Raw genomic sequence first — 57,671 nt, 5'->3', positions numbered from 1 at the left:
ATTACGCCTTTTTCAAGACCTTTTGGCCCAACAACAACTTGCCACGGAACACCAATTAAGTCCATATCCGCAAATTTGGCACCTGCGCCCGCATCACGGTCATCATATAAAACTTCAATCCCTGCGGCTTCTAGCTTGTTATAAAGTGCATCACATGCGGCCGTACAATTTTCATCTTTAAAACGCAGATTAATAAGCCCGACTTTATATGGGGCCACCGCTTCCGGCCAAATGATACCGTTATCATCATGGTTGGCTTCGATCAGTGCACCAACAAGGCGGGAAACACCAATACCGTATGAACCCATTTCAACGTTTACTTCTTTCCCGTCAGGGCCAGCAACAGTCGCGCCCATGCTTTCGGAATATTTTGTGCCGAAATAGAAAATGTGACCAACTTCGATCCCTTTTGCGGTTTTTAGATCACTATCGGCAACCGGGCAGTTATCCGCGTCATGCTTTTCTTCTTCCATCGCGTAATAGCTTTGCAGTTTTGCAACTGTTTCATCATCGATATCACCCGTCAGACTTGATAGATCAAAGTCTTCAATGGCCTTATCATAATGGAGTGTACTTTCACCGGTTTCCGCCAGAATTTGGAATTCATGGCTCATGTCACCGCCGATGGCACCGCTATCGGCCTTAACCGGAATAGCAACAAGTCCAAGGCGCGCGAAAGTACGCAAATAAGCCACATACATTTTGTTGTATGATTCTTTTGCACCTTCAAAATCAAGATCGAATGAATAATTATCTTTCATTAGAAATTCACGGCCACGCATAATGCCAAAACGCGGGCGGACTTCATCGCGGAACTTCCATTGAATATGATACATATTTAACGGAAGGTCTTTATATGATTTCACATTATTTTTAAAAAGATCAGTGATCATTTCTTCGTTGGTTGGACCAAAAAGCATATCACGCTCATGACGGTCTGTGATACGCAGCATTTCTTTACCATATGCATCATAACGGCCGCTTTCCTGCCAAAGTTCAGCAGGTTGAATTGTCGGCATTAATAATTCAATCGCGCCAGCGCGGTTCTGTTCTTCGCGCACGATGTTGGCAATTTTATTAAGAACGCGCAATCCTGTTGGCAACCAGATATAAATACCTGCGCTTGATTGACGGATCATACCGGAACGTAGCATCAGACGATGCGATACGATTTCTGCTTCTTTTGGGTTTTCCTTAACCGTAGGAATAAAATGTTTGGAAAGACGCATTTTTTACCTTGAAAATAAATAAAATTAAAATTGATATAATTGCTTTATATCACCCGTGTGATTTACTGCAATTACCTTTTGATAATTGGGCGCTTTTTTGTGCGTCTTTCTTCGTCGCAGAGCATATATATACGGTTTCGGTCAGCTTCGCGCAATGATGCACCATTCCAAAGAACATCGCCATCCTTAACCGTAACCTGTCCAAGGATAATTTTTCCTTCTTGTGATCCAGTTAAACCATATTTTTCATTTAAGTTCGCGTCCCTTAATGCATCATGGGTTAAATAAAACGAATACCCATTTTGACCAATCCCAAGACTGTCCCCACCACCATTAAGATCGGCTGGCACCACATCACGCCCTCTTACATCCTTACCCGGGTTATATTCCACATCAGCATCCGGAATATGCGGGGTTAACAAATTGCAATGCGCTGGTGTAACCAGAATAATTCGCTCTATTTGTTCCTGCGCCATTCCTTGTGGTGGTAATACATCAGGATCTGGCACAACTGATTCTTGCAGGGTTAATGCACTTATTATGGTTAAAAATGTACTGAAACTGGTCATTGGCATCTGCTTTCTCCTGCCTCTATCATAGGATAGAGCTGCTCAAAAGATCAATATGTTGCAAAAATAACACATATAGCAAAAATATTACAGTTATCTTCATTTTTGGGGTGACAGTCGCATAAGTCTCCACTAAGGTTCTTATCACAAGTGAGACCCAAGTTTGGGAGCGAGGAAACTCTTAAGTAAAAATAAAAAAGAATTTGGTAACAAACTCACTACACCAAAGAAGAGCAAGGTTTTACCCTTGCTTTTTTTATGCCTGAATTAAATTATGGTTTCAGCGATACCAAATCAAAATAATCAACAAGTCCTACAACAATCATAAAACAAACTGTAATGATTGTATTTAGAACCATTTTCTTTTTAATATTTGCATGAACAGGTGACCCCACCTCAACACCGTCTGTGATTTCTTCATCAGATTCGTGATGCGTTTTGACGCCAAGAGGCAGAACCATAAATAAGATAATCCACCAAGAAACAAAAAATGTGATGCTATAACCAATTAAGTCCATTTTGACCTCTATACCTCTTCTAATTCAATAAGCGTGCCGAGAAAATCCTTTGGATGAAGAAATAATACAGGCTTTCCATGTGCACCTGTTTTTGGCTCTCCGTCCCCAAGAATTCGCATACCTTTTTCGATTAAATGATCCCTTGCTTTCAGAATATCACCCACTTCGTAGCACACATGGTGAATACCCCCTGCACCATTTTTTTGCAAGTAAGATGTAATCGGCGATTTATCCCCTAGCGGATGCAATAATTCGATTTTTGTATTTTCAAGATTCACAAACGCGACTGTCACACCGTGATCCGGCAAATCAATCGTTTCTGAAACATCGGCACCAAGCGCATCACGGTACATGTTAATGGCAGCGTCCATATCCGGCACGGCAATGGCAATATGATTTAATCGTTCAATCATTTCTTGATCCTTGTTATTTTTACCGTTGTGATCGGGCCTGTTCCTTTTCCGGTGAACCTTCTGGATGCTCTTCGGCCAACGGACCTTACAAGTTCATTTAATACATCATCATCTTTTAAATGTTTTTGCGTGGCCATGCCAAGCGCTTCATGTAACTTATCATCAACGAATTTATCGTGTTCTTCGTTTTCCCCTTTTGGCACCCCTTGCGCCGTTATATCAATTGGGGCCAATAAATACCCATCCGTATCAACAACCAAATGAATGATCATTACGCCATTGTGCATAATGCGGCGGCGTTCAACGATGGCCATATCATCATCTTCGATCAAATGAATGCCATCTAAAGCTAGTCTTCCCACCGGCACTTCATTGATTACTTCGGGACCATTTGGGGCTAACTTGATCGCCAGTCCGTTTTTAGGGACGGCCGTCTTCTTAAAGCCGACTGATTTGGCAAATTCGGCCTGTTTATTTAAATGTACATTTTCACCGTGGGTTGGAACGACAATTTCCGGTCTGATCCAATCATACATTTGTTTTAATTCTTCCTGACCCGGATGACCGGACACATGAACCATTGCATCTTTTTCGCTGATGATGTCAGCCCCTTTTTCAGCGATCAGATTATAAACACGGTATATGGTTCTTTCATTGCCGGGGATAACCTTTGATGAAAAGATCACCGTATCCCCCTTGGTAATATGAATAAGTTTATGATTATCCTGCACAATACGCATAAGTGCAGCGCGGGCATCCCCCTGACAACCAGTCATGATGAATAATATTTTATTACGCGGGATATGTGATGCGTCATCCTCATCCAGGATTGGCGGCAAATCTTGCAAATAGCCACATTCCTTGGCAGCAGCCACATTTCGTTTCATCGAACGACCGATGAGGCATAAATGACGTCCCGTTATTTTTGCCACTTCACCCAATGTGGCAAGACGGGCGATATTTGATGAAAATGTGGTGCAGAAAATCGCGCCTTGAGTTTTTTGCTTAACGATATCGATTAATGTTTCACGAACTTCTAATTCTGAACCGGACGGTTTCTTATTAAACACGTTTGTGCTGTCGCAAACAATCGCCAGCACCCCTTCATCACCAATCTCTTTTAACCTTTTATGATCAAGGTTATCACCAACCAATGGATCAGGATCAATTTTCCAATCTCCCGTATGGAATATGGTTCCAAGTGGTGTTTTAATATTCAGCGCATTGGGTTCTGGAATTGAATGAGTAAGCGTTACATATTCCATATCAAAGTCACCAACACTGAACTGACCACCCAATGGAATTTCATTAATTTCAACAGTATCCAATAATCCTGCTTCAGAAAATTTTGATCTTAAAAGGCTTGCTGTAAATGGTGTTGCGTATATCGGACAACCAAACCTTGGCCAAAGATGCGCAACAGCACCGATGTGATCTTCATGGGCATGGGTTAAGACGAGCGCCTTTAAATCATCCTTTATACCATCAACGAAATCCACATTAGGCATAATCAGGTCAATGCCCGGCAAATAATCATCAGCAAATGAAATACCACAATCAACCATGATCCATTGATTATCATAGGAATATAAATTTAGGTTCATTCCAATTTCGCCAGAACCACCAAGCGGTAAATATAAAAGCTGTTTAAAATCGTTACTCATTATTTCTGATTGGCCCAATATATTTCAAACAGACCATATGTGGTAAGTTCCTGGTCAACCAATTCAATTACATCTGATGCCTCATTGAAAAGTGTCGCAAGTCCACCAGTCGCCAGAACTTTCATAGGACCATTAAATTCTGCACGAATACGTTCCACCATTCCTTCGATCATTGAAAGATAACCATAAAAAATTCCTGATTGAATGGCTGAAATTGTACTATCACCAATTACTTTAGCCGGTTTTTCAACGGCAACACGCGGCAATTTCGCCGCCGCCATGCTTAAGGCCTCAACAGAAAGATTTACACCCGGCGCAATCACACCGCCGTAATAATCACCATCTTCGTCAATAACGTCAAAGGTGGTCGCCGTTCCAAAATCAATTATGACCATCGCCCCGCCATATCGTTTATGAGCCGCGACTGCATTCACGAGCCTGTCTGCGCCGACCTCAGCCGGGTTTGGAAGTTTCACATTAACATTTAAATTAACATCATCTTCCCCAACCACAAGCGCGGTGCAGTTAAAATATCTGCGGCATAAAAGCTGTAACGGGAATAAAGTTTGCGGTACCACCGTCGCAATAATTGCCCCGGTAATATCGGATGCATCAAGATTTTCAAAATTCAAAAGCTGCGACAACCAAACCATATATTCATCGGCAGTACGGCTGTCCGCACTTGAAATACGCCATTTGTGAATAATCTTATCTTCATCATGAAGGGCGAAAACTATGTTTGTGTTACCTGCATCGATGGCTAATAGCATTTTATTTTCTCTTATGTATCATTCGGGAAAAACACATCACCCGAATGGATTAACTTTATTTCATTACCCATGTCCAACTTTAACGCGCCCTGACTGTCCAGGTCAACAAATCGTCCATTTAATTCCTGATCAGGCAGACGAACTTTTATCATTTCGCCCTGGCCTTTTGCATGTTTTAACCATTCATCACGAATGACAGGAAAACCATGTTCCTGCCAGATATGAAGCCATTCTGCCATTTTTCCAGCAAGAATATGAAATACTTCAAAATGTCCAAATGGCTTATCCGTTTTATCATTGATGTGGGTTGTGGGATAAAGCGTATTATCCGGATGGTGGGCAACATTGATACCGATGCCGATAATCATTAAATTTGGACCACCATGCTTGCTATAGGTTTCAAGCAAGATGCCTGAAATTTTGGCACCATCCACAAGTACATCATTGGGCCATTTGCATTTAACGTCACCTGAATTCACAAATGCCGCAACCGTATCTCGCACAGCAAGTGATGTTACAAATGATAACTGCGCCGAATGGCATAGGCTTTTATTCGTATCATAAATAAGCGTACTGTATAAATTGCCCGCTTTTGAAACCCATTCTCGGCCACCACGGCCACGGCCACCAACCTGTTCATCGGATGTAATCCAATGACCACTACCCACGCCCTTATCAATTTGTCGGATGGCTTCTTTATTGGTGCTGTCTATAGACAAAAATGCCTGATGATCGAAACCATCAGGCATTTCTAAATTTGAATAGTCGCTCATAGAATTTTTATTGCGATAAATTTTCTGCTGCCATAGCCGCGCTATCAAGAATAGGACTTGAAATTTGCGGAATGATAAAGGCAATCACAAGAAGTGCCGCAACAGTTGCAATAATCTTCATTGGGTATGATTTCTGTTCCACGAAACCTTCTACAGGATCATCAAAATACATAACCTTAACAATGCGAATGTAATAATAAGCACCAACCACGCTTGCTAGAACCGCGATGGTTGCAAGAGTAAAGTACCCTGCATTCACAACAGGAATAACCACATACCATTTCGCAAAGAAACCAGCGAGCGGCGGAATACCAGCAAGCGAGAACATAAAGATACTAATCGCAAGAGCAAGCGCAGGATGGTTACGGCCAAGACCGGAAAGATCACTGATCTCTTCAACCATGCCGTCTTCTTTTCGGCGCATTGACATGATGCAAACAAATGTACCCACATTCATCACAAGGTAAATTGCCATGTAAATCATCACACCACGAAGGCCTTCTGAATTACCCGCCACAAGACCAAGAAGCGCAAAACCAATATGACCGATGGAACTATAAGCCATCAGACGTTTGATGTTTGTTTGCATGATCGCTGCGAATGAACCAAGGATCATCGACGCAACTGACATAAAGATTATAACCTGCTGCCATGAACCGCTCATATCACCGAATGGCACATAAAGTGTGCGGGCAAGAAGCGCAAGCGCCGCCACCTTTGGTGCCACAGCGAAAAATGCTGTAACAGGTGTTTGTGAACCTTCGTATACGTCCGGTGTCCACATATGGAACGGTACCGCCGATACTTTAAACGCAAGACCCGCAAGAACGAATACAAGACCAACAATCGCACCAATCGGCGCATGATCAAGGTTTGAAATCGCCGCTGCAATTGATGTGAAGTTCGTGCTGCCGATAAAGCCGTAAACAAGTGAACAACCATAAAGCAGAATACCAGATGACAATGCACCAAGTACGAAATACTTAAGACCCGCTTCCGTTGAACGTTCACTGTCACGTTTAAACGCCGCAAGAACATATAAAGCCAAACTTTGAAGTTCAATACCCATGTAAAGTGTCATCAGGTCATTGGCACTAACCATCACCATCATACCGACAGCAGACAATGTTACCAGTACCGGAAATTCAAAGCGGTCATCACCTTCTAATTTAAAGAACTCACGTGACATGATCACCGCAAGTGCGGATGCCACAAGTACAAGTATTTTCATAAATGTCGTGAAGCCATCAGCTACAAACATATTATTGAATGTGAAGCTTTGCGTGCCACTGGACTGTACAGTCAGGAACAATGTCACGACCATCATAATAACAGCAAGCCAACTAACAGCATTCACACTGTCTTTCTTAAACACACCAACCATCAGTAGCGCCATCGCCCCTACTGCTAGGAAGATTTCACCGTATGCAATTGCAAGATTAGGAAATAGTTCAGTCATTGTTTTTCTCCTAATGTCCAGATGTCGCTGCTTGGGCGACTTCTTTTACGGTTTCAACTGTTGAGTGATAAGCAGCCATTGATGCTTCATGTTGTGAAACAAGATTATCAACAGACACATGAATGAAATCCATGAATGTGCTTGGGTAAATACCCATCCAAAGCGTTAAGATCACCAGCGGTGCAAACACAAGGATTTCACGTTTATCCATATCCAGAAGATCTTTTAGATCATCTTTGGTCAGAGGACCAAATACCACACGGCGGTATAAGTAAAGCATATATGCCGCACCAAGGATCACACCGGTAAGTGCCCAGAATGTTGTCCAAGTACTAACCTTAAAGATACCAACAAGTACAAGTACCTCACCCACGAAGTTCGCTGTTCCCGGAAGGCCAACTGATGCCATCGTGAAGAACATAAACACAAGTGCGTAACGTGGCATAATGTTCACAAGACCACCGTAACGATCAATGTCACGTGTATGAAGACGGTCATAAACCACACCCACACAAAGGAATAATGCAGAAGCCACGAAACCGTGAGCAAGCATAACAATGATCGAACCTTCGATCCCTTGTACATTGAATGCGAAAATACCAACGGTCACAAAACCCATATGCGCAACCGATGAATAAGCAATCAACTTTTTCATATCTGTTTGGCGCAGGGCCACAAGTGATGTGTACACAATCGCAATACAGCTAAGCAGGTAAATCAACCATGCTAGTTCCTCGGATGCAACCGGGAACATTGGAAGTGAGAAACGAAGGAAACCGTAACCGCCCATTTTAAGCAAAATACCCGCCAGAATAACGGAACCAGCCGTTGGCGCCTGCACGTGAGCATCCGGAAGCCAGGTATGTACCGGCCACATCGGCATTTTCACCGCAAAAGATGCGAAGAATGCAAGGAACAACCATATCTGCGCACTTGGGTTAAATCCATGCTGCATCAATGTTGGGATGTCTGTTGTACCTGCCTGACCATACATATAAATCATGGCTACAAGCATAAGTACTGAACCAAGTAATGTATAAAGGAACAGTTTATAAGCCGCATAAACACGGTTATTACCGCCCCATACACCAATGATTAAGAACATTGGGATAAGACCAGCTTCAAAGAATACATAGAACATCACAAGATCAAGTGAACAGAATACACCGATCATAAATGTTTCAAGTAGCAAGAATGAAATCATATATTCTTTAACGCGATGCTTGATAGAATCCCATCCACAAAGAATACAAATCGGCATAATGAATGTCGTTAGTAGAACGAACAGTACGGAAATACCGTCGATACCCATTTTATACTGAATACCACCACCAAGCCAGTGTGCCTCTTCAACAAACTGGAAATCAGCCGTTGTTTTATCGAAACTAAACCACAGAACCATTGAGAACAGGAATGTAGCCACTGTTGTCAGTAATGCTGCATTTCTTGCGTTACGCGCTACAACTTCCTCATCACCCTTGATGCTTAAAATAATAAGAACACCAAGAAGCGGCAGGAATGTGATGGCAGAAAGAATTGGGAAATGTTCCATTTTACTGTCCTCCCAACACGAACCATGTCACGAAGGCCGAAAGACCAATCAACATGGCAAACGCATAATGATATAAATAACCGGTTTGAAGATTTTTGAAACGTTCCGCAAGGCGCACAACCGCACCTGAAACCCCATCCGGGCCATAACGGTCGATGATGTTTTCATCACCGCGTTTCCAGAAAATCATACCAAGCTTCATCGCAGGCTTCACAAAGATAATGTCGTATAGTTCATCGAAATACCATTTGTTAAAGCTAATCGCATGGGCAAAGCGCCATGTTTTTACAAGCTTACCTGGCATGCTTGGCTCTTTAATATAGAAATACCAAGCGCTGACAAAACCAATAACCATGGCGATAAACGGTGATGCAATCACCCAGCCCGGCACATGGTGTGCTGCTTCCATGATGTTGTCACCGATAATGAACAATGAACCAGCCCAGAACTCTTCGTAGTTATGACCAACAAAGTATTCTTTAAACACGAAACCAGAGGCCACAGCACCAACCGCAAGAATATAAAGCGGAATAAGCATAACCTGTGGGCTTTCGTGAACATGGTCCTGAACTTCTTGACTTGCACGGCTTTCACCGAAGAATGTCATGAACACCAGACGCCATGAATAGAAGCTTGTCATCAGCGCCGCTGTTACACCAAGACCGAAGGCAAATGTACCAACTGTTGAATGTGCCGCAAATGCGCTTTCAATGATCATATCTTTTGAATAGTAACCCGCAAGGAATGGGAAACCAGTAAGCGCAAGCGTACCGATTGTCATCATCCAGAAGGTAACCGGAATTTGTTTTCTTAAACCACCCATATTGCGCATATCTTGTTCGTCGCTGCTTGCGTGGATCACAGAACCGGAACCAAGGAACAGTAACGCTTTAAAGAATGCGTGAGTGAATAGATGGAAAATCGCTGCGCCATATGCACTAACACCAAGGGCGAAGAACATATAACCAAGCTGTGAACATGTTGAATAAGCAATCACACGTTTAATATCAAACTGTGACATACCAACTGTCGCTGCGAAAAACGCTGTTGAAGCACCAATAACCGCAACAACCGCAAGTGCATCCGGTGCATATTCAAATAGCGGTGAACAACGTGCCACCATGAATACGCCCGCTGTCACCATTGTCGCCGCATGGATAAGTGCGGATACCGGTGTCGGACCTTCCATCGCGTCAGGAAGCCATGTATGTAAACCAAGCTGAGCTGATTTACCCATCGCACCAACGAACAGAAGCAAACAGATTGTTGTCAGAAGATCAAATTCCATACCAAGGAAATTGATTGTGCTTTCTGTATATGAACCAACATCAGCGAATACAACTGAGAAATCAGCGCTGCCGAATGTCATGAAGATCGCGAAAATACCAAGAGCAAAACCAAAGTCACCAACACGGTTCACAACGAACGCTTTAATCGCCGCTGCACATGCAGATGGTTTCTTATACCAAAAACCAATCAGTAGGTATGACGCTAGGCCCACCCCTTCCCAGCCGAAGAACATTTGAACAAAGTTGTCAGATGTTACAAGCATAAGCATCGCAAATGTGAAGAGCGATAGATAAGACATAAAGCGTGGAATGTGTGGATCATGGCTCATGTAGCCAACACTGTAAATGTGCACAAGACAAGAAACAGATGTCACCACAACCAACATCACTGATGTTAGTGTGTCGATCTGGAACGCCCAGTTCACATTGAAATCACCGGAAACAATCCAGCTTAATACTTGAACGTGTACGGCATGATCACCCGCGGCCATCGCCACATTGAAAAATCCGATCCATGACAGGATGGCAGAAATAATAAGTCCGCCACACGTAATGATCTGTGCACCACGGTTACCAATCTGATTGCCGAATAATCCGGCAATGATAGAGGTGAGCAGTGGTAAGAAGACAAGTGTCTGATACATTTTTTACTTATCCCTTCATCAGATGAATGTCTTCAACCGCAATCGTGCCGCGGTTACGGAAGTAAACCACGAGGATCGCAAGACCGATAGAGGCCTCTGCGGCTGCAACAGTTAAAATTAACATGGTAAAGACCTGCCCGACCAAATCGCCCATATAGGCAGAAAAGGCAACAAGGTTGATGTTTACCGCAAGAAGGATAAGTTCCACCGAAAGAAGGATAATAATCACATTCTTACGGTTAAGGAAAATACCAAATACACCCAGCGTAAAGAGCATAGCTGCAACGGTAAGATAATGTTCAATTCCAATTTCCATTATGTCTTCCCCTTATATCCCTTGACCTGGTTTTACATTAACGGCTTCGGTCGCATCATCACGACGACGACGAACCTGATCACCGATATTTTGTTTCTTAACACCAGTACGTTGACGGTGCGTTAAAACAATTGCGCCAATCATCGCCACAAGCAGGATAAGACCCGCTAGCTGGAATAAGAAAATGTTATCTGTATATAGAATACGGCCAATCGCTTCAGTGTTATGAACTTCGCTCACTGGTGGTGTTGCTGCGGTAATTGTCGTCGCAATTCCGTCAGTCATGTGCCACCCACCGGCAATAGCCGCCATTTCAACAAGTAAAACAAGACCGATTAAAAGGCCAATCGGTAGATATTCCTGAACTCCTTTACGAAGTTCGGTGAAATTGATGTCCAGCATCATCACCACAAACAGGAACATAACCGCGACCGCCCCCACGTAGACGATCACCAAAATCATTGCAACGAATTCAGCGCCAAGCAAGACAAATAAGCCCGCTGCGTTGAAGAACGCCAGGATCAGGAAAAGCACAGAGTGAACAGGGTTTCTTGCGAAAACCACCATCACAGCCGAGCCAATCAGCACACTGGCGAAAACGTAAAACATTATTGCTGCTACCATTTTATTTTCCTCTACCTGTAAGGTGCGTCTAGCTCGATATTAAGAGCAAGCTGACGTTCCCAACGGTCCCCGTTATCAAGAAGCTTTTCTTTATCATAAAGAAGTTCTTCTCTTGTTTCGGTTGAATATTCAAAATTTGGTCCCTCAACAATCGCTTCTACCGGACAGGCTTCCTGACAGAAACCACAGTAGATACATTTTGTCATGTCAATGTCGTATCTGGTTGTACGACGGGTTCCATCCTCACGAATGTCTGCCTCAATTGTGATGGCTTGCGCCGGGCAAATCGCTTCACATAATTTACAGGCAATACAGCGCTCTTCACCGTTTTCATAACGGCGCAGTGCGTGTTCACCACGGAAACGCGGGCTAAGTGGCCCTTTTTCATGAGGGTAATTAAGCGTTACTTTCTTCTTGAAGAAATATTTCAGGGTCATTGCCATGCCCTTCATAATTTCCGTAAGGAAGATTGTACGAGCTGCGTGATCTAAAAATGCCATTTAATAATCTCCTAACCCGCCAATTTACCAAAGAAAACAAGATAACCGGATGTCAGCACTACCCATACAAGTGAAACAGGTAGGAACACTTTCCATCCAAGACGCATTAACTGGTCATAACGGTAACGCGGCACTGTCATCTTCACCCATGCGAAACAGAAGAAGAAGAACAACATCTTACCGAATAGCCATAGAATGCCTGGTACTGCGTATAATGGTGCCCAATCAACAGGTGGCAACCAACCACCAAAGAATAGGATACTCATCATGCCACACATCAGAATGATGGTCGCATATTCACCAAGATAGAATAGAGCCATTGACATGGATGAATATTCAATCTGGAAACCGGCAACCAATTCTTCTTCCGCTTCCGGAAGGTCAAATGGTGTTCTGTTTGTTTCCGCAAGCGCAGATACAAAGAAAATCACAAACATTGGAAGCAAACCAGTAAAGACGTAGCCATTAAAGATACCAAAACCAACGCCCTGCTGCGCAAGAACGATGTCAGTCAGATTAAGCGAACCAACACACATCAACACGCAAACAAGAACGAAACCAATGGATACTTCGTATGAAACCATTTGCGCCGCACTACGCATCGCCCCAAGGAAAGCATAACGTGAGTTTGACGCCCAACCGGCGATGATAATGCCGTATACTTCAAGTGATGAAATCGCAAAAAGATAAAGAATTCCGACATTAAGGTCAGAAATAACCATTCCTTCACCAAACGGAATAACCGCCCAGCCAACAAGACCGAAAATAAGGCTTAACGCTGGTGCAAGAAGGAATAGAAACTTGTTTGATCCAGCCGGAATAATCGTTTCTTTAAGGAATACTTTAAGACCATCGGCAAATGATTGAAGAAGGCCAAACGGGCCAACAATATTTGGACCTTTACGAAGATGAATAGCCGCCCAAACTTTACGGTCAACCCAGACGATCATTGCAACGGCGATTAGTACCGGCAATGTTACCGCAAGGACAGCGGCAAGGGTTGAGATAAAGCGAACTGTGCTACTATCAAAATATTCTAAAAGGCCAAGGTATTCTGCAAAAAAGTAATACATTATGTTCCCGTAGCTCCCTCAACATATTCGCCACCACTTAACGCAGAACGACATTCCGCCATGGTTTCTGATGATCTTGCGATCGGATTTGTTCCATAAAAATCTGTAATCGGTAATGTAAAGCCATAAGCCGATAGGTCACCTTTAACACCAATATCCGCCCATTGCGCTGTTGGTTTTTGATCAACCGCTGCAAACGCAGGGTAATCAGCAACCATTGCTTTACGAAGCTGAATGATATTGTCGTAAGGTAATGTTTTACCAAGGGCTTCTGATAATGCACGGAAGATTGTCCAATCTTCGCGGGCTTCACCCGGACCAAAGATCGCACGCTGTGCAACCTGCACACGACCTTCCGTATTTAGGTAAGTACCTGGTTTTTCAGTGTAAGCAACACCCGGAAGAATTACATCCGCGTTTTTAACACCTTCATCACCGTGGCTGCCTTGATAAATAACAAAGGCATTTGCAAGACGGCTTGTATCAAGTTCATCCGCGCCCATGTTGTAAACAACTTTGATATCGCCTTTTTCTGCGCCATTAAGAACACCTTCGATGCCGCCTTCCGTTACAAGTCCCATATCAAGGGCTGCAACACGGCTCGCCGCCGTATGAAGAACGTTAAAGCCGTTCCAGTCATCACTGATCATGCCGTATTTATCGGCAATATCGTGTGCAGCTTTAATAATGGCAAGACTGTCATCACGGTTTAGCGCACCAGCACCCAAGATAATCATTGGCTTTTTGGCGTCTTTAAGCACCTTGGCGAAGTCATTCTTACCATCAAGAATATCACCAAGAACGCTTGCGCTATCACCAAGCTGATCAATTTTATAAGTCAGATCAACGGCAGGTCCAACATTTGCGATTTTACAGTCGCGTGTTAACCAACGTTGACGAATACGTGCGTTAAGAACCGGGCTTTCAAGGCGTGTGTTTGAACCAACGATCAGGATTGCGTCCGCCTCATCAATACCAGAAACGCCCGAATTAAACAGATATCCTGCACGGTGTTTTGCACCAAGTTTTGATCCATCCTGACGGCTTTCCACTTCACCACCCAGTGACGCGATCAGCGATTTCATCGCATACATGCTTTCCGCGTCGTTAAGATCACCAACAAGCCCAGCAATTTCACCCGATTTAAGGCCGTTCACTTTTGCGGCGATTGCCTCAAATGCTTCTGCCCATGTGGCTTCTTGTAATTTGCCATCCACTTTCACATACGGACGGTCGAGACGATTTTTCGCAAGACCATCAACAGCGTGACGAGTTTTATCGGAAATCCATTCTTCGTTCACATCTTCATGAATACGTGGCAGCGCACGCATAACAGCACTACCGCGGCTATCGATACGAACGTTTGAACCAAGAGCATCATGAACGTCAATTGTTTCTGTGTTCTTAAGTTCCCAAGGGCGTGCTTTAAATGTGTATGGCTTACTTGTCAGCGCACCCACCGGGCAAAGATCAACAACATTACCCGCCATTTCAGAAGCAAATGCCTGTTCCTGATATGTGGTAATTTGCATATTTTCACCGCGACCGATCGCACCAAGTGAAGGAACACCAGCTATTTCATCCGCAAAACGCACGCAACGTGTACAGTGAATACAGCGTGTCATGATCGTGCGGATCAGTGGGCCCATGTATTTTTCTTTTACAATACGGCGTTTCTCAAGGTAACGGCTGTCACCGACACCATAAGCAACCGATTGATCCTGAAGATCACATTCACCGCCCTGGTCACAAATCGGACAATCAAGTGGGTGATTGATCAAAAGGAATTCCATCACACCTTCACGGAATTTTCTAACCTTTTCCGTGTTGGTTTTGACTTCCATACCGTCACCAGCTGGAAGCGCACATGATGCCGCTGGTTTTGGCGGTCCAGGTGTTACCTCGACCAAGCACATGCGGCAGTTACCCGCAATGGAAAGTCTTTCATGATAACAAAAGCGTGGAATTTCAACACCAGCCTGTTCAGCAGCTTGCAGAACCGTGGTTCCGTTGTCTACTTCGACTTCAATTCCATCAATAGTAAGAGTTGGCATTATCTGTTTCTCCTACGCTGCGTTGTTTTTCTTATATTCAAGAATGCGACGCTCAACTTCCGGACGGAAGTGGCGGAACAATCCTTGAATTGGCCAAGCCGCAGCGTCACCAAGGGCACAAATTGTGTGACCTTCGATTTGCTTCGTTACTTCTAGCAACGTGTCAATCTCTTCGATTTCCGCTTCACCAGTACACATACGTTCCATAACACGCCACATCCAGCCTGTTCCTTCACGACATGGCGTACACTGCCCACAGCTTTCGTGTTTATAGAACGCAGAAAGTCTTGTGATTGCGCGAACAATGTCTGTGGATTTATCCATAACAATCACCGCTGCTGTACCAAGACCGGTACCCTCGTCACGAAGACTGTCAAAATCCATAAGCACAGTGTCACATACTGATTTCGGGATACAGTGAACCGACGAACCACCCGGGATCACAGCAAGAAGGTTATCCCATCCACCACGTACACCACCAGCATGTTTTTCAATCAGCTCTTTCAGCGGAATACCCATTTCTTCTTCAACGTTACATGGGTTATTCACATGACCGGAAATACAAAATAGTTTTGTACCCGTGTTATTTTCACGGCCAATGCCCGCGAACCAGGAACCGCCACGACGAAGAATTTCTGGAACAACAGCAATTGATTCCACATTATTCACTGTAGTCGGGCAACCAAATACACCAACGTTCGCTGGGAACGGCGGCTTAAGACGTGGCTGTCCTTTTTTACCTTCGATACTTTCGATAAGCGCCGTCTCTTCACCGCAGATATAAGCACCTGCGCCACGGTGAACAAACACATCAAAAGAATAACCGCTACCAGCGGCATTCTTACCCAGAAGACCCGCATCGCGTGCTTCTTGAATTGCATTTTCAAGAACGATTGCTTCATGCACAAATTCACCACGAATATAGATATAAGCCGCACAAGCACGCATAGCAAACCCGGCAAGCAAGCAGCCTTCAATAAGTTTATGTGGATCGTGACGCATAATTTCACGGTCTTTACATGTGCCCGGCTCACCTTCGTCAGCATTCACAACCAGATAGCTTGGACGGCCATCTGATTCTTTAGGCATAAATGACCATTTAAGACCCGTTGGGAAACCCGCACCACCACGGCCACGAAGACCGGATTGTTTCATTTCTTCAATTAGGGCTTCTTCACCACGCTGCATGATCTCTTTTGTGCCATCCCAATCACCGCGTTTTTTCGCAGCATCCAGATATGGGCTTTCAAAACCATAGAGATTTGTAAATATTCGATCTTTATCAGCTAACATTACGCGTCTCCTCCAAACTTGGCATCTGCCGGCGCCTTATCCTGTAGGGATGTTGGACCACCAAACGGACATGATTTAAAGCGGCCATTTTGTGGGCCTGCTTTTGGTGTTTCACCGTTTTTAATCGCTTTGATAAATGCGCGTGTTGTATCTTCGTTTAGATCTTCATAGTATTCTTTGGCATATGCGATTACAGGTGCATTCACACATGCACCCGCACATTCAACTTCAAGAAGGGTGAACTCACCGTCTTCTGTTGTTTCACCGAATCCAATACCAAGCTCATCTTTACAAGCTTTAACCACATCATCAGAACCACGCAACCAACAAGGTGTTGTTGTACATACTTCGATCACATGCTTACCAACCGGCTTAAGATTATACATGCTGTAAAAGCTTGCGACCTCATGCACACGGATATACGGCATTTCAAGCATATCAGCGATATATTCCATCACAGGAACGCTGACCCAGCCGTTATTTTGTTCTTGCGCACGGTGCAAAAACGGCATGACACAGCTGTCTTTTCTGTTTTCCGGGTATTTCGCCAGTTGTGTTTTCGTCCATTCCAGATTTTCTGGCGTAAACTCAAACTTTTCAGCGTCTTTGACATTCATACTCATCGGTCAATTTCTCCGAACACAATATCAAACGAACCAATCATTGCCGGGATATCCGCAAGCATATAGCCCTTCGCAACATGCCCCATAGAGCTAAGATGCGCATAACCAGGTGCACGAATATGACAACGATATGGTTTATTGGTTCCGTCTGAAACAAGATAAACACCAAATTCACCCTTCGGGGCTTCAATGGCAACATAAACTTCACCTTCTGGCACTTTGAAACCTTCAGTGAATAGTTTGAAATGGTGGATTAACGCTTCCATGGACGATTTAATTTCGGCCTTTGGTGGCGGCGTTACTTTACGGTCAGTTGATGACACCGGACCTTCCGGCATTTGTTCAACACATTGACGCATAATGTTTACGGATTGGTACATTTCTTCAAAACGAAGAACATAACGGTCATAACAGTCACCGTTTTTACCGACGATAACATCGAAATCCAGTTCATTATAAACTTCGTATGGTTCTGAACGGCGAATATCCCATGGGATATCACACCCACGAACCATTGCACCGGTAAAGCCAAGTGCGTATGCCTCTTCCGCAGAAACCTTACCGATATCAACGTTACGTTGCTTAAAGATACGGTTTTCCATGATCACGACTTCCATGTCTTGCAGCACTTTCGGGAAAGTATCACAAAATTCAAGGATTCGTTTATCAAGGCCGGCTGGCATATCCTGACTAACACCGCCAGGGCGGAAATAGTTCGCGTGAAGACGCGCACCACATACAGCCTCATAAAATTCCATCAGAATTTCACGTTGCTCAAATCCCCATAGCGTCAATGTCATCGCACCAACGTCTGTGGCGTGCGAACAAACGTTCATCAAATGGTTAAGAATACGGCCAATCTCACTGAATAGAACGCGGATATATTGACCACGTTTTGGAACCTCGATCCCCATCAGTTTTTCAATAGCAAGACAGAATGCATGCTCTTGGTTCATTGGCGCAACATAGTCAAGACGGTCAAAATAAGGGATCGCCTGCAAATATGTTTTATTTTCGATTAGTTTTTCAGTACCGCGGTGAAGAAGACCAACATGCGGATCCGCACGGTCAACAACTTCACCATCAAGCTCAAGAATTAGACGCAAAACACCATGGGCCGCGGGATGCTGCGGTCCAAAGTTCACGTTAAAGTTTTTAATATCTACTTCAGCCATGACTTACCCCTCCTTCTCTTCTTCGGCTTTTTCATCGCCAGGAAGGATATACTTCGCCCCTTCCCAAGGGCTCATAAAATCAAATGTACGGAATTCTTGTGCCAGCTTCACTGGTTCATACACAATACGCTTTTCTTCTTCGGAATAACGCACTTCCACATAACCGGTAAGCGGGAAATCTTTACGTAGTGGATGGCCTTGGAAACCATAATCACTAAGCAAGCGACGCAGATCAGGGTGACCATCAAACATCACGCCATACATGTCCCATGTTTCGCGCTCATACCAGTTTGCGGATGGGTAAACACCCGTCACTGACGGCACAACCGTATCTTCATCAGTTGTCACCTTAACGCGCATGCGCTGATTGTTATGCAGACTTAGTAATTGATAGACCACTTCAAAACGCTCTTCACGCTCTGGATAATCAACACCACAAAGCGTTGTTAATTGAACAAATCTACAATTCGGGTCATCACGCAGGAATGTCATTAATTTTACAATGTTATCGCGCTTTGCATTTACCGTTAATTCGTTAAAGGCAACCTTATAGCCGGTAACATCATCTTTATTATGACTTTGGATATGTTCACCAAGGTCTTTTAAAGCTTCATCAGAACTCATCTTTAAAATCTCCTAGCGGTCAAAACTGCTGGTACGGCGGATTTTCTTCTGCAATTGAAGAATACCGTAAAGCAAAGCTTCCGCAGTTGGCGGGCAACCCGGAACATAAATATCAACAGGCACGATTCGGTCACAACCACGCACCACAGAATATGAATAATGATAATAACCACCACCATTTGCACATGATCCCATTGAAATCACATATCGTGGCTCTGGCATCTGGTCATACACTTTACGCATCGCTGGTGCCATTTTGTTGGTTAGCGTACCAGCAACAATCATCACGTCAGAATGACGGGGGCTTCCGCGCGGTGCAAAACCATAACGTTCCGCATCATATCTTGATGTTGACGTATGGATCATTTCAACCGCACAACATGCCAGACCGAACGTCATCCACCAAAGTGAACCTGTACGCGCCCAAGCAATAATATCTTCAACGGTCGTGATTACGAATCCTTTATCCGCGAGGTCGTCCTGCAATGATTTGAAGTATGCATCCTGTTCCATCACAGACATTTCTGCCTGTAATTCAGGTGAAGACATATCTGGTTTATTTTCTACTCCCATTCCAGAGCTCCTTTTTTCCACTCATAAATAAAGCCGATAGTCAGAACCCCTAAGAAAATCATCATAGAGACAAAACCGAACATTCCGATACTTCCCAAGGCAACAGCCCACGGAAATAGAAATGCGACTTCCAAGTCGAAAATAATAAATAGAATAGCGACAAGGTAAAATCTTACGTCAAACTGCTTACGGTTATCTGAGAATGCTTCAAAACCACACTCATATGCAGATAACTTCTCAGCGTCCGGTTTTTGTTTTACGACCAAGATTGGAAGCAATACAAAAATTGCAGACATAATTATAGCGATGACAAAGAAAACCAAGATCGGAAGATATTCGAGCAGCAATTCGTTCATTAGCGCCCCACCCTTCAATTAATTTAGAGACAGTCCTCACCAGATAACCTGGAATACTGTCTTAAAAATCCAGGCCTCTTAATTGTTGTTAGCCATAGTTCGAATCTGATTATTTCATTCAGACACAAATAGGCATAATCCATAGTCACGTTAATAGCCTCTAGAGATAAAAAATTCCACAAGTTTTTTTGATTTGATTTGCTTTTTTCAGAAAAGCACATGCGCGAAAAACCATTATACAGCAACGGCTTTTGAAGTTCTTTTCAGCGATGCAAATGATTTTTAATCTGGGGATGGCCATTTCTAGGAAATGGCGAGAGTGACGGGACTCGAACCCGCGACCTCTGGCGTGACAGGCCAGCGCTCTAACCAACTGAGCTACACCCCCTTGTATTTCGGCACATGATTTAGGAAATATTGGCACCTAAGTCAAGCGGCTTTTTTATTGTTTTTTCTTTTTATCGAATCGCTGTCAAAGCGTTACAGCGTTTGCCCTTTCGAGCTTAAGAATGGTGGGCGATGAGAGACTCGAACTCCCGACATCTTCGGTGTAAACGAAGCGCTCTACCAACTGAGCTAATCGCCCCCCGTATTCTTAATTCTTACACTTATGTTTCAAAGTGTGGGTGCATATCTACAGCCTGTTTGAGTAGATGTAAAGCACAAAAAAGCGGTTGACTAAAAAAAAAGTCAACCGCCTTAAAATTCAAGCAAAAATTACTTGTTCACAGCGTCTTTAAGAGCTTTACCTGCTTTAAATTTAGGTTGCTTAGAAGCTGGAATTTGAATTTTTTCACCAGTACGTGGGTTACGACCTTCAGAAGCAGCACGTTGTGCTACGCTGAATGTACCGAAACCAACAAGACGTACTTCATCGCCACCTGCTAGTGTGCCCATGATTGTGTTAAATACGCCGTCTACTGCACCAGCTGCATCTGCTTTTGATAGACCTGCTGCTTCCGCAACGCTGTTTACGAGTTCATTTTTATTCATGATCTTCCCCTTTAAATATAAAAGAAATTAGTTATTAACTTTATCATCGAATGTGATCGAAAGTTGGATGCATCTTAGCCATACATTTTTGGTTCGTCAAAGGGAAAACCGTACAAAACTGCGTTTTTTTTTGCAGAAAGTTTTCTTGACATTGAAAGAAAAAACATTTTCAGAACAAAAAAACACTCTTTTCAAGGAAAAGAGTGTTTTTAGAATAATATTTTTATTGCGATACACGCCAATAATGAGGGCGGAATCACTTAGATTCTAGTGATGAATAGGATCTTTGAAATTAGAATCACTTTCTTCACCGCTTATTGGGGCGATTCCCTCAATTTCATCCTCTGCGAGTGGCACAAGAGGACCAGCAAGAGCATGTTCAAGAACCTCATCAACGGATGTGACAGGAACGATCTCGAGTCCTTTTTTCACATTATCCGGAATTTCGACCAAATCTTTCTCATTTTCAATTGGAATCAGTACCTTTTTGATTCCACTTCTATGAGCGGCGAGTAGTTTTTCTTTTAATCCACCAATTGGCATTACCTTACCACGCAGACTAATTTCACCAGTCATTGCAACATCATGACGAACAGGAATATCTGCAAGTACGGAAACAAGCGATGTAATCATTGCAACACCCGCAGATGGCCCATCTTTTGGTGTCGCACCTTCCGGTACGTGGATATGCAAATCATTTTGATCAAATGCATTTGGCTGAATACCGAATTCCGGTGCTTTAGAGCGTACGTAACTAAGGGCAGCCTTAATTGATTCTTGCATCACATCACCAAGCTTACCTGTGATAGTGAATTTACCCTTACCACGAGATGCGATAGCCTCGATTGAAAGAATCACTCCGCCAACCTCTGTCCATGCAAGGCCAGTGGTGATTCCCACCATATCTTCATCTTCAGCTTCACCGAATCTGAATTTTTTAACGCCAGCATATTTTTCAAGGTTCTTTACAGAAACGGCAACCGTTTTTGCCTTACCCGTTACGATTTGCTTCGTAGCTTTACGAATCAGATTAGCAATTTCACGTTCTAAATTACGAACACCAGCTTCACGCGTGTAATATCTGATCAAATCACGGAGTGCTGCGTCTGAAATTGACCACTCTTCTGATTTAAGGCCATGATCTTCGACTTGCTTGCGAATCAAATGGCGCTTTGCAATTTCAACTTTTTCATCTTCCGTATAACCCGATAGACGAATAATTTCCATTCGGTCTAGAAGCGGCCCTGGCATATTCAGCGAGTTTGCCGTCGTAATGAACATGACATCTGATAAGTCATAATCAACTTCAAGGTAGTGATCATTGAACTTGTCATTTTGTTCAGGATCCAAAACTTCCAATAGCGCAGATGAAGGATCACCGCGGAAATCAGAACCCATTTTATCAATTTCATCAAGCAAGAACATTGGATTGCTGCTGCCTGCTTTTTTCATGCTTTGGATAACCTTACCCGGCATTGAGCCAATGTAAGTTCTTCTGTGCCCACGGATTTCCGCCTCGTCACGAACGCCGCCCACAGAAAATCTTACATATTCACGGCCCGTTGCACGTGCAATTGATTTCCCAAGCGACGTTTTACCAACACCTGGCGGCCCAACAAGACAAAGGATAGGTCCTTTGATTTTCTTAGTGCGTGACTGCACCGCAAGATATTCAAGAATTCTTTCCTTAACCTTTTCAAGACCGTAATGATCTTCGTTCAGGATTTCTTCGGCCTCGTTTACATCTGATTTAACGGCGCGTTTCTTATTCCAAGGAATAGACAGCATCCAATCAAGATAATTTCTAACAACCGTTGATTCGGCAGACATCGGGCTCATAGATTTTAATTTCTTAAGCTCACCCTGCACTTTTTCTTTGGCTTCTTTAGATAGCTTAGTCTTTTTAATTTTAGCTTCTAATTCTGAAACCTCATCTTTGCCATCATCAGATTCGCCTAGCTCTTTCTGAATGGCTTTAAGCTGTTCATTCAGATAATATTCTTTTTGCGTTTTTTCCATTTGGCTTTTTACGCGGCGACGGATTTTCTTTTCCACCTGCATAACGCCAATTTCGCTTTCCATCACAGAATAGATTTTTTCCAGACGGTTAATAACATCGTTATTTTCAAGAAGTTCCTGTTTATCCGAAATTTTAAGGCTAAGATGCGACGCAACGACATCTGATAGTTTGCCTTCGTCTTCGATCTCGCTCGTTGATTCCATAACTTCCGCAGGAATTTTCTTGTTAAGCTTCACATACTGGCTAAATTTGCCAATTACGGAACGGCTTAACGCTTCGATCTCTTCTGTTGGGGCGAGCTTTACTTTTACTTCTTCGGTGTTTGCTTCAAAGAATTCATCTGTCTGTGTGAAATCTGTGATTTTGATACGCTCAACGCCTTCGACCAGTACTTTTACAGTACCATCTGGCAATTTCAAAAGCTGCAATACAGATGCAAGCGTGCCCGTGCGATAAATATCATCAACACCAGGTTCATCAAGATTTGCATCTTTTTGTGCAACAAGAAGAATCTTTTTGTCAGTATTCATGACCTGCTCAAGAGCTTTCACCGACTTATCACGCCCAACAAACAGTGGCACGATCATATGTGGGAATACGACAATGTCTCTTAGCGGCAATACTGGATATAATTTACTCATAAGGAATCCAAAATGTTTAAATAATTTGTTCTATTATCTTAGAGTTAAGTGGTCAGTTTGGCATTTTCAAGGCCGCCAGAGAAAAAAGGTTAATTTCTCTGGATTACGCCCCAGCGCCAGCCTCGTCTTTTTCATTTTCCGCATAAATATAAAGCGGTTGCGCGTTACCGGAAACAACTTCGCCATTGATGACAACTTCCTGAACACCGTCAAGACCCGGCAATTCAAACATTGTATCAAGTAGAATATCTTCCATAATCGAACGAAGGCCACGTGCCCCTGTTTTACGGCTAATGGCGCGTTTTGCAATCGCAAGAAGCGCATCATCTGTAAAGCGAAGCTCCACATCTTCCATTGAGAAAAGACGTTGATATTGTTTCACTAGCGCATTTTTAGGAAGGCTTAGAATTTGTACAAGCGCATCTTCATCCAGATCCGTTAGCGTTGCAAGTACAGGCAAACGGCCAATAAATTCTGGGATAAGACCGAATTTTACAAGATCTTCTGGTTCCGCTTGTGTTAGCAGCTCACCGATTGAATGATCTTCTTCGCTTGAAACATTGGCACCAAAACCAATTGATTTTCCTTCGTTACGGTCTGCGATCACTTTATCAAGGCCAGCAAAAGCACCGCCACAGATAAACAGAATATTTGTTGTATCAACTTGAAGGAATTCTTGTTGTGGATGTTTACGGCCACCTTGTGGTGGAACGCTTGCCACTGTTCCTTCCATAATTTTAAGAAGGGCTTGTTGAACCCCCTCACCCGACACGTCGCGCGTAATCGATGGGTTATCAGATTTGCGGCTAATTTTATCAACCTCGTCAATATAAACGATACCGCGCTGGGCGCGTTCAACATTGTAATCTGATGCTTGCAGAAGCTTTAGAATAATATTTTCAACATCTTCACCTACGTATCCAGCTTCGGTTAAAGCTGTCGCGTCGGCCATTGTAAACGGCACATCAAGAATGCGAGCTAGTGTTTGCGCAAGCAAAGTTTTACCGCAACCTGTCGGCCCGACCAGAAGGATGTTTGATTTTGATAATTCAATTTCATCATTTTTTGATGCATGATGAAGACGTTTATAGTGGTTATGCACCGCAACAGACAGAACCTTTTTCGCAAGTTCCTGACCAATTACATAATCTTCAAGAACTTTTAAAATCTCGGCCGGTGTTGGTACACCTGCATCTTCTTTAGATGTAGAAGCCTGACTTTCTTCGCGGATAATATCCATGCAGAGTTCTACGCACTCATCACAAATAAAGACGGTTGGTCCCGCAATCAGCTTTTTAACTTCGTGCTGACTTTTGCCGCAGAAAGAACAAAAAAGTGTACTTTTTGAATCGCCAGATTTCGATTTAGACATAAGGTCAATATTCCTAATTTAATTTATGACAAGTGCATCAGGCACTTTAATTATCTATCACTATATACGAATTAAATTACTATTTGGTTTATTTCTGCAAATAAGCAAAACGCATACAAACTAAGATATTCCAACTTAAAATATTGTGTGGAAATATCAATAATAAATATAGTTATTACCCGAAATGTGGAAACAATTAATTAACAACTATAAAAAAAATATATTTTTCTTTAAATAACTGCAGATTAATTAGTCTTCAGCACCGACTTCAGGGCGTTTTGCATAAATTTCGTCAATCAGTCCAAATTTCTTGGCTTCTTCCGGTGACATAAAGTTATCACGTTCCATCGCCTTTTCCACGTCGGCCAGTTTTTGGCCTGTGTGATCAACATAAATTTGATTAAGACGTTTTCTTAATGCCAGAATTTCATTTGCCTGAATTTCAATGTCCGTTGCCTGCCCTTGTGCACCGCCAGATGGCTGATGGATCATAATACGGCTGTTTGGAAGCGAATAACGCTGTCCCGGCTCACCCGCTGCAAGAAGCAAAGACCCCATTGAACATGCCTGACCAATACAGATTGTTGTTACTTTTGGACGGATATACTGCATCGTATCGTAAATCCCAAGTCCAGACGTCACCACACCACCAGGTGAATTAATATAAAAAGCGATATCTTTTTTCGGGTTTTCCGCTTCCAGGAATAAAAGCTGCGCTGTAATTAATGCAGAAACGCTGTCATTCACCTGACCCGTCAGGAAAATAATGCGTTCTTTTAATAGACGCGAAAAGATATCATATGAGCGCTCACCCCGGCTGGTTTGTTCAACCACCATTGGGACCAGATTATTCATTGTTGTATCGATGATATCGCTCATTTAAGCTTCCTTTATTATATTTATTAAATAGTCAAAAAAAATTGAGAGCCACAACATACATTGCGACTCTCAACAATTTATAAACTTTATTTCTATTTGTCAGCTTTTTTTGCAGCTTTCTTTGCAGGTGCTTTTTTCGCTGCTGGCTTCTTAGCTGCTGCTTTCTTAGCAGGCGCTTTTTTCTCAGCCGTTTTCTTAGCAGGAGCTTTCTTTGCTGCTGCTTTTTTCGCTGGTGCTTTTTTAGCAGCCGCTTTTTTCTTAGCAGGTTTCTTTTTCGCTGGTGCTGCTTCGTCTTCTGCTTCAATGATTTCGATCATCTTGTCATAAGAAACTTTCTTTTCTTTAACTTCAGCAAGCTCAAGAACGTAATCAACCACTTTCTCTTCATAAAGAGGAGCTTTGATCTGCGCCATTGCGTTTGGATCTTTTTGGAAATATTCAAAAACTTGTTGTTCTTGACCAGGATACTTACGTGCTTCCGCAGAAATTGCACGTGTTACTTCGTCCTGACCAACTTGAATGTCGTTTTTGCTTCCGATTTCAGAAAGAAGAAGACCAAGACGTACACGGCGAAGCGCGATACCTGCGTACTCTTCTTTAACTTCATCTGTTGGCTCTTCAACATCTTCTGGTTTCGCTTCTGGATTTTCAGCCATTAGCTGACGGTAACCATCCATTTTGATCTGTTGCATGATTTGAGCATTTTCAGCTTCAAGCATGTTTTCAGGAACTTCAAAATCAACTGCTTCTGAAAGTGCATCAAGAAGGCCACGCTTAAGATGCGTACGGCTCAGCTCTGAATGTTCGTTTTCGATCTGACCTTTTACTGCTTCTTCAAGACCAGCAAGATCAGCAAGACCAAGACGTTTTGCAAGCTCATCATCTACTTTAACATCAGCAGGCTTTTGAACTTCGTTCACAACAACTTTAAACGTTGCTTCTTTACCAGCAAGATTTTCAGCGTGGTAGCTTTCAGGGAATGTAACAACAACATCTTTTTTGTCGCCAGCTTTAACACCAACAAGTTGCTCTTCATAACCTGGAATAAATGTGTTTGAGCCAAGAACAAGTTGATGACCTTCAGCAGCGCCACCTTCAAATTCTTCACCGCCAACGGAACCAACATAATCGATAAGAACAGCGTCACCGTCTTTCGCTTTATATGTCTTAGCAGCTTTTTTGTAATCTTTTTGACCAGAAGCGATGTTTTTAATCGCTTCGTCAATTTGTTTCTTCTCTACTTTAACGACTAGCTTTTCAAGCTTAAGTTTCGCAAGATCAGGAATATCAAAGTCAGGAACAACTTCAAGTTCCATTGTGTAAACAAGATCTTCGCCTTCGTCGAATGAAACAACTTCGATTTTCGGCTGAACCGCAGGACGATCGCCTTTTTCTTCTAATGCTTTTGCGGAAGTTTCGTTTACTGTCTCTTCGAGAATTTTACCGAGAAGATTTTTACCATGAAGTTTTTTAAGAAGTGATGCTGGTGCCTTACCTGGTCTAAAGCCTGGCATTCTGACTGATTTTTGTGCTTCAAGAATTTCTGCGTCTACTTTTGCATCAATGTCTGCTGCTGGAATTGTGACTTCGTATACGCGCTTAAGGCCGCTGTTTTCTTTTTCAGTAATCTTCATGATCGATCTATCTAATAATAAGGGACCTTGCAATTGCTCACAAAGTCCATGTTACAAAATCCAATGCTTGTGATTTTTTGGTGCGGGTGGAGGGACTTGAACCCCCACGTCATAAGACACTAGAACCTAAATCTAGCGCGTCTACCAATTTCGCCACACCCGCGTATCGTTACCAAAAACATCACAATCGCGTGTTGAGAGGCATTTATAGCCAAATAAATTGAAAACGCCACAGAAAAATTCATATTTTTGTAAAAAAATTTTCTAAAGTACGTTTTTTAAAAAATATATATTATTTTTCAAACACTTAGCTAAACACCACCAAACACCATCCTTACGCGTATTAGTCGTATTTACGATCAATTTTCCAGTAAATTTTGCAAAACAAATGGAATCTCTTTTTCCAAATCTTCTGAAATCAACCCTACCCCTATCCGATTTGCACATTCGCTATGCATCCATACTGCTGCACAGGCCGCTTCAAAGCCGGGCATATTTTGCGCGATCAATCCAGTTATTATGCCGGCCAGAACATCCCCCGACCCAGCAGTCGCTAGTGTTTCTGGCGCATGACTATTAATAACACACCTACCATCTGGTGACGCAATAACAGTATCTGCCCCTTTATAAACAACCACTGCACCCGATAGCTTAGCAGCACTCAATGTTGCGGAAAGCTTATCTTCTTCTTTCTGATACGGGAATAATCTTGCAAACTCGCCAGCGTGTGGCGTTAAAATAACATCTTCGTCAGTTGTGTTTATGGCTTGAAACAATTCAAGTGGCCCCTCTTCAAATACCGTGAGCGCATCAGCATCAAGAACAGCTCTCTTATTTGCTTTTATTATCGAAAGAACATCTTTTCGTGTTTGACCATTAACCCCAGCCGCTGGCCCTATACACCATGCATTTAGTCTTTGATCCTCCAAATCCACATTAAGCTCTGCCCTTTTACGAATCATAACTGACGTTAAATGGGACGCATGAACAATTAAGGCATCCTCAGGACTGCTAACACTAACAAGGCCTGCGCCAGTTCTTAATGCTGATGTTGCCGCTAACCTTGCAGCACCAGTTTTAGTGCAGCCACCGCTAACGACCACAGCGTGTCCATGGTGGTATTTATGAGCATCTTGAGAATTAATAGGGTATGCGTTCAGCCATAATGCGGGGTAATTTTCAAACATATTCGGCTCTACTGCTTCAATTGTACGGTCATTGATCCCAATATCAGTAACAATAACATCACCGCAGAGTTCTTTCCCTGGATAAATTAAATGTGCTGGCTTCTTTCGTGCAAAGGTAACTGTTTTATCCGCATAAAAAGCTATCCCTAATATTTTACCCGTATTTCCCTCTACACCACTGGGAATGTCGACTGCTATTTTATATGCAGGATGATGATTTGCTGTCTCTATAACCTTTGCTAATTCACCACCAATATTTTTCGATAACCCTGTACCAAAAAGTGCATCAACAATTAAATCCTGATCTTTGAATATATCTGGCGTTAAATTTAAAATTTCCGCTTCCCAGAAATCCGCCATAACACGCGCATCACCAGATAGTTTTTCCACACTTCCTAATAATGCAACATCAACTGACCAACCATGTTTTTTCAAATGTCTGGCAATAACAAAACCGTCCCCCCCATTATTGCCGGGACCGCATAATATTAATGCTGCCCTGCCATCGACACATCCAACGATTTCCCGAACAACAGTTAAGCCCGCATTTTCCATAAGATCAGCGCCTGTTTTACCAACATCCTGTAACTGATCTATCGTAATTTTGTCGGCTTCCCCCATTTGCGTTGTCGTTAATACTGCGTATTTATTATTGTTGTTCATCCGCTAGTTCCCAATTTTCACCTAAAACAGATTAAAAAAATAAATACGTTACAGCAAAGCTTTAATTCCATAAAATGTATTTTAAACGCCTCTTAGTCATTTTGTTAACCATTTATTAAGATTTACCCTCTTTTATTAAGAATGATTCTTAATATTTTTATTAGGTATTTTTAGTGAAAGCGTACTCGCAATGAATGATGGTTTACCAACCGTATATTTTAACGATTTAGGAAGGGATTTTACCTGCTACTTTTTTGAAGCAGATACTACCCCTCCTGACAGAATCGGCAAGCTCATGGTTTTTTACCGCCTTTGGAAAGAAGCGTGGAAAGAAGACCGTATCCCCGCTTGGTCGGATTTCAAATTCGAAGATTTCATAGGTTGGCATACGTATATGAGCGTAATGGATATTGGCGGCACACCTGAAGATTACAAAAGAAATTTAATTGTTGGTGAAGCATTCGCACAATGTTTTGGTCGAAAAACACTTTATGAGGCCATAAAATCAGGAAACCCACCCGAAAAAGATATTTCTATTCAAGGATACGAAAAATACCTCTCCCTTATGCATAAAAAGCATATATGTGTCTGCGAAGGTACAGCGACAGATACAAAAGGTGAAATTCGAAAATTTAAGTGGATTGATTTACCACTTTCCGATGACGGCGAGGATGTCTCTCATATTATCACCGCCATTCAATACGAAGATTAAAGATCATTCCTCTTCTTCAATTTCCCAAGGTGCCGGATCACTTACCATAATTGTAAACCCATCGAACCGATATTCACGGTCACCATCTGTTATACGGTACTCTGCGCCCGGTTTTTGAATATCCAGAAAACCCTGATACATGGCATTTAAGTATTCTGAAGGAACCCACGGTTCATTATGGGCCGGCAGCAGAATATCAACATCCTGTGCCATTTCAGAAAGTCTTTTTGCGGATGCAACATAATCACCAAAATTTGCATCGCCCATATGGGCATAAAGGGACGCAGGATAAAATGTATCACCCATAAATAAAAGCCTGTCACGACGATCAAGCAGCACTAAAGCATCAGGTGTATGGCCCGGCACCAAGAACACCTCTAATGTCTTATCACCCAGATCAATGACAAAGCCATCATTCACAATATCGGTTACCTTGAACGGTTTACTTGTATAATTATCGACAGTGACTTCATTTGGCATATCTTTCCAAACCCAGCCCGGGCCAACAAATTCACGCACTTCTTCATTCGGGCGACCATTTTCATGATTTTTTGTATAATCAGTTCCGGTGCCATAAATTCGGTTAAATAAATAATTTCCCCCAACATGATCATAATGCGTGTGAGAATTAAGCACCGAAACCGGCAAGTCCGTTAAGGCGGTTACAAGGCTTCTGATATCACCGACACCGATTCCTGTATCAAACAACAACGCTCTTTCTGATCCTAAAATCAGATAAGAGATAACCTCTTCAAATTGTCCCATTTCATAAAGGGCATAAATACGGTCAGTGATTTTATAAACTTCAAACCAGCCCTGATCTTCCGGAAGCTCGACACGTTCAAATTTACCCCAATGATCTCGCGGTAAATTATCCCACCAGTTATCTTTACCTTCACCGCGGCCTTGTACTTGCTCGTTTTCTGTAACGACTATTTCCTGTCCTTGATCAGAAGAGCCACAGGAAATTAATAGCCCCGTTAGCACTAATATTAATATCGATTTGAAATTCATACACTCGTCCCTGATTTTTCAAAACAGGCTAAATGATCGATTATTTAATGTAAATGGGGAAAATGGGGCGAGTGACCGGATTCGAACCGGCGACATCCAGAATCACAATCTGGCGCTCTAACCTACTGAGCTACACCCGCCACAAAAAGAACTTCCAAGTGGAAAGTGAAGCCCTTTTAAGGACTCTCACGCTCAGCGTCAAGTATGATATTTTAAAAAAAACAATTCTTTTTATAAATTGGCCACTTCACAAAAAAATACATGATGATCATTTAACATTCACATGCCTATTTTTTAGGCACGAACTGGATTCATTTTAATCAGGTAAATATCTCATAAATAAGCCCTTATTAGAAAAACCGCTGTTTTCTGCCCTTTTAAAAAGTTGGCACGCGGCTTGCTATTAAGTGAACCATTAATTGGTAAACCGTAATATTTTTGGATATTTAAAAATGAAAAAAATTGAAGCCATTATCAAGCCGTTCAAATTGGACGAAGTTAAAGAAGCACTACATGAAGTCGGTCTATCCGGCATTACTGTAATCGAGGCAAAAGGTTTTGGTCGTCAAAAAGGCCATACTGAACTTTACCGCGGCGCTGAATATGTCGTTGACTTCCTTCCAAAAGTAAAAATCGAAATCATCCTTGCAGACAATCTTGTTGAAAATGCTGTCGAAGCCATTCAACAAGCTGCAAGAACAGGCCGTATTGGTGATGGAAAAATTTTCATCAGCAATGTGGAAGAAGCCATTCGCATCCGTACCGGTGAAACCGGTGATGATGCCATTTAAATTTAAAATTCATTCTTAACCGAGCAAGATAGGAAAATAAAATGTCAGATGTTCAAAAAGTATTAGATCTTATTAAAGAAGAAGAAATCGAATATGTAGATCTTCGTTATACAGATCCAAAAGGCAAAATGTATCACATCAGCATGTGCGCAGATGTTGTTGATGAAGATATGTTTGAAGAAGGCGTTATGTTTGACGGTTCATCCGTACCGGGTTGGAGATCAATCAATGATTCTGACATGATCCTTGAGCTTGACCCTACTACAGCATTTATTGATCCATTCTATGGCCAGGCAACACTTGCAATTTACTGTTCAATCGTTGAGCCTGCAACAGGCGAAGGTTACGGTCGTGACCCACGTTCGACAGCAGAACGCGCAGAAGCCTACCTAAAGTTCACAGGCATTGGCGACACAGCCTATTTCGGTCCTGAGCCAGAATTTTTCATGTTTGACGATGTAAAATATAGCATCGATTACAATGGCGCGAGCTATTCACTTGATGACGAGCAAACACCAACAAACACTGGCAAATCAGAAGAAGGTGGCAATAAAGCCCACCGCGCAGCAGCGACAAGCAACTATTTCTCGCTTGAGCCATTTGATCGTTGTCAGGATATCCGTAGTGAAATGGTATCAATCATGAAAGAATGTGGCCTTCCAATGGATAAGCACCATCAGGAAGTTGCACCATCTCAACATGAGCTTGGCCTTACTTTCGGCACGCTTACTGAAACAGCGGAACGCGTTCAAACATATAAATACATCACACACCAAGTTGCGCGCGCATATGGCAAAACAGCAACATTTATGCCAAAGCCAATTGCAGCTGACAATGGTTCAGGCATGCATGTACACATGTCAATCTGGAAAGATGGTAAGCCACTTTTCGCAGGTAATAGCTATGCTGACCTTTCTGAAACATGCCTTTACTATATTGGCGGTATCATCAAGCATGCAAAAGCCATCAACGCATTCACAAACCCATCAACAAACAGTTACAAGCGCCTGGTACCTGGTTTTGAAGCTCCTGTGCTTCTAGCTTATTCAGCACGTAACCGTTCAGCATCTTGCCGCATTCCTTATTCAGCAAGCCCGAATGGTAAGCGCGTTGAAGTTCGCTTCCCAGATCCAACAGCAAACCCATATCTATCATTTGCTGCGCTTATGATGGCTGGTCTTGACGGCATTGAAAACAAAATCCACCCTGGTGAAGCAATGGATAAAGATCTTTATCACCTTCCACCTGAAGAGCTAAAAGAAGTTCCACGTGTTGCTGAATCACTTGCTGTTGCACTTGATGCACTTGATGCGGATCGCGAGTTCCTGAAAAAAGGTGATGTATTCTCTGATGATCAGATCGATGCATATATCGAACTTAAGCGTGAAGAAATTCAACGTCTGGAAATGACACCGCATCCGGTTGAATTTGAAATGTATTATTCATCTTAATTGACGATATAGCTTAGAATCCAATATACTAGAGGCCCGGTCATGAATAGTGACCGGGCCTCGATTTTTTATCTGCTTGAATAAAGATTAACGTTTAAGCAACAATATCGTGTCATAGTATCATAAAAAACAATAGTAAAATGGACAAGACAGGCTTTATGGATACGCTATCAGAAGAATATAAGAAGTATCAAAAGCTGGTTGAGGGTAAAAACATTAACCCACAAACCTTACTCGCGACTGATTACCTGAATCATTTCAATGAAATCCACATGTTAATTGGCATGATTGCAGATATGCCAGAATGCCTTGAAGATATTCTCGAATGGGAAGCACTCTCATATCAGGATCACTTTAAATACAGTGTTTTTCAAGATAAAGACCTTGCAATCGAAGCATACGACCATTCCCCAGAACGATATAAAAAACCGTTTGAAGACTGTGTCGCTGAGATGGACGAACTGTTATTATCCACTATCAAAAATGTCGAGGAAGCAATCAAAACAGAAGATAAGGATTATATCGCCTTTATTCTGGATGGTTATACGCCAAGCATGGAACGCTTGATTGAACAGTGCTCACATATTATTAATAGTACTGAAACAACAGCCCCACAAGATAACATCGATGATTTCTTTGATGCTGATTCAGGACCAAGTGACACCAACGACCAAAGTGCAATTGACGATCTTTTTGATTGATTCGTATTTTTTCGCTTAATATATTTATTTTATCGCATTTTTTATTCGTTTAAACGCAATTAAATTGCAGAATTTAACGATATGTTTACACCTATAACATATTTATGTTTACATATATTACATTATTAGTATATGTATCCATCAAATTGAAACAGGATATTTGCTAAAAAAATGTATTTAAAGGCCTTTAAATTGCCTAATTCATGCTTAAATACACATATTAAATATCCTTAATGTTTAACTTAAAAAGAATTGTACTGTTATGAACAAATCATATAGAACAGCCGCCCTGATCGTAGTGGGCATTGCATTAGTCCTTCTTTCTGGTGTTTTCTTCCCTTCTGAAGATGCTGACGAAGCATCTGCGGCCATTCCGACAGCTGCACCAGTAATGTCTGTATCTGTCATTCAGGCGAATACAGAAAGTTATCAAAAAGACATTGTTCTGCGTGGATACACAGAATCAAAACGTACTGTTAATCTGAAAAGTCAAATCAGAGGTCGTATTGTTTCACTTCCTGTTGAAAAAGGAATGCGTGTAAGCAAGGGCGATGTGGTATGTCGCATTGACCTTGAAGACCGTGAAGCTAATTACGCTGAATCAGTTGCACTTGTTAAGCAACGTGAACTGGAATTTGCAGCATCAGAAAATCTTTTTGCAAAAGGTCACCGCTCTGAAACACAACATTCAGCAGCGAAATCAGCACTGGATGCAGCGGTTGCTCGTTCTACACGTATGAAACTTGATCTGGATAACACAAACATTCGCGCACCATTTGATGGTGTTATCAATGACCGCCAAATCGAAGTTGGTGATTACATGAAAGACGGTGATGTTTGTGCAACGATCATGGAAGAAGATCCATTCCTTGTGGTTGCAGATATTTCTGAAAATCAGGTTTCACAAGCAAAAATTGGCGATGCAGCATACGCAATTCTTCAAAACGGTCGTCGTCTAGAGGGCAAAATCCGTTATATCGCATCAATTGCTGATGCTAACACACGTACATTCCGTATCGAACTAGAAGTGGATAACCCAAATAAAGATATCCGCGACGGTATTACAGCGGAACTATTTTTGAACGGTAACGATGTTATGGCGCAAAAAATCTCACCAGCAACACTTGTTCTTAATGACAGTGGACTTGTTGGTGTTCGTACTGTTGACAGTAGCAACCGTGTAGAATTCAAAGAAATTGAAATCGTTGGTAATCACGAAAGCGGTATTTGGGTCACTGGTGTGAGTAATGGTGAAAACATCATCGTTGAAGGGCACGAATTTGTTAAGGCCGGCGAAAGTGTTTCACCTGTAGCAGCACAAAACTAACGACGAACGTATTATTTAGGATAATAAAATGAACGCAATAATCAATGCAGCAATAGATCATTTCCGCGTCGTACTGCTTTGTCTTACGCTGATCTTCGTAGGTGGTACATTTTCATATATCACGACACCGAAAGAAGCTGAGCCGGATATTACAATCCCGACTATTTACGTAAGTCTGGTTCACGATGGTATCTCACCGGAAGATTCAGCACGTCTGCTGGTGAAACCACTTGAAACAACACTACGTACAATCGAAGGTATCAAAATGATCCGTGGTATTGGCCGTGAAGGTGGTGCGAGCGTCGTGGTTGAATTTAATGCGGGTATTGATGTTGATTTAGCGCTAATTGATGTGCGTGAAGAAGTCGATAAAGCACGTTCTGAACTGCCTGCCGAAACCAAAGAACCAACAGTACAAGAAATTAACATCAGTGAATTTCCGATCCTAAACGTGGTACTTTATGGTTCCGCACCTGACCGTGTGATGTATACAATCGCAAGACGCCTTCGTGACGATCTTGAAAGTGTCCCTTCTATTCTGAAAGCAGAAATTTCAGGTGCACGTGAAGACTTGCTTGAAATTATTATCGATCCGCTAAAGCTAGAAATGTATGATCTTTCATATTCCGAGCTTTATACCATCCTGAACAACAACAACCGACTGATTGCAGCGGGTTCACTGGATAATGGTAACGGTCGTTTTTCCGTTAAAATTCCGGGAATTTTTGAAACAGCACAGGATGTATATGACATCCCATTAAAAGCGTCCGGCAACAGCCTTGTGACCGTTGGGGACGTTGCAACGATCCGCCGTTCATATAAAGACCCAACAAGTTACGCCCGCTTTAATGATCAACCTGCGGTGTCACTTGGGGTAAGTAAAAGAACGGGTGAAAATGTTATTCTTACCGATGCGATCATTCGTGAGATCGTGAAAAGATCAGCCGAATACTGGCCAGAAGGCATTCAATATGATTTTGTCGGTGAAAAAGCTGAAGAAGTAAAACAAAGCGTATCAAGCTTACAGAACAGTATTATTTCCGCGATCTTACTTGTGTCGATTGCAATGATTGTTGCCCTTGGTGAGCGTACGGCATTCCTTGTTGCGATCTCCATTCCAGGTTCATTCCTACTTGCGATATTCCTGATGAATGGTGTTGGCATGAGCATTAACCAAGTTGTGATGTTCGGTTTGATCCTTTCTGTGGGTCTGCTGGTTGATGGCGCAATTGTGGTAACGGAATATGCTGACCGTAAAATGCAGGAAGGCCTTCATAAGAAAGAAGCCTATAAAATGGCGGCGCAACGTATGGCATGGCCAATTCTTGCTTCCACTGCAACAACACTTGCTGCGTTCTTACCACTATTATTCTGGCCTGGATTGCCGGGTGAATTTATGGGTTATTTGCCACTGACGTTGATCTTTACACTATCATCCTCGTTCCTGATGGCGCTGATTTTTATGCCGACACTTGGCAGTATCATCGGTAAAAAAGCGGATGATGCAGGTGAAAATGTTTCTCATATGGCCGCCGGTGATTTCCACGTAGAAGACCTTAAAGGTTTCACAGGTTGGTACGTAAGACTTGTTGACAAAATCATTCGTCACCCGTTCCGCTTTGCTGGTGGTATTGTTGCCGCAATCTTTGCAGTGTTCATTGCATTCGGTATGTCTGGAACACCCGTTCAATTCTTCCCTGAAATGGAACCGGAAAGCATTCAGATCCATGTGCACGCACGAGGTAACCTGTCTCTTGATGAACGCGATGTGTTTGTACGTCAGGTTGCAGAAATCATCAAAAAGGACGAGAATATTGAAAACTTCCAATCAACAACTTCTGCTGTTGTTGACAGTTCTTCTGATAAAACAGAAGACGTGGTTGGTACATTATTCCTAAACTTCATTGATTGGGACAAGCGCACTAAACCGGTTAATACAATTATTGCCGACCTACGCGCACAAACTGACCTGATCCCGGGTGTGGTTGTTGAATATGTTATGCCAGCATCAGGCCCAACACAGGGTAAAGACATCCAACTTGAAATTACATCCGAAAACATGGATGTTCTGCTTCCTGTTGTTGAAAAAATCTATGATCACATGGAAAATGATGTTGAGGGCTTAACAGATCTTGATAACACACTTCCAATGCCTGGAATTCAATGGGAACTTGAAGTTGACCGTGCTATGGCCGGTATTTTTGGAACAGACATCACCAATGTCGGCAGCGTTATTCAACTTGTAACCAATGGTATCAAGGTAGGTGAATATCGCCCTGATGATGCCGACGATGAAGTTGATATTCGTGTACGCTTCCCGGAAGAATACCGCAATATCACACAACTTGATGAAGTCCGTATTCAAACACGTGACGGTCAAGTTCCAATTGGAAACTTCGTTGAACGTGTTGCAAAACAGAAAATCAGCACCATCGAACGAATTGATACAAAAACGGCTTATAAAATCCGTGCAAACGTTGAAGATATTACCCAACGTACAAGTATCTCTACGGCGATTGGTGAATGGGTTGAACAACAAAACTTCGACAGCCGCGTAGAAGTTAAATTCGCAGGTACCGATGAAGAGCAACAACAATCACAGGAATTCCTTGCAAAGGCATTCTTAATGGCATTGTTCCTGATGGCGCTTATTCTGGTAACACAATTTAATAGCTTCTATCATTCAGGACTAATTCTGCTTGCGGTTCTGCTCTCAACAGCGGGTGTGCTACTTGGTATTATGATTACTGGCCGCACGTTCCAGACTATTATGACTGGTGTTGGAATTATCTCGCTAGCGGGTATTGTGGTGAACAACAACATCGTGCTGATTGACACATACGCCCGCCTTAAAGAATCCGGCATGGATGCTTACAAAGCGATCGTACAAACAGTAGCACAACGTCTACGTCCGGTGATGCTGACAACAATCACAACGGTGGTTGGACTATTACCGATGGTGTTTATGGTCAATATCGACTTTGCTGGCCGTAAGGTTGAAATTGGCGCGCCATACGGTTCATTCTGGGTCGATCTGGCGATTGCCCTATCATTCGGGTTATTGTTTGCGACAGTGCTTACACTGCTACTAACACCATGTATGTTGGCAGCACGTGTAAAGCTATCCAAGAAATACCGTGAATCACACCTAAAACCGATTGCACCTGCTTCACAACAGCAGGCTGCAGAATAAGAAAAGGGATTACTTCTTTTTTCTTACAGCAATTAATGCAACTGTCGGGATCGAAATAACATAGAGCATCCCGACAGCTGACATTGTCATCCACAAGTCAGTTATCAACAATGACGCCAAAATCCCAATCCCGATAAGAACAAATAAAACATGCTCTTTATGGATTTTAAGGCTTTTCAGTGAAAAAGTCGGAATACGGCTTACAGTCAATAAACAAACCACCGCCATATATGCTGAACAAAGTTTTGGGTTTTCTAAAAATTTAAAACCAAACTCAAATGACAGGATCATCGGCCATAAGGCAAGTGCCGCCGATGCTGGCGCAGGAATGCCTGTGTAATAGCCCGCTTTTACTTCTGCGCCTAATTCATCATCTTTCATAACTGTGTTAAAGCGAGCGAGCCTTAGAGCCATACAAACAGCAAACATTAATGACATAAGCCACCCCACACCACGCACGTCACTTAATACCCACATATACATTATAAGAGCCGGCGCAACGCCGAAACTGATGACATCAGAAAGACTATCCAGTTCGGCACCAAACCTACTGGTTCCTTTTAAAAGCCGTGCAACACTGCCATCAAGGCCATCAAATACACCAGCAATAAGAATGGATGTTACCGCCTCTTCCCACTGATTAAGATAGGCGAAACGAACACCAAACATGCCCGCACATAATGCAAGAACAGTGATCGCATTTGGCGCAAGTGAACGAACAGGAATATGAAAACGTGATTTTTTATCTGTCATAAATTAATTACCTGATGGCCCCGTCACGTTGTTTTTCACGGCCTTTTTCATTGGCAATTACAGTTTCACCGGCAATGGCGCGCTGTCCAACAGCCACCAATGAATTTACCCCTTTCGGAAGATATACATCAACACGGCTACCGAAACGGATAAGGCCAAAACGCTCACCCGCGTTCATTTCTTTACCGTCTTCCGCCCAGCAAAGAATTCTACGTGCAACAAGTCCAGCGATTTGAACAAACGCAATGTTCTTACCGCTAGCAGTTTCCATAAGAATGGCGTGACGCTCATTGTCTTCGCATGCTTTTTCAAGTGATGCGTTTAGGTATTTACCCGGTGTATAAGCCTGACGAACAATTTTACCGTCTACCGGCACACGGTTCACATGAACATCAAATACATTCATAAAAATGGTGACACGAGTGCATGTATCACTACCCATATCCAGTTCAGCTGGTGGCACAGATTCTTTAACCGATTGCACAACACCATCAGCAGGGGCAATGACCAATCCTTCTTTTTGTGGTGTTACACGGTCCGGGTCACGGAAAAAATAAGCACACCAAGCAGTTAGAATAATACCAACCATGACAAAGAAAGACGGCACCTGCATTAAAAATAACAGTGCAGTAGCAATTGCAAAAACGCCGATAAATTTATGGCCTTCGCGGTGAATTGGTACGAATACGGAAAGAATAGTTTCCATTTTTTAATTACCCTTCGGTAGAAAATAACAAATATATATACTTATTCGATAATCCTTAAGCGACTGTTATGCAAGCTTTTCATCATTTTTTTTAAGTTCAATAAGCCTTTGTTGTGCTTCATCCAATTGCTGTTGTTTCTGCCACATTTGTGCGTATTTTCCGTTTTTATCAAGCAATTCAGTATGTTTTCCGCGTTCAACGATCTGTCCACCATCCAGCACCAAAATTTCATTCACATTGATAATGGTTGATAACCTATGGGCAATCACAATTGCCGTTCTTTGTTCAGAAATCTGTTCCAACGATTGTTGAATGTCACGTTCCGTATGACTATCTAGTGCTGATGTTGCCTCATCGAGCAATAGAATTGATGGATTTTTCAAAATGGTTCTCGCGATGGCAACCCGTTGCTTTTCACCACCGGAAAGTTTTAAGCCGCGCTCCCCTACTTCAGTTTCATAACCATCAGGTAATGTCATGATAAAATCATGAATTTTCGCAAGCTTTGCTGCCTCGACCACTTCTTCATCAGTGGCGTTATGACGGCCGTATGCGATATTATATTTAATGCTATCGTTAAAAAGAACCGTATCTTGCGGCACGACACCGATTTCATTACGCAGACTTAATTGCTGTACATCACGCACATCTTGACCATCCACAGTCACCGAACCCGACGCAATATCATAAAACCTGAATAATATCCTTGAAATGGTTGATTTACCGGCCCCACTTGATCCGACGATGGCTGTTGTGGTGCCACCTTCAACCTTAAATGATACGCCCTTTAAAATTGGTCTATCTTCTGAATAGTGAAAATTCACGTCATTAAATTCAATGGTACCTTTATTGATATCAATCGGTTCTGCATCCGCTTTATCCTGAATTTCAGGATGTTTCGCGATCAGCATGAACATTTTTTCCATATCAACGAGGGATTGTTTAATTTCACGGTACACAAACCCCAGAAAATTAAGCGGGATATATATTTGAATTAACAGTGAATTGATCAAGACAAATTCACCGATTGTAAAGCGCCCCTCTGCAACGCCCTGCGCCCCCATAAGAAGCACAGCAACCAAACCACCGGAAATAATAAATCCCTGCCCCACATTAAGCAGCGTTAGCGATATTTGGCTTTTGATCGCGGCCTGCTGATAATTTTTAAGTGATTTGTCGTATCGTTCTGCTTCGTGATGTTCGCTTGTGAAATATTTAACCGTTTCAAAATTAATCAAGCTGTCGATGGCGCGACCATTGGCCTTGGTATCCTGCTTGTTCATTTCGCGGCGAAACTTAAGCCGCCATTCTGTCACTGCGATCGTGAAATAAATATAACTGCTTAAACATACAAACGTGATCAGCGCATAAAGGAAACCAAACTTTACCCAAAAGATGCTCGAAATAATGCCAATTTCAAGAATAGTCGGTAAAATATTGAAAAGCATAAAACGAAGCAGAAAATCAATCCCTCTCGTTGCCCGTTCAATCACACGGCTTAATCCACCTGTCCTACGTTCCAAATGAAACCGCAAAGATAATAGATGAAGATGTCTAAACGTGTTTAACGCAATATTTCTTAAAGCATGCTGTCCAACCTTAACGAATATAGCATCTCGTATTTCACCAAAGGCTTGTGATAAGACCCGCGCCAGACCATACCCAACAATAAGCCCAACCGGAATTGCGCCAATAATTATTTCAGTCGTAATTTCTTTATCACCCGCAAGAATATCCACCGCATCCGCAAGAATAAAGGGCACATAAACACCCAGTATTTTTGCCGCGACAAGAAACGACATGGCAAGAACAACTCTGACTTTCAAATCAGTCCTGCCCTTTGGCCATAGATATCGCCATAACTCACGTACTGTCGCTAAATGATTACCTTCGTTTTCATTGTCTTCTATCGATTTTTCATTACCCGTGGATTGATCGGATGCCATTAAAAATGATCCTTAAAAAAGAAATTAAAAATTATCAAAAAAGTTGAACATAATTGTTATAATAGGTCAATTAATTTACACATTGTTAACGACAATTACATAATATCTGCCTGAGGGTATTAGTACTGGATTTTTTGGAAGTATGATTATAAATTCCAGCAAATTATTAGGGAACTTTCTATAAAAACATGAACGGTTTAGATTTACATATGGATATGGTCGATGACCATAACGTCGATTATGAAACGCTGCTACCGCTTTACTATCAGTTTAACTATCATGGTATTAATTTTGATTGTGAAGTGATTAATAGTGAGAATTACGGTTCATATGATATAAATCTGACTGCGCAAATAGGCTATCTTCCGTATAGTTCTGAAAATAAATCCCGCCGTGAAAAAATACTTAAAAATTTCAGCCATCTAATGGCTCATAACCTGATCACTCTTGATCATCATTGCAACCTAACATTCCCGGTCAGCACCACAATTAACGGCGAAATTAATGCGAAAAAGGTTATGGAAACAATACTTTACACATTACTTGATGTTAAAGAAGTTTTAGAAATCATTGCCGACACAATGAATGTGTTAAGCATCGAAGACGGCACCAATCAAAAAGCTTGATTATAAAAATTAATCCATTTCCAGTTGATCAAGAGGAAGTGTTAATTCCTGCCCTGGGAAAATAAGATCCGGATCCACAATCAAATCTCTATTCGCACCGAAAATCACCGTATAATGATAACCCGATCCATAAAGCTTTCTTGCGATATGCCATAGGCTGTTGCCTGGTTTTACAATCACATCACCCGTTGCGCGCTCTCTATCCAGCTCAGAAAGAGGGTTAAACGGCTGCGAGATACGTACCTCAACATTTCCATCATCAAGAATTTGATCCAATCTAATGACATGCTCTTCAAATGTTAGGGTATCAGTAAGCTCGAACCTCCAGCTTCCCTCTTCATCTGACTGAACTTCGCCCATATATTGATTATCAAGATAAATACGAACACTTGCACCAGCAACCGCGCTACCGTTGATAACGGTTTTACCGTTTTCCGTATAATCAAGGGCATCAAGTGATAACCCCTTCGCTGCGGATAGCATATTCACGTTTTGTGGTTTTTGTAAAACTCTGCTTGGCCCGTTACCAGTTCTTGGTGTCAGGATTGCTACAACACCGTCCGTTTCATCATTGGTAAAGCGTTCTTCATTACGGTCAGGAACCGCAACAATAACAATATCGCTAGACGCAATTTCAAAATCACCACCAGTTCTTGCAATAATACTTAATTCTGTAGGGCCACTTGGAAGCGGATCATCAAAGAGTAACACCCATTCACCATTACGGTCGGCGATCGCCGTGCCGATTTGTTTATCACGAGCGTAGATTGTCACATCACTATTTGGTGCCGCACGTCCGGCAATAACACCTGTGCCATTGCGGCTAATGCGAACCACATCGAAACTTGGAACAATTGCGCTTGTGACCGGCGCACCCGGATCAGCGACAGTACTTGCTTCTTCTGTCTGCGCTGGCTCCTCAACGGCTGCGAAATCCTCGTCTGTGCCATCATCAGCAAAAAATATAACCCAAATTACAGCACATACCGCGACTACAGCTAGTATGGATAAGCTGAACTTAATACCAGAACCTTGTTTATTACGTTGGTGATTTAAATAATCGCTCAATTTTATCTTCCGACTTCACAATTCTGAAGCATTTTAACGTTAATCATATAACTTATATAGTCTTTGACCATATAATTACCAGTAAGTTTTTCAGCAATTTAATAATTCTGATAAATTTCGCCCTCAAAGATAATTTTTAAAAATAAAATTTGTCAAATATGTGGCTAAAAATTAAAATATTACGATGACAAAAATAAAATCAATCTGTGTTTACTGTGGTTCGCGCCCGGGAAACAAAAACTCCTTCACTGATCTTGCAAAAAATACTGGCAAGATTTTAGCAGAAAACAACATAAAACTTGTATATGGCGGCGGTAACGTTGGCCTTATGGGCGTTATCGCCACCAGCGTTATGGATCATGGCGGCAATGTTCATGGGATTATTCCCGGCCATCTGGATAAAACGGAAAAATCCCATGATGATATTTCAAAATTGACCATTGTCGATAACATGCATCAACGAAAACGCATGATGTTTGATCATTCGGATGCTTTTCTGGTTTTACCGGGCAGCATCGGGACACTTGATGAAACCATTGAAGCCATTACATGGGCCCAGTTAAAATTGCATGATAAACCTATTGTCTTACTTAATCATGAAGGGTATTGGGATCCATTTATGGATTTGCTGAATAATATCATCAAAAATGAATTTACGGCCCCGGAAACCATGAATTTATTTCATGTGGTAGATACGCCGGAAGAGGTATTACCATTACTTGAAACCCTACCGGACCCTGTAATTGACCCGAAAAACACATTAATTTAGGCAAAAAGGCAATAATATCCTTCCATGTTGAAGGATCTGGTGCTAATTTGCGCGCGAATATAAAGGATTCTCAACAATTTTTGCTGATTGCAGCAAATAACAAAAAATAGAAGGAATAACATGGCCAAGATTAAAGTAGATAATCCCGTCGTTGAACTTGACGGTGACGAAATGACACGCATCATCTGGGCTTGGATTAAGGAACGTCTTATCCACCCATACCTTGATGTTGATCTTCATTACTATGACCTAGGAATCGAAAAACGCGACGAAACTGATGACCAAATCACTATTGATGCTGCAAATGCAATTCGTGACATTGGCGTTGGCGTAAAATGTGCGACAATCACACCTGATGAGCAACGCGTTGAAGAATTTGGCCTTAAGAAAATGTGGCGTTCACCAAATGGTACAATCCGTAACATTCTTGGTGGTACAGTATTCCGTAGCCCGATTATCTGTTCAAACGTTCCGCGTCTGGTTCCTGGCTGGACTGACCCGATTGTTATCGGTCGTCACGCATTTGGTGACCAATACCGCGCAACAGATTTCCGCGTACCAGGCGCTGGTAAACTTACAGTTAAGTTTGAACCAGCAGACGGCGGCGAAGCCATCGAACACGAAGTATACCAGTTTGAAAAATCCGGTGTTGCAATGGCGATGTATAACCTTGACGACAGTATCCGTGATTTTGCCCGTGCAAGCATGAACTACGGCCTTGATGTTGGATGGCCTGTGTATCTTTCAACAAAGAACACAATCATGAAAGCATATGATGGTCGCTTTAAAGATCTATTTGAAGAAGTTTACGAAAGTGAATTTGCTGACAAGTTTAAAGCAGCTGGCCTTCATTATGAACACCGTCTAATCGATGACATGGTTGCATGTGCGATGAAATGGAACGGTAAGTTCGTTTGGGCTTGTAAAAACTATGACGGCGACGTTCAATCAGATACAGTTGCACAGGGCTTTGGTTCACTTGGCCTAATGTCATCACGTCTAATGACACCAGATGGGAAAGTGGTTGAATCAGAAGCAGCACACGGTACAGTGACACGTCACTACCGTCTGCATCAAGCTGGTGAAGAAACATCAACAAACCCAATCGCTTCTATCTATGCATGGACAGGTGGTCTACGTCACCGTGCGAACCTTGATGGCAACGACAAGCTACGTCAATTTGCTGATGCACTTGACGCAGTATGTGTGAAAACAGTTGAACAAGGCGACATGACAAAAGACTTAGCCCTACTTGTTGGACCAGAGCAAAACTGGCTTACATCCAAGCAGTTCTTCGACAAAATCGATGAAAACCTGCAAAAAGAAATGGGTTAATTCCATTAAAGAATTCAATGAAAAGGCGGGACTTGTTCCCGCCTTTTTTATTATTATAAATCGTCTATATTAGCCTGCCCAAAATCCTTATTCAGGTCCTTATTTGATGATTTTTCCAATCTTTCTTTAAGCGCCGGATATTGATCAAGCAGATGATGGAAATCCGCAGCATCAAGCACCAGTAATTGCGCCCTGGAAGTCACAACATAATTTGCATGATATGTCGTTCGTTCAAGCAGTGACCTTGCACCAAAGAATGCCCCTTTATGCAGATGATTTTCGCCTTCTTCGTTTCTGCATCTAACAGAACCGGAAACAATCAGAAAAAGCTTATCTGCCTTTTCCCCCTCATAAGCGATTAATTTACCGCTTTCAACGATCTGTGATCTTAACCGTTTGGCGATCCTGTTTATAAGATTTGCATCAAGGCCATGAAATAACGGCACATTGGCAACAAGCCCCCAGCGAACCACAAAATCACGGCGATGAATTTCATTGGCAAATCCAGACGCGATAATGCCGATTGGTAAGGCATAAACACCAACACCAAGGATCATGATCCCGCCACCAAAAACCTTTCCCCATGTTGTAATCGGCACTACATCACCATATCCAATGGTCGTAAGTGTCGCAAACGCCCACCACATGGATGACGGAATATTTCCGAATGCTTCCGGCTGCGCGCCACGTTCAAGATAATACATTATACTCGATGCAAATAACGCGAGGCCTAGCATAATAATCAACGTCGCAATTAGCGCGCGTCTTTCAGCGATAAATACACTGCCTAATGATGCCAGCGCTGGTGAATATCTCATCAATTTAAACAGACGTAAGAAACGGAACACCCGCAAGAAACGCAAATCAATTCCAATGAATGAGAATAGAATGGTCGGGGCAATGGCAATAAAATCAATCACCATTAAGGGTGAAAAGATGAAACGGGTTCTGAAGTTTCCCTTGCCCGCCATTTCCGGTTTTGGCCGGTATTCAACGCAGGTCCAGATACGCGTGAAATATTCGATGATAAATATCACCAATGAAAAAATTTCAAAATATAGAAACTCTGATCCGTATTTATGACGGAGCGGCTCAACAGTTTCAAGGGCGACAGCACATATATTCAAAAGAATAAGCAAAATCATAAATACATCAAAGAAACGCCCCGCAGCATGGCCGCTGGCACCGATTTCAATGATGTTAAATATTTTTCGTCTTAAGCTACGTTCTTCCTTCATACATAATTCCGGTTGTCCCTGAATTGTTAATTTAACATACCCTCGATTTTTGTAATTGCTTCTGCGGCGTTTGCACCATCTGGGCCACCCGCCTGTGCCATATCAGGGCGGCCACCACCACCCTTGCCGCCAACGGCATCTGCACCCACACGAACAAGGTCAACGGCGCTGATTTTATCTTTTAAATCATCCGTTACCGCAGTAAGTACCGCAGCTTTACCATCATTAACCGCAACAAAGGCAATAACACCACTACCCAGACGTTTTTTCGCATCATCAGCAAGACCGCGTAATTCTTTTGCAGGAATGCCTTCAAGAACTTGACCAAGGAATTTGATGCCGTTTACCTCTTTAACGTCATCACCGCCATTGTTTCCGCCGCCAAGTGCTACTTTCTTCTGAAGATCCGCAATTTCTTTTTCCATTGCTTTTCGTTCAGTAAGTATCGCATTCAAGCGTTCCTGAAGATCAGAAGGCGTTGATTTAACGGTTGCAACCGCACCTGTCAGGTAATTTTCCTGTTCTGCGGAATAATCACATGCTGCTTGTCCTGTTACGACCTCAAGGCGGCGAACACCTGCGGAGACAGCACCTTCGGAAATGACCTTACAGTAACCGATATCACCTGTGCGTTTCACATGTGTACCACCACACAGTTCAACGGAATAATCCTTACCATCTGCTGCCTTACCCATTGCAACAACACGCACTTCATCACCGTATTTTTCACCGAATAGAGCCATAGCGCCGGCCTCGATGGCCTCTTCTGGTGTCATAAGACGGGTTGTCACTTCTGTGTTTTGCCGAATGATTTGGTTCACTTCGTCTTCAACGGATTTAATTTCATCTGCAGTTACCGCCTTTGAATGACTGATATCAAAACGCATTCTATCTGCGGAAACGAGCGAGCCTTTCTGTGTTAAATGATCACCGAGCTTATTTCTTAGAGCCGCGTGAATAATATGAGTAACAGAATGGTTCGCGCGAATTTTATCACGATTTTCAACATCCACCTGCATTTCAACAACATCATCTTTATTGATTGACCCAGACGTCACCTTACCCACATGGATATGCAGTGCGCCCAGTTTCTTTTCAGTGTCAGTAATTTCAACTAAAGCGCCGCTTTCCGTTTTGAATGTACCAATATCACCAACCTGACCACCACTTTCACCATAAAATGGTGTCTGGTTCACAAGAATGGATACATCATCACCTTCTGATGCATTATCAACAACTTTTTCACCAGAAACAATCTGCAGCACCTTACCTTCTGCATGAGTTGTGCTGTAACCTACGAAATCGGTTCCGCCAAACTCTTCTTGTGCTTCAAACCAAACAGCTTCTGTTGCGCTTGATCCTGACCCTTTCCATGCAGCACGGGCTTCTGCTTTTTGACGTTCCATAGCCGCGTTAAAGCCTTCTTCGTCAACAGTCATATCTTTGGTACGAAGCGCATCTTGTGTAAGGTCTAACGGGAAACCGTAAGTGTCATACAGTTTAAAAGCAATTTCACCGTCCAACACACCACCAGCAGACATGTTTTCCAACGCTTCATCAAGAAGGCGCATGCCACGATCAAGTGTTTTACGGAAACGCTTTTCTTCAAGAAGTAACGTTTCAGCGATTAAGGCCTCTGCACGTACAAGTTCCGGGAAGGCTTGCCCCATTTCACCAACAAGTGCCGGAACAAGGCGGTGCATTAATGGTTCTTTACAGCCAATCATGTGGGCGTGACGCATTGCGCGGCGCATAATACGGCGAAGTACGTATCCTCTACCCTCATTTGATGGTAGTACGCCATCAGCAATCAAAAATGATGTTGATCGTAAATGGTCAGCAATTACACGGTGTGATGTATTATGATCACCATATGGTTCAACACCACTATGTTCGGCTGATGCCTCAATCAGTTTTTTAAATAAGTCTGTTTCATAATTATCGTGGGTGCCTTGCAGAACCGCAGCAATACGTTCAAGCCCCATACCTGTATCAATAGATGGCTTTGGAAGCGGAACACGTGTACCGTCTTCCTGCTGGTCAAACTGCATGAAGACCAAATTCCAGATTTCTACGAAACGGTCGCCGTCTTCTTCTGGTGTGCCAGGGGGGCCGCCCCAAATATGATCGCCATGATCATAGAAAATTTCTGAACAAGGTCCGCATGGGCCTGTGTTACCCATCGACCAGAAATTATCATTGGTCGCAATACGGATAATGCGGTCTTCTGGAAGGCCGCTTATTTTTTTCCATAAATCAAATGCTTCATCGTCATCATGATAAACGGTAACAAGCAAACGGCTCGCATCAATGCCATATACATTGGTGATTAAATCCCAAGCAGAAAAAATTGCTTTTTCTTTAAAATAATCACCGAATGAAAAATTGCCGAGCATTTCAAAGAATGTATGGTGGCGTGCCGTATAACCAACATTATCAAGATCATTATGTTTACCGCCTGCGCGTACACATTTCTGACTTGTTGTTGCACGGTCATACGGACGTGTTTCCATACCAGTGAACACATTTTTAAAAGGCACCATACCCGCATTCACGAACATCAATGTCGGGTCATTATCCGGCACCAATGGGCTACTTGCGACGACCTCATGATCCGCGTCTTTAAAATAATTTAAAAAGGCACTTCTTATTTCATTGGTACTCTTCATTTTGTTCACTCGTTATCTTGATTTTTCTTTAAATGCTTTATCCCACATTGTCGGGAAATATTCAAAGTCTTTTAAAGGTCAATGCCTTTCAAGTCCAGATGGCAATTGGCCTTAAACACAAAAAAAGGTACCGGAAAACCGGTACCTTAAAGTTTGCTGGGATTGGTTAACTGTTTTATTCCATATCATCTTCGTCGCGAACGGCACCTTCTTTAAGCATCACATCATCAAGAATGCCCGCATTAACGCGTACCGCACTTTCAAGCTGCTCAGCCATTTCCGGATTTTCTTCAAGGAAGCGTTTCGCATTTTCACGGCCCTGACCAATACGTTGGCTATCATATGAATACCATGAGCCGGATTTTTCAACGAGGTTCGCCTTAACACCAAGGTCAAGAAGTTCACCCATTTTGGAAATACCCTTACCATACATGATATCAAATTCGATCACTTTAAACGGTGGTGCGACCTTGTTTTTCACGACCTTGGCACGCGTTTGGTTGCCGACGATTTCATCTTTTTCCTTAATTGCACCAATGCGGCGGATATCAATACGAACGGATGAATAGAACTTAAGCGCATTACCACCTGTTGTTACTTCCGGGCTACCGTACATCACACCGATCTTCATACGGATTTGGTTGATGAAAATAACCATACAATTTGATTTGGAAATTGAGCTGGTCAGCTTACGCAGCGCCTGGCTCATCAAGCGAGCCTGAAGACCAACGTGACTATCGCCCATTTCACCTTCAAGTTCAGCACGCGGTGTAAGCGCAGCCACACTATCCACCACCAACACATCAATCGCACCGGAACGCACAAGCGTATCCGTAATTTCAAGTGCTTGTTCACCGGTATCCGGTTGTGAAATTAAAAGCTCATCAAGATTTACACCAAGCTTGCCTGCATATACCGGATCAAGCGCATGTTCCGCGTCAACAAATGCCGCTGTGCCACCTGCTTTTTGAACTTCCGCAGCAACATGAAGCGCAAGCGTTGTTTTACCAGAACTTTCCGGGCCATAAATTTCAATGATACGCCCTTTTGGAAGCCCACCTATTCCAAGTGCAATATCAAGCCCAAGTGACCCCGTGGAGACCGCCTCAACATCAACAGATGAGTTTTGCCCGAGTTTCATAATCGAGCCCTTACCAAAGGCACGTTCAATTTGTCCTAAGGCTGCGTCTAACGCCTTTTGTTTATCCATATTATCTTTTCCAACCAGCTTTAAATTAGATGTTGCCATTTTATTGTCTCCTTATATCCCACATGCTTTAAGAGCTTGCAATAACAGATATGTACCCTATTTGTTCTATTTTGTAAAGAAAAATATAAATTACTGATTTTAAATGATTTTTATGCAAATATTTATTTTTTGTTCTCACATAAATGGAACAAAAGAACAAAATTTAAGCATTTTGAACAATAAAAAGATAGAATCAGATGAATGAGAGATACGAATTACTTCTCGAGAACCTCTTTCACCTGTTCCGCAAGCTGCTTAAGACTGAATGGTTTGGATAGGAAATTGAAATCTTTATCCATGATATTATCATCAAGCGCATCTTCCGCGTAACCGGATATAAAGATCACTTTTAATTCTTTATCAGTTTCCCGGATTTTACGCACAAGTGTCGGCCCATCCATTTGCGGCATCATTACATCACTGATTAATAGATCAAGATGGATATCTTCTTTTTCAATGACCTCGAGCGCGGAAACCCCACTATCAGCTTCATAAACCGTGTAACCTTTATTCTTTAATGCACGGGATGCGAACATGCGAACGGCATCTTCGTCCTCAACCAGTAAAATGGTGCTGCTTCCGGTAAGATCCTTTGCCTTTTCTTCTTTCGCGGCATCCGCGGCGGCGGCATCGGCCGCATCTTGCGCACTTTCAACATATTTCGGTAGATAAATTTTAAACGATGTTCCCACACCGATTTCACTCTCAAGGAACACGAAACCGTTTGTTTGCTTGATAATACCGTAAACAGTTGAAAGACCAAGCCCGGTCCCTTTACCCACATCTTTGGTGCTAAAGAACGGTTCGAACACCTTGTTTTGATGTTCTTCCTCAATCCCCGTACCTGTATCGATGACCTCAAGCATAATATATTCCCCTTTCGGGAATATTTTGTGCTTCTTGGTGACTTTCAACGAGTCCTCTTCGGAAATATTTCTGGTTTTAATTTCAAGCTTACCACCATCCGGCATCGCATCACGGGCATTCACACATAAATTAATAATAACCTGTTCGAGCTGGCCTTGGTCCACACGAACCGGGGCAATATTGCGGCCATGGTTCATGCTTAATTCAATATTACTACCAATAAGACGCCTTAATAGGTTTGAAAGTTCAGCCACAACATCCGTCATAATAATAACTTTTGGACGAAGCGTCTGTTGACGTGAGAAAGCCAAGAGTTGACGTACAAGGTTAGCCGCACGGTTCGCATTCTACTTAATCTGAATAATATCAGAAAATGACTGATCACCCGGTCCATGTTTTACAAGTAACAAGTCACAGAATCCCGTAATCGCCGTCAGAAGGTTATTAAAATCGTGAGCAACACCACCCGCTAGCTGGCCAACAGCTTGCATTTTCTGCGACTGGGAAAACTGCAGTTCAAGGTTTTTCTGTTCCGTAATATCATGAAGATAAATAACCGCCTCATTCCCGCCTTCAATCATTTCACTGGCACGGGTGATATAAAACTGTCCTTGCTTTGCGCTTTCGCCTTGTAAATTAAGCTCAATGCGGTCGCTTGGATTGCCCGTAAGAATTGTTCTTTTAATCGCCTTTATTACGACCTTTGCATTTTCATCTGCTAGAAAATCCTTAATATTATCCGTTCTTTCAAGCTCAAGCGCAGAAATAAAATTTCCAAATACAATATTTTTTTCACGGATATTCCCTTTAATATCCACAACCGCGATACCAATTGGTGAATTTAGAAAGAATTCATTATTACTGACCGGAATATTCGTTTCATTGCGTCCGGAAATATATGGCTGATCAAAAAACAGATAACAGCTATGCTCGTCACTGCTGTCATTATTCCATTTATTAACAAAGCACTCTAATGGCTTGCCGCTAACATTAAAATGCACCAAATCTTTTAAATTGCTTTTCGTATGATCAGTAACGCGCGCAAGTTTAAATGGGAAATCCGGACGTTTATCTTCACCAAAAATAATTTTAAGGAAATGCTTATTGGCATGGATAATATTTTCTTTTTCATCCACAACAAAAAAACCAATGCCCGTATTATCAAATGCTTGGCCCGTTTTTATGTGGCCATCCTGTGAACCGCTTGATTGTTCAATTGAACTACCGCCCTCACCGCTTTCAAATATACGCCAGGAATAGAAATCACCATTTTGATAGATTTTCTCTACTTCAAACTTGAGGTAATTACCGCTTTCGCCGACCTCGGACACAACAAAGCCCGTTTTACCTACTTTCATTTCTTCAAGCAGGTGCTTAAGTGCTTTTAAATTCGAAATTTGAAGTTTTAACGGTGATTTCGGCTCGCCAAGGTTATAGGTTTCAAACAAACTTTTGGCCGATTTATTGGAATAAACCACATCACCCGCCATTGAAGTCATCATCATTGCCACGCCAGCTTGATCATTTTTCAACACTTCCTGCTTAGGGGAAAATAGACTGATGCTGGTACGCGCCTTTCGAACCTGAAATAAAAGTACAACACAAGTAAGAACCAATATAATTGAGGATGCAATATATCCTACGCCAGCCATTCCGGCGCCATAAAACCCCAAAAACGTTGCACAGGATATTATTGCCCCAATGGCTGCCATAGAAACAAAAAAACCATAATCAAACGACATTGATTTTTCTATTTTTCCCATTTAATGACCCTCAATATTATTTTTAATTTTTATAGTTTGTATCATTCTTTTGGCGCTTGATACACAACTCTTTCCCCTTTTTTCAAGCGCATCACATAACCGATAATTTCAGCAACGGCCTGATAATGTTCACTATGAATTTCTTCATCCACCTCTACGGCAGCATAAAGCGTTCTTGCCAGTGGTGGATTTTCCAAAATTGGAATATCGTGTTCCTTGGCGACTTCTCTAATTCTGAAGGCAACATCATCAATGCCCTTTGCAATAACTTTTGGTACCTGCATTTGACCGTGCTCATATTTTAATGCCACTGAATAATGGGTCGGGTTGGTTACCACAACATCTGCTTCGGGGACAGCAGCCATCATTCTTGACCTTGCTTTTTCCATACGGATTTGACGCAACCTTGCTTTAACAAGCGGATCACCGTCGGACTGCTTATGCTCGTCTTTGACCTCTTGCTTGGTCATTCGCATTTTTTTCATAAACTGGAATTTCTGAAATAGAAAATCTAGGCCCGCAATCACACCCATAACAATAACGACACCAATCAGGACACGGATCACCATGGTATAAACGATATCGTTCATCGCTGTGACTTCCAGTGTCATCATATTCTCAAGCATTTCTTTTTCCGGCCAGACGATAAAAACAACGATCGTTCCTACGAGAATAAGCTTGAAACAGGATTTCAGAAATTCGACAAAATTCTGCATGGAAAATTTATTTTTAAAGCCGGAAATGGGGGAAATTTTATTCAGCTTTGGTTTGATTTTTTCAAATGTCAGCATGGGGCGGTGCTGTATCATTGCCCCCGCGAGTGCGGCCAGCACCAAAATCACAGCGGGAAACGTAAGAAAACTTCCCACTTGTAAAATCAAATTGCCTATAAATTCTCTAAAGCCCGATCCATCAGTCGGTATCCGATAAGAAAATTCAAGAACCCCAGCCATGGTTTCGCGTAAATTTCTGGCAAGCCCCTGTAGGGCGACAAGCGCGACGATTGCAGCACCAAAAAGCACAAACCAATTTTTGATTTCCTGGCTTTTTGCAAAATCCCCCTTCTCCATCGCATCGGATAATTTCTTCTGCGTGGGTTCTTCGGTTTTTTGTGCGTCGTCCTGATCGTCTGACATCGGTTAAAGAAGCACCTCCAGACTTGATCTTAAATAATCGATGTACCATGTCATAGCCGCGCCTATTACCACAGCTAGAATAACAAAGCCCATCATAATGTTAATCGGCATCGCCACAAAGAAAACTTGAATTTGCGGCACCAGTCTTGCGATTATACCAAGACCTGCATTAAAGACCAAAGCATATACAATAAACGGCGAGGCAATTTGTAATCCTAACCTAAAGCTGTTCGCAACAGTATCCGCGATTAATTCTGCGAAATCACCTAGTATCAGCGCATTACCAATAGGAAAAAGCGAATAACTGTTATGCATGGCAGAAATCATCAAATGATGCGTATCCGTGACAAATACAAATACCACACCAAGCAACGTCATAAATGTTGCAACAAGTGAACTTTGCCCCCCTTGCGCCGGATCAAAGGCTTGCGCCATAGCAAGCCCGGTTTGCATAGCAATAATGGTTCCCGCCACATGAAGCGCTGTTACAAGCAATCTGATCGATAACCCTATCATCACCCCAATTAAAATCTCTTTTGTAATTATCATACCCAACTCAACAGGTGAATTGGGTATGAGCGGCATGCTTTCACGAATTAAGCCGTAAATAATCAAAGTAATACTTAAGGAAAGAAATAATCTAACGCGTGCTGGAACACTTGTTTCACCAAGCGCAGGAAATATCATCACCATTGTACCAAGGCGCGTAAAGATGAGTAAAAAACCGAATGCTTCTTGAGGTAGAAAATTAAACAAGGCCGACTATCCGTTCCGCGATCCTTTGCATAAACGCCGCCAATGTATCGCCCATAAAGGGAAGAAAAAGGAGAAGCGAAAAGAAAATTGCAATAATCTTAGGTACGAATGTAAGTGTCATTTCCTGAATTTGGGTAAGAGCCTGGAACAGAGAAATAACAAGACCAACAGCCAGCGCAATCATCATTACCGGACCAGCTACCATAATGATGACCCAGATAGAATCCTGTGCCACATCAATTAAATCCGCCCCGGTCATTTAGAATATCCTTAATTGTTATGAAAGATCATACGCCTGTTAAATAGGCATTTTGATAATATCATTATATGCAGAAATAACTTTATCACGAACAGCCACAACAGTTTCAAGAACCATCTCTGTATTTTGAACCGTTGTAACAACATCAACGAGTTCTGCTTGACCGCTCATGGCGTTAATACCGGCATTCGCGCTTTCATTAACGGCCCCTGCCGTGCTTGAAATTGTTTCAGAAAGCATATCCGAAAATGTACTCGCGCCCTGACCATTTCCATCAAGTGAGCCAATGCTACCAACAGAACCGACAGAGCCGTCACCCTGATTTTTTATAACATTCGCGTATGCGTTTGCAGCATCCATTGCTTTTAAGTCTGCCATTTTCTACTCCTTTAACCTAACGTAATAAATCAACCGTACGCATTACGATATTCTTGGATACATCCATTGCATTCAAGTTTGATTCGTACGTACGTTGGGCCTGTTTCATATCCATCAATTCCACAAGTCCATTCACGTTGGTCGTTTTAATATACCCTGTATCATCCGCTGCGGGATGGCCGGGGTCATAGCGCATACCAAATTCTGACTGATCATATAGAACTTCTTTCACTTGAACAGTATTTAGGCCCGTTTCTCGGTCCAACACATTTTGAAAACTTAAGCTTTTGCGACGATATGGGTCTTCACCTGGTGCCGTCGCCACAGAATCCTGGTTCGCCAAGTTTTCAGCAATAATTCTCATCCGCACGTTTTGCACCTTCATTCCTGCGGTGGAAATCATCATATTTTTTAATAAGTCCATCTCTAAACTCCGGGTCGTAACTTAATACAACCGTTATTGTCTTCTACCCAGTGACATCTTAATCATACCAATATGTTTTTTATACAGATTACTGGCGAGCGTATATTCCATTTGGACTTCTGCCATTTTTGATAACTCACGCTCTAGATCAACTGTATTTCCATCTGGTGTTGAAATCATATAATCCGATGTCGTCTGTCTAATTTCAAATCCTGAAGATGACGCACCAGACGCGTTTAAATGTCTTGGATCACTCGTCTTCATAACTGTTTTTCTTTGACCGCTTTCGGTCTCATTTGTTCTATTCAAGTGCTGTTCGAAACTGACTTCTTCCAGATCCTGGGCGATATAGCCCGGCGTGTTCGCATTGGCAATATTCTGTGCCAGGACTTCTTACCTCTCATTCAGCCAGGTCATTTTCTGGTTGAGAGTTTTGAACAATGAAATGTTCTTTAAATCCATTATATTATCCTATGCATTGTTATCATGACATTAAGTCACGTTAACCATAAACTACACTAATAAATTACAAATGTAAATTTGTAGATTTATACCATATTGAAGACATACTGTTAACAATCTATTAAGATGTATGAATACATACTTAAATTTTTAAGTATTTTCCAATTTGTGACTTAAAACACACAAAACGCTTTGGCATTTTATAAATTCAGCGTAAATTCAAACATGATTTGAGCCTTAATAGATGAATGACAAACTGCAAAATATAAGCAAGCGCCAAAAGGCTGTTGCACTGGAACAAAAGGATGGCCGCAAGGATATCCCGCGCATCACTGCGACTGGCACTGGGCAAAATGCAGAGAAAATCCTTAGGCTCGCATTCGACAATGATGTAAAGGTCAGAAAAGATGAAGAACTGGTCGAGATACTATCTAATTTCGATGTGGATAGTATAATACCGGTTGAAGCATTAAATGTAGTTTCCGAAATTCTTTGTCACGTCTATAATGAAAATATTAATCTGGAAAAATCAAAACATCAGGAATTATCATCAATCCTGCAAAACAACCCAGATAGGGGAATAAAAAAATAAAATGG

Annotated in this window: 52 protein-coding genes, 4 tRNA genes and 3 pseudogenes (2 of these 59 running past the window's edge); 11 read left to right on the top strand and 48 right to left on the bottom strand. The window is 42.3% G+C overall.

From position 1 onward, the window contains the following. From proS to KW060_RS05265, 30 genes are all read right to left on the bottom strand, one after another. Window positions 1-1,229, bottom strand: partial view of a proline--tRNA ligase gene (gene proS / locus KW060_RS05410; RefSeq protein ID WP_249035349.1) — the 5' portion only. Its footprint begins 73 nt before the window's first position; 1,229 of the gene's 1,302 nt are visible here — the first part of the coding sequence; it begins with the start codon at window positions 1,227-1,229; its stop codon lies off the left edge, out of view. Window positions 1,230-1,300: 71 nt separating this feature from the next. Continuing rightward, window positions 1,301-1,798 (bottom strand): hypothetical protein, encoded by a 498-nt coding sequence (locus tag KW060_RS05405; RefSeq protein WP_249035348.1) that lies wholly within the window; start codon window positions 1,796-1,798, stop codon window positions 1,301-1,303. 272 nt (window positions 1,799-2,070) lie between these two features. Next, complete coding sequence (locus tag KW060_RS05400) at window positions 2,071-2,316, bottom strand: DUF1467 family protein (protein ID WP_249035347.1); 246 nt, start codon at window positions 2,314-2,316, stop codon at window positions 2,071-2,073. 8 nt (window positions 2,317-2,324) lie between these two features. Then, window positions 2,325-2,729, bottom strand: a complete 405-nt coding sequence (mce, locus tag KW060_RS05395; protein WP_249035346.1) for a methylmalonyl-CoA epimerase — start codon at window positions 2,727-2,729, stop codon at window positions 2,325-2,327. Continuing rightward, window positions 2,726-4,393: a ribonuclease J gene (locus KW060_RS05390; RefSeq protein WP_249035345.1), complete on the bottom strand. Its 1,668-nt coding sequence runs from the start codon at window positions 4,391-4,393 to the stop codon at window positions 2,726-2,728. The genes mce and KW060_RS05390 overlap by 4 nt, the downstream gene beginning before the upstream one ends. Beyond that, window positions 4,393-5,163 (bottom strand): type III pantothenate kinase, encoded by a 771-nt coding sequence (locus KW060_RS05385; RefSeq protein ID WP_249035344.1) that lies wholly within the window; start codon window positions 5,161-5,163, stop codon window positions 4,393-4,395. Before KW060_RS05385 ends, KW060_RS05390 begins: the two co-directional genes overlap by 1 nt. 11 nt (window positions 5,164-5,174) lie before the next feature. Further along, the gene (locus KW060_RS05380; protein ID WP_249035343.1) at window positions 5,175-5,936 is read right to left on the bottom strand and encodes a biotin--[acetyl-CoA-carboxylase] ligase; all 762 of its coding nucleotides are present in this window, start codon (window positions 5,934-5,936) and stop codon (window positions 5,175-5,177) included. Between the two features lie 7 nt (window positions 5,937-5,943). Then, window positions 5,944-7,395 (bottom strand): NADH-quinone oxidoreductase subunit NuoN, encoded by a 1,452-nt coding sequence (gene nuoN, locus KW060_RS05375; protein WP_249035342.1) that lies wholly within the window; start codon window positions 7,393-7,395, stop codon window positions 5,944-5,946. Between the two features lie 10 nt (window positions 7,396-7,405). Next, window positions 7,406-8,947 carry an NADH-quinone oxidoreductase subunit M gene (locus KW060_RS05370; RefSeq protein WP_249035341.1) on the bottom strand — a complete coding sequence of 514 codons (1,542 nt, stop codon included), beginning with the start codon at window positions 8,945-8,947 and terminating at the stop codon, window positions 7,406-7,408. Between the two features lies 1 nt (window position 8,948). Continuing rightward, complete coding sequence (gene nuoL, locus KW060_RS05365) at window positions 8,949-10,880, bottom strand: NADH-quinone oxidoreductase subunit L (protein ID WP_249035340.1); 1,932 nt, start codon at window positions 10,878-10,880, stop codon at window positions 8,949-8,951. Window positions 10,881-10,887: 7 nt separating this feature from the next. Further along, complete coding sequence (gene nuoK, locus KW060_RS05360) at window positions 10,888-11,196, bottom strand: NADH-quinone oxidoreductase subunit NuoK (RefSeq protein WP_250646663.1); 309 nt, start codon at window positions 11,194-11,196, stop codon at window positions 10,888-10,890. A 12-nt stretch (window positions 11,197-11,208) separates the two neighbouring features. Next, window positions 11,209-11,820, bottom strand: coding sequence for an NADH-quinone oxidoreductase subunit J (locus KW060_RS05355; protein ID WP_249035339.1), 612 nt, complete (start codon window positions 11,818-11,820; stop codon window positions 11,209-11,211). An 11-nt stretch (window positions 11,821-11,831) separates the two neighbouring features. Continuing rightward, on the bottom strand, window positions 11,832-12,320 hold the full coding sequence (gene nuoI / locus KW060_RS05350; protein WP_249035338.1) for an NADH-quinone oxidoreductase subunit NuoI: 489 nt from the start codon (window positions 12,318-12,320) through the stop codon (window positions 11,832-11,834). An 11-nt stretch (window positions 12,321-12,331) separates the two neighbouring features. Next, a complete protein-coding gene (nuoH, locus tag KW060_RS05345) occupies window positions 12,332-13,393 on the bottom strand; it encodes an NADH-quinone oxidoreductase subunit NuoH (RefSeq protein WP_249035337.1) in 1,062 nt (353 codons plus the stop codon). Beyond that, a complete protein-coding gene (nuoG, locus tag KW060_RS05340; RefSeq protein ID WP_249035336.1) occupies window positions 13,393-15,447 on the bottom strand; it encodes an NADH-quinone oxidoreductase subunit NuoG in 2,055 nt (684 codons plus the stop codon). The genes nuoH and nuoG overlap by 1 nt, the downstream gene beginning before the upstream one ends. Window positions 15,448-15,459: 12 nt before the next feature. Further along, the gene (gene nuoF / locus KW060_RS05335; protein WP_249035335.1) at window positions 15,460-16,740 is read right to left on the bottom strand and encodes an NADH-quinone oxidoreductase subunit NuoF; all 1,281 of its coding nucleotides are present in this window, start codon (window positions 16,738-16,740) and stop codon (window positions 15,460-15,462) included. Continuing rightward, a complete protein-coding gene (gene nuoE, locus KW060_RS05330; protein ID WP_249035334.1) occupies window positions 16,740-17,363 on the bottom strand; it encodes an NADH-quinone oxidoreductase subunit NuoE in 624 nt (207 codons plus the stop codon). The genes nuoF and nuoE overlap by 1 nt, the downstream gene beginning before the upstream one ends. Continuing rightward, on the bottom strand, window positions 17,360-18,538 hold the full coding sequence (locus tag KW060_RS05325) for an NADH-quinone oxidoreductase subunit D (protein ID WP_249035333.1): 1,179 nt from the start codon (window positions 18,536-18,538) through the stop codon (window positions 17,360-17,362). The genes nuoE and KW060_RS05325 overlap by 4 nt, the downstream gene beginning before the upstream one ends. Window positions 18,539-18,541: 3 nt before the next feature. After that, on the bottom strand, window positions 18,542-19,162 hold the full coding sequence (locus KW060_RS05320) for an NADH-quinone oxidoreductase subunit C (protein ID WP_249035332.1): 621 nt from the start codon (window positions 19,160-19,162) through the stop codon (window positions 18,542-18,544). Window positions 19,163-19,174: 12 nt separating this feature from the next. Continuing rightward, window positions 19,175-19,735 carry a NuoB/complex I 20 kDa subunit family protein gene (locus tag KW060_RS05315; protein WP_338050552.1) on the bottom strand — a complete coding sequence of 187 codons (561 nt, stop codon included), beginning with the start codon at window positions 19,733-19,735 and terminating at the stop codon, window positions 19,175-19,177. Then, window positions 19,726-20,091: an NADH-quinone oxidoreductase subunit A gene (locus tag KW060_RS05310; RefSeq protein WP_249035331.1), complete on the bottom strand. Its 366-nt coding sequence runs from the start codon at window positions 20,089-20,091 to the stop codon at window positions 19,726-19,728. Before KW060_RS05310 ends, KW060_RS05315 begins: the two co-directional genes overlap by 10 nt. 311 nt (window positions 20,092-20,402) lie before the next feature. Next, window positions 20,403-20,479, bottom strand: a tRNA-Asp gene (locus KW060_RS05305). A gap of 122 nt (window positions 20,480-20,601) precedes the next feature. Further along, window positions 20,602-20,677, bottom strand: a tRNA-Val gene (locus KW060_RS05300). Between the two features lie 131 nt (window positions 20,678-20,808). Then, entirely contained in the window at window positions 20,809-21,084 is a 276-nt protein-coding gene (locus KW060_RS05295; protein WP_250646662.1) for an HU family DNA-binding protein, read from the bottom strand. Window positions 21,085-21,351: 267 nt separating this feature from the next. Then, window positions 21,352-23,745 (bottom strand): endopeptidase La, encoded by a 2,394-nt coding sequence (gene lon, locus KW060_RS05290; RefSeq protein ID WP_249035330.1) that lies wholly within the window; start codon window positions 23,743-23,745, stop codon window positions 21,352-21,354. A 103-nt stretch (window positions 23,746-23,848) separates the two neighbouring features. Beyond that, window positions 23,849-25,117 (bottom strand): ATP-dependent Clp protease ATP-binding subunit ClpX, encoded by a 1,269-nt coding sequence (clpX, locus tag KW060_RS05285; RefSeq protein ID WP_249035329.1) that lies wholly within the window; start codon window positions 25,115-25,117, stop codon window positions 23,849-23,851. 249 nt (window positions 25,118-25,366) lie between these two features. Continuing rightward, window positions 25,367-25,996, bottom strand: a complete 630-nt coding sequence (gene clpP, locus KW060_RS05280) for an ATP-dependent Clp endopeptidase proteolytic subunit ClpP (protein WP_420833159.1) — start codon at window positions 25,994-25,996, stop codon at window positions 25,367-25,369. A 92-nt stretch (window positions 25,997-26,088) separates the two neighbouring features. Further along, window positions 26,089-27,630 carry a trigger factor gene (tig, locus tag KW060_RS05275; RefSeq protein ID WP_249035328.1) on the bottom strand — a complete coding sequence of 514 codons (1,542 nt, stop codon included), beginning with the start codon at window positions 27,628-27,630 and terminating at the stop codon, window positions 26,089-26,091. Between the two features lie 78 nt (window positions 27,631-27,708). Then, window positions 27,709-27,793, bottom strand: a tRNA-Leu gene (locus tag KW060_RS05270). A 196-nt stretch (window positions 27,794-27,989) separates the two neighbouring features. Beyond that, on the bottom strand, window positions 27,990-29,480 hold the full coding sequence (locus tag KW060_RS05265; protein WP_249035327.1) for an NAD(P)H-hydrate dehydratase: 1,491 nt from the start codon (window positions 29,478-29,480) through the stop codon (window positions 27,990-27,992). Between the two features lie 190 nt (window positions 29,481-29,670). On the opposite strand from KW060_RS05265, the gene KW060_RS05260 reads away from it, so the two are divergent. Beyond that, entirely contained in the window at window positions 29,671-30,192 is a 522-nt protein-coding gene (locus KW060_RS05260) for a hypothetical protein (protein WP_249035326.1), read from the top strand. 3 nt (window positions 30,193-30,195) lie between these two features. Here the strand turns inward: KW060_RS05260 and KW060_RS05255 are convergent, their stop codons facing one another. Together KW060_RS05255 and KW060_RS05250 are read right to left on the bottom strand one after the other, a co-directional pair. After that, window positions 30,196-31,206 (bottom strand): MBL fold metallo-hydrolase, encoded by a 1,011-nt coding sequence (locus KW060_RS05255; protein ID WP_249035325.1) that lies wholly within the window; start codon window positions 31,204-31,206, stop codon window positions 30,196-30,198. A gap of 63 nt (window positions 31,207-31,269) precedes the next feature. Further along, a tRNA-His gene (locus tag KW060_RS05250) sits at window positions 31,270-31,346 on the bottom strand. Between the two features lie 312 nt (window positions 31,347-31,658). Between KW060_RS05250 and KW060_RS05245 the strand changes: the two genes are divergently transcribed. From KW060_RS05245 to KW060_RS05225, 5 genes are all read left to right on the top strand, one after another. Then, a complete protein-coding gene (locus KW060_RS05245; protein ID WP_249035324.1) occupies window positions 31,659-31,997 on the top strand; it encodes a P-II family nitrogen regulator in 339 nt (112 codons plus the stop codon). Window positions 31,998-32,038: 41 nt separating this feature from the next. After that, complete coding sequence (gene glnA, locus KW060_RS05240; RefSeq protein WP_249035323.1) at window positions 32,039-33,448, top strand: type I glutamate--ammonia ligase; 1,410 nt, start codon at window positions 32,039-32,041, stop codon at window positions 33,446-33,448. Window positions 33,449-33,606: 158 nt separating this feature from the next. Next, the gene (locus KW060_RS05235; protein WP_249035322.1) at window positions 33,607-34,149 is read left to right on the top strand and encodes a hypothetical protein; all 543 of its coding nucleotides are present in this window, start codon (window positions 33,607-33,609) and stop codon (window positions 34,147-34,149) included. A gap of 262 nt (window positions 34,150-34,411) precedes the next feature. Further along, window positions 34,412-35,476: an efflux RND transporter periplasmic adaptor subunit gene (locus KW060_RS05230; protein ID WP_249035321.1), complete on the top strand. Its 1,065-nt coding sequence runs from the start codon at window positions 34,412-34,414 to the stop codon at window positions 35,474-35,476. Window positions 35,477-35,504: 28 nt separating this feature from the next. Then, entirely contained in the window at window positions 35,505-38,669 is a 3,165-nt protein-coding gene (locus tag KW060_RS05225) for an efflux RND transporter permease subunit (protein ID WP_249035320.1), read from the top strand. A 9-nt stretch (window positions 38,670-38,678) separates the two neighbouring features. Here the strand turns inward: KW060_RS05225 and pssA are convergent, their stop codons facing one another. From pssA to KW060_RS05210, 3 genes are all read right to left on the bottom strand, one after another. Next, entirely contained in the window at window positions 38,679-39,422 is a 744-nt protein-coding gene (pssA, locus tag KW060_RS05220; protein WP_249035319.1) for a CDP-diacylglycerol--serine O-phosphatidyltransferase, read from the bottom strand. A 7-nt stretch (window positions 39,423-39,429) separates the two neighbouring features. Continuing rightward, a complete protein-coding gene (locus tag KW060_RS05215; protein ID WP_249035318.1) occupies window positions 39,430-40,128 on the bottom strand; it encodes a phosphatidylserine decarboxylase in 699 nt (232 codons plus the stop codon). A 66-nt stretch (window positions 40,129-40,194) separates the two neighbouring features. Further along, window positions 40,195-42,075 carry an ABCB family ABC transporter ATP-binding protein/permease gene (locus tag KW060_RS05210; protein WP_249035317.1) on the bottom strand — a complete coding sequence of 627 codons (1,881 nt, stop codon included), beginning with the start codon at window positions 42,073-42,075 and terminating at the stop codon, window positions 40,195-40,197. Window positions 42,076-42,263: 188 nt separating this feature from the next. On the opposite strand from KW060_RS05210, the gene KW060_RS05205 reads away from it, so the two are divergent. Then, window positions 42,264-42,701 carry a hypothetical protein gene (locus KW060_RS05205; RefSeq protein ID WP_249035316.1) on the top strand — a complete coding sequence of 146 codons (438 nt, stop codon included), beginning with the start codon at window positions 42,264-42,266 and terminating at the stop codon, window positions 42,699-42,701. Window positions 42,702-42,710: 9 nt separating this feature from the next. On the opposite strand, the gene KW060_RS05200 is transcribed toward KW060_RS05205, so the two are convergent. Further along, window positions 42,711-43,769, bottom strand: coding sequence for a LysM peptidoglycan-binding domain-containing protein (locus tag KW060_RS05200; protein ID WP_249035315.1), 1,059 nt, complete (start codon window positions 43,767-43,769; stop codon window positions 42,711-42,713). A gap of 184 nt (window positions 43,770-43,953) precedes the next feature. Between KW060_RS05200 and KW060_RS05195 the strand changes: the two genes are divergently transcribed. Beyond that, a complete protein-coding gene (locus KW060_RS05195) occupies window positions 43,954-44,538 on the top strand; it encodes an LOG family protein (RefSeq protein ID WP_249035314.1) in 585 nt (194 codons plus the stop codon). Window positions 44,539-44,658: 120 nt separating this feature from the next. After that, window positions 44,659-45,873 carry an NADP-dependent isocitrate dehydrogenase gene (locus tag KW060_RS05190; RefSeq protein WP_249035313.1) on the top strand — a complete coding sequence of 405 codons (1,215 nt, stop codon included), beginning with the start codon at window positions 44,659-44,661 and terminating at the stop codon, window positions 45,871-45,873. A 53-nt stretch (window positions 45,874-45,926) separates the two neighbouring features. Here the strand turns inward: KW060_RS05190 and KW060_RS05185 are convergent, their stop codons facing one another. The 12 genes and pseudogenes from KW060_RS05185 to flgB form a co-directional block, all read right to left on the bottom strand. Next, a complete protein-coding gene (locus KW060_RS05185) occupies window positions 45,927-47,111 on the bottom strand; it encodes a cyclic nucleotide-gated ion channel (protein WP_249035312.1) in 1,185 nt (394 codons plus the stop codon). Window positions 47,112-47,137: 26 nt separating this feature from the next. Further along, on the bottom strand, window positions 47,138-49,780 hold the full coding sequence (alaS, locus tag KW060_RS05180) for an alanine--tRNA ligase (protein ID WP_249035311.1): 2,643 nt from the start codon (window positions 49,778-49,780) through the stop codon (window positions 47,138-47,140). 175 nt (window positions 49,781-49,955) lie between these two features. Next, complete coding sequence (gene recA / locus KW060_RS05175; protein ID WP_274757320.1) at window positions 49,956-51,029, bottom strand: recombinase RecA; 1,074 nt, start codon at window positions 51,027-51,029, stop codon at window positions 49,956-49,958. A 215-nt stretch (window positions 51,030-51,244) separates the two neighbouring features. Beyond that, a complete protein-coding gene (locus KW060_RS15920; RefSeq protein WP_476704318.1) occupies window positions 51,245-51,721 on the bottom strand; it encodes a response regulator in 477 nt (158 codons plus the stop codon). Further along, window positions 51,701-52,435, bottom strand: a pseudogene (locus tag KW060_RS15915) (sensor histidine kinase); the annotation flags it as partial. The gene KW060_RS15920 and the pseudogene KW060_RS15915, both read right to left, overlap by 21 nt. 558 nt (window positions 52,436-52,993) lie before the next feature. Further along, window positions 52,994-53,254, bottom strand: a pseudogene (locus KW060_RS15910) (PAS domain-containing protein); the annotation flags it as partial. A 446-nt stretch (window positions 53,255-53,700) separates the two neighbouring features. Next, window positions 53,701-54,795: a flagellar biosynthesis protein FlhB gene (flhB, locus tag KW060_RS05160; protein WP_249035308.1), complete on the bottom strand. Its 1,095-nt coding sequence runs from the start codon at window positions 54,793-54,795 to the stop codon at window positions 53,701-53,703. Between the two features lie 3 nt (window positions 54,796-54,798). Further along, complete coding sequence (gene fliR, locus KW060_RS05155) at window positions 54,799-55,551, bottom strand: flagellar biosynthetic protein FliR (protein WP_249035307.1); 753 nt, start codon at window positions 55,549-55,551, stop codon at window positions 54,799-54,801. Then, entirely contained in the window at window positions 55,544-55,810 is a 267-nt protein-coding gene (gene fliQ, locus KW060_RS05150) for a flagellar biosynthesis protein FliQ (protein ID WP_249035306.1), read from the bottom strand. Before fliQ ends, fliR begins: the two co-directional genes overlap by 8 nt. 39 nt (window positions 55,811-55,849) lie before the next feature. Then, a complete protein-coding gene (gene fliE / locus KW060_RS05145) occupies window positions 55,850-56,188 on the bottom strand; it encodes a flagellar hook-basal body complex protein FliE (protein ID WP_249035305.1) in 339 nt (112 codons plus the stop codon). Window positions 56,189-56,204: 16 nt separating this feature from the next. Further along, entirely contained in the window at window positions 56,205-56,612 is a 408-nt protein-coding gene (gene flgC / locus KW060_RS05140) for a flagellar basal body rod protein FlgC (RefSeq protein ID WP_249035304.1), read from the bottom strand. 33 nt (window positions 56,613-56,645) lie between these two features. Further along, window positions 56,646-57,005, bottom strand: a pseudogene (flgB, locus tag KW060_RS05135) (flagellar basal body rod protein FlgB); the annotation flags it as partial. Window positions 57,006-57,318: 313 nt separating this feature from the next. On the opposite strand from flgB, the gene KW060_RS05130 reads away from it, so the two are divergent. Next, on the top strand, window positions 57,319-57,666 hold the full coding sequence (locus KW060_RS05130; RefSeq protein WP_249035303.1) for an EscU/YscU/HrcU family type III secretion system export apparatus switch protein: 348 nt from the start codon (window positions 57,319-57,321) through the stop codon (window positions 57,664-57,666). Between the two features lies 1 nt (window position 57,667). Next, window positions 57,668-57,671: the beginning of a FliO/MopB family protein gene (locus KW060_RS05125; RefSeq protein WP_249035302.1), read on the top strand. Its footprint extends 308 nt past the window's final position; only the first 4 of its 312 coding nucleotides appear in the window; the start codon lies at window positions 57,668-57,670; the stop codon falls past the right edge of the window.

This window comes from Pseudemcibacter aquimaris (assembly GCF_028869115.1).
Classification (GTDB): domain Bacteria; phylum Pseudomonadota; class Alphaproteobacteria; order Sphingomonadales; family Emcibacteraceae; genus Pseudemcibacter; species Pseudemcibacter aquimaris.
This window is presented reverse-complemented; position numbering and strand designations above follow the sequence as displayed.

Coding starts and splice junctions, on each gene's coding strand:
- KW060_RS05255 (WP_249035325.1), bottom strand. CDS start 31,206: ATGAATTTCAAATCGATATTAATATTAGTGCTAACGGGGCTATTAATT.
- flhB (WP_249035308.1), bottom strand. CDS start 54,795: ATGTCAGACGATCAGGACGACGCACAAAAAACCGAAGAACCCACGCAG.
- flgC (WP_249035304.1), bottom strand. CDS start 56,612: ATGGACTTATTAAAAAATATGATGATTTCCACCGCAGGAATGAAGGTG.
- KW060_RS05215 (WP_249035318.1), bottom strand. CDS start 40,128: ATGGAAACTATTCTTTCCGTATTCGTACCAATTCACCGCGAAGGCCAT.
- KW060_RS05400 (WP_249035347.1), bottom strand. CDS start 2,316: ATGGACTTAATTGGTTATAGCATCACATTTTTTGTTTCTTGGTGGATT.
- nuoL (WP_249035340.1), bottom strand. CDS start 10,880: ATGTATCAGACACTTGTCTTCTTACCACTGCTCACCTCTATCATTGCC.
- KW060_RS05310 (WP_249035331.1), bottom strand. CDS start 20,091: ATGAACGAATTGCTGCTCGAATATCTTCCGATCTTGGTTTTCTTTGTC.
- lon (WP_249035330.1), bottom strand. CDS start 23,745: ATGAGTAAATTATATCCAGTATTGCCGCTAAGAGACATTGTCGTATTC.
- KW060_RS05190 (WP_249035313.1), top strand. CDS start 44,659: ATGGCCAAGATTAAAGTAGATAATCCCGTCGTTGAACTTGACGGTGAC.
- KW060_RS05355 (WP_249035339.1), bottom strand. CDS start 11,820: ATGGTAGCAGCAATAATGTTTTACGTTTTCGCCAGTGTGCTGATTGGC.
- clpX (WP_249035329.1), bottom strand. CDS start 25,117: ATGTCTAAATCGAAATCTGGCGATTCAAAAAGTACACTTTTTTGTTCT.
- KW060_RS05390 (WP_249035345.1), bottom strand. CDS start 4,393: ATGAGTAACGATTTTAAACAGCTTTTATATTTACCGCTTGGTGGTTCT.
- glnA (WP_249035323.1), top strand. CDS start 32,039: ATGTCAGATGTTCAAAAAGTATTAGATCTTATTAAAGAAGAAGAAATC.
- KW060_RS05235 (WP_249035322.1), top strand. CDS start 33,607: ATGGATACGCTATCAGAAGAATATAAGAAGTATCAAAAGCTGGTTGAG.
- KW060_RS05405 (WP_249035348.1), bottom strand. CDS start 1,798: ATGACCAGTTTCAGTACATTTTTAACCATAATAAGTGCATTAACCCTG.
- KW060_RS05260 (WP_249035326.1), top strand. CDS start 29,671: ATGAATGATGGTTTACCAACCGTATATTTTAACGATTTAGGAAGGGAT.
- nuoI (WP_249035338.1), bottom strand. CDS start 12,320: ATGGCATTTTTAGATCACGCAGCTCGTACAATCTTCCTTACGGAAATT.
- fliE (WP_249035305.1), bottom strand. CDS start 56,188: ATGGCAGACTTAAAAGCAATGGATGCTGCAAACGCATACGCGAATGTT.
- nuoF (WP_249035335.1), bottom strand. CDS start 16,740: ATGTTAGCTGATAAAGATCGAATATTTACAAATCTCTATGGTTTTGAA.
- nuoE (WP_249035334.1), bottom strand. CDS start 17,363: ATGAGTATGAATGTCAAAGACGCTGAAAAGTTTGAGTTTACGCCAGAA.
- KW060_RS05130 (WP_249035303.1), top strand. CDS start 57,319: ATGAATGACAAACTGCAAAATATAAGCAAGCGCCAAAAGGCTGTTGCA.
- KW060_RS05185 (WP_249035312.1), bottom strand. CDS start 47,111: ATGAAGGAAGAACGTAGCTTAAGACGAAAAATATTTAACATCATTGAA.
- KW060_RS05225 (WP_249035320.1), top strand. CDS start 35,505: ATGAACGCAATAATCAATGCAGCAATAGATCATTTCCGCGTCGTACTG.
- nuoH (WP_249035337.1), bottom strand. CDS start 13,393: ATGTATTACTTTTTTGCAGAATACCTTGGCCTTTTAGAATATTTTGAT.
- KW060_RS05380 (WP_249035343.1), bottom strand. CDS start 5,936: ATGAGCGACTATTCAAATTTAGAAATGCCTGATGGTTTCGATCATCAG.
- mce (WP_249035346.1), bottom strand. CDS start 2,729: ATGATTGAACGATTAAATCATATTGCCATTGCCGTGCCGGATATGGAC.
- KW060_RS05205 (WP_249035316.1), top strand. CDS start 42,264: ATGAACGGTTTAGATTTACATATGGATATGGTCGATGACCATAACGTC.
- clpP (WP_420833159.1), bottom strand. CDS start 25,996: ATGAGCGATATCATCGATACAACAATGAATAATCTGGTCCCAATGGTG.
- nuoN (WP_249035342.1), bottom strand. CDS start 7,395: ATGACTGAACTATTTCCTAATCTTGCAATTGCATACGGTGAAATCTTC.
- KW060_RS05325 (WP_249035333.1), bottom strand. CDS start 18,538: ATGGCTGAAGTAGATATTAAAAACTTTAACGTGAACTTTGGACCGCAG.
- alaS (WP_249035311.1), bottom strand. CDS start 49,780: ATGAAGAGTACCAATGAAATAAGAAGTGCCTTTTTAAATTATTTTAAA.
- KW060_RS05230 (WP_249035321.1), top strand. CDS start 34,412: ATGAACAAATCATATAGAACAGCCGCCCTGATCGTAGTGGGCATTGCA.
- KW060_RS05265 (WP_249035327.1), bottom strand. CDS start 29,480: ATGAACAACAATAATAAATACGCAGTATTAACGACAACGCAAATGGGG.
- KW060_RS05385 (WP_249035344.1), bottom strand. CDS start 5,163: ATGCTATTAGCCATCGATGCAGGTAACACAAACATAGTTTTCGCCCTT.
- KW060_RS05245 (WP_249035324.1), top strand. CDS start 31,659: ATGAAAAAAATTGAAGCCATTATCAAGCCGTTCAAATTGGACGAAGTT.
- KW060_RS05195 (WP_249035314.1), top strand. CDS start 43,954: ATGACAAAAATAAAATCAATCTGTGTTTACTGTGGTTCGCGCCCGGGA.
- recA (WP_274757320.1), bottom strand. CDS start 51,029: ATGGCAACATCTAATTTAAAGCTGGTTGGAAAAGATAATATGGATAAA.
- fliQ (WP_249035306.1), bottom strand. CDS start 55,810: ATGACCGGGGCGGATTTAATTGATGTGGCACAGGATTCTATCTGGGTC.
- KW060_RS05320 (WP_249035332.1), bottom strand. CDS start 19,162: ATGAGTTCTGATGAAGCTTTAAAAGACCTTGGTGAACATATCCAAAGT.
- KW060_RS05295 (WP_250646662.1), bottom strand. CDS start 21,084: ATGAATAAAAATGAACTCGTAAACAGCGTTGCGGAAGCAGCAGGTCTA.
- pssA (WP_249035319.1), bottom strand. CDS start 39,422: ATGACAGATAAAAAATCACGTTTTCATATTCCTGTTCGTTCACTTGCG.
- KW060_RS05315 (WP_338050552.1), bottom strand. CDS start 19,735: ATGGGAGTAGAAAATAAACCAGATATGTCTTCACCTGAATTACAGGCA.
- KW060_RS05210 (WP_249035317.1), bottom strand. CDS start 42,075: ATGGCATCCGATCAATCCACGGGTAATGAAAAATCGATAGAAGACAAT.
- KW060_RS05370 (WP_249035341.1), bottom strand. CDS start 8,947: ATGGAACATTTCCCAATTCTTTCTGCCATCACATTCCTGCCGCTTCTT.
- nuoG (WP_249035336.1), bottom strand. CDS start 15,447: ATGCCAACTCTTACTATTGATGGAATTGAAGTCGAAGTAGACAACGGA.
- tig (WP_249035328.1), bottom strand. CDS start 27,630: ATGAAGATTACTGAAAAAGAAAACAGCGGCCTTAAGCGCGTATACGAA.
- nuoK (WP_250646663.1), bottom strand. CDS start 11,196: ATGGAAATTGGAATTGAACATTATCTTACCGTTGCAGCTATGCTCTTT.